36 protein-coding genes and 3 pseudogenes are annotated in these 41,789 nt (G+C 69.5%); 16 read left to right on the top strand and 23 right to left on the bottom strand.

The features are described from left to right. The first annotated feature begins 336 nt into the window (after window positions 1-336). The 3 genes from GEV28_RS20010 to GEV28_RS20020 all read left to right on the top strand — a co-directional run bounded on the left by GEV28_RS20010 (window position 337) and on the right by GEV28_RS20020 (window position 4,125). Entirely contained in the window at window positions 337-1,689 is a 1,353-nt protein-coding gene (locus tag GEV28_RS20010; RefSeq protein ID WP_291413623.1) for a hypothetical protein, read from the top strand. 37 nt (window positions 1,690-1,726) lie between these two features. Next, window positions 1,727-2,812 carry a tripartite tricarboxylate transporter substrate-binding protein gene (locus GEV28_RS20015; RefSeq protein WP_291413624.1) on the top strand — a complete coding sequence of 362 codons (1,086 nt, stop codon included), beginning with the start codon at window positions 1,727-1,729 and terminating at the stop codon, window positions 2,810-2,812. A gap of 146 nt (window positions 2,813-2,958) precedes the next feature. Further along, the gene (locus GEV28_RS20020) at window positions 2,959-4,125 is read left to right on the top strand and encodes an MFS transporter (RefSeq protein WP_291413625.1); all 1,167 of its coding nucleotides are present in this window, start codon (window positions 2,959-2,961) and stop codon (window positions 4,123-4,125) included. A 78-nt stretch (window positions 4,126-4,203) separates the two neighbouring features. On the opposite strand, the gene GEV28_RS20025 is transcribed toward GEV28_RS20020, so the two are convergent. Beyond that, window positions 4,204-6,312, bottom strand: coding sequence for a tripartite tricarboxylate transporter permease (locus GEV28_RS20025; RefSeq protein ID WP_291413626.1), 2,109 nt, complete (start codon window positions 6,310-6,312; stop codon window positions 4,204-4,206). Window positions 6,313-6,509: 197 nt separating this feature from the next. Here GEV28_RS20025 and GEV28_RS20030 point away from each other — a divergent pair, with 197 nt between their 5' ends. Genes GEV28_RS20030 through GEV28_RS20045 form a run of 4 tightly spaced genes read left to right on the top strand, consistent with a single transcriptional unit; the run spans window position 6,510 to window position 10,720 of the window. After that, window positions 6,510-7,334, top strand: a complete 825-nt coding sequence (locus GEV28_RS20030) for an alpha/beta hydrolase (protein ID WP_291413627.1) — start codon at window positions 6,510-6,512, stop codon at window positions 7,332-7,334. After that, window positions 7,327-7,773 carry an Ohr family peroxiredoxin gene (locus tag GEV28_RS20035; protein WP_291413628.1) on the top strand — a complete coding sequence of 149 codons (447 nt, stop codon included), beginning with the start codon at window positions 7,327-7,329 and terminating at the stop codon, window positions 7,771-7,773. Before GEV28_RS20030 ends, GEV28_RS20035 begins: the two co-directional genes overlap by 8 nt. Continuing rightward, window positions 7,770-8,693, top strand: coding sequence for an alpha/beta fold hydrolase (locus GEV28_RS20040; protein ID WP_291413629.1), 924 nt, complete (start codon window positions 7,770-7,772; stop codon window positions 8,691-8,693). Before GEV28_RS20035 ends, GEV28_RS20040 begins: the two co-directional genes overlap by 4 nt. Next, window positions 8,690-10,720 (top strand): FAD-dependent oxidoreductase, encoded by a 2,031-nt coding sequence (locus tag GEV28_RS20045; protein WP_291413630.1) that lies wholly within the window; start codon window positions 8,690-8,692, stop codon window positions 10,718-10,720. Before GEV28_RS20040 ends, GEV28_RS20045 begins: the two co-directional genes overlap by 4 nt. Before the next feature lie 27 nt (window positions 10,721-10,747). Here GEV28_RS20045 and GEV28_RS20050 read toward each other — a convergent pair whose 3' ends face one another. The 7 genes and pseudogenes from GEV28_RS20050 to GEV28_RS20080 form a co-directional block, all read right to left on the bottom strand. Beyond that, window positions 10,748-12,166 carry an ethanolamine ammonia-lyase reactivating factor EutA gene (locus GEV28_RS20050; protein WP_291413631.1) on the bottom strand — a complete coding sequence of 473 codons (1,419 nt, stop codon included), beginning with the start codon at window positions 12,164-12,166 and terminating at the stop codon, window positions 10,748-10,750. Next, window positions 12,166-13,377 (bottom strand): hypothetical protein, encoded by a 1,212-nt coding sequence (locus GEV28_RS20055; RefSeq protein ID WP_291413632.1) that lies wholly within the window; start codon window positions 13,375-13,377, stop codon window positions 12,166-12,168. The genes GEV28_RS20050 and GEV28_RS20055 overlap by 1 nt, the downstream gene beginning before the upstream one ends. Before the next feature lie 68 nt (window positions 13,378-13,445). Beyond that, on the bottom strand, window positions 13,446-15,386 hold the full coding sequence (locus tag GEV28_RS20060; protein WP_291413633.1) for a tripartite tricarboxylate transporter permease: 1,941 nt from the start codon (window positions 15,384-15,386) through the stop codon (window positions 13,446-13,448). A gap of 258 nt (window positions 15,387-15,644) precedes the next feature. Continuing rightward, a complete protein-coding gene (locus tag GEV28_RS20065) occupies window positions 15,645-16,730 on the bottom strand; it encodes a tripartite tricarboxylate transporter substrate-binding protein (RefSeq protein WP_291413634.1) in 1,086 nt (361 codons plus the stop codon). Window positions 16,731-16,741: 11 nt separating this feature from the next. Next, complete coding sequence (locus tag GEV28_RS20070) at window positions 16,742-17,032, bottom strand: hypothetical protein (protein ID WP_291413635.1); 291 nt, start codon at window positions 17,030-17,032, stop codon at window positions 16,742-16,744. Between the two features lie 56 nt (window positions 17,033-17,088). Next, entirely contained in the window at window positions 17,089-17,499 is a 411-nt protein-coding gene (locus tag GEV28_RS20075; RefSeq protein ID WP_291413658.1) for an NAD-binding protein, read from the bottom strand. Then, window positions 17,497-17,889 (bottom strand): annotated as a pseudogene (locus tag GEV28_RS20080) (NAD(P)-binding domain-containing protein); the annotation flags it as partial. The pseudogene GEV28_RS20080 and the gene GEV28_RS20075, both read right to left, overlap by 3 nt. 29 nt (window positions 17,890-17,918) lie before the next feature. Between GEV28_RS20080 and GEV28_RS20085 the strand changes: the two are divergent. Together GEV28_RS20085 and GEV28_RS20090 are read left to right on the top strand one after the other, a co-directional pair. Then, complete coding sequence (locus GEV28_RS20085; protein ID WP_291413636.1) at window positions 17,919-18,422, top strand: MFS transporter; 504 nt, start codon at window positions 17,919-17,921, stop codon at window positions 18,420-18,422. Beyond that, the gene (locus GEV28_RS20090) at window positions 18,362-19,171 is read left to right on the top strand and encodes an MFS transporter (RefSeq protein WP_291413637.1); all 810 of its coding nucleotides are present in this window, start codon (window positions 18,362-18,364) and stop codon (window positions 19,169-19,171) included. Before GEV28_RS20085 ends, GEV28_RS20090 begins: the two co-directional genes overlap by 61 nt. Window positions 19,172-19,192: 21 nt before the next feature. On the opposite strand, the gene GEV28_RS20095 is transcribed toward GEV28_RS20090, so the two are convergent. Further along, a complete protein-coding gene (locus GEV28_RS20095) occupies window positions 19,193-19,936 on the bottom strand; it encodes a FadR/GntR family transcriptional regulator (RefSeq protein WP_291413638.1) in 744 nt (247 codons plus the stop codon). 136 nt (window positions 19,937-20,072) lie between these two features. Between GEV28_RS20095 and GEV28_RS20100 the strand changes: the two genes are divergently transcribed. The 3 genes from GEV28_RS20100 to GEV28_RS20110 all read left to right on the top strand — a co-directional run bounded on the left by GEV28_RS20100 (window position 20,073) and on the right by GEV28_RS20110 (window position 22,735). Next, window positions 20,073-20,807: a class II aldolase/adducin family protein gene (locus GEV28_RS20100; protein WP_291413639.1), complete on the top strand. Its 735-nt coding sequence runs from the start codon at window positions 20,073-20,075 to the stop codon at window positions 20,805-20,807. A gap of 99 nt (window positions 20,808-20,906) precedes the next feature. Then, window positions 20,907-21,230: a 2Fe-2S iron-sulfur cluster-binding protein gene (locus GEV28_RS20105; RefSeq protein WP_291413640.1), complete on the top strand. Its 324-nt coding sequence runs from the start codon at window positions 20,907-20,909 to the stop codon at window positions 21,228-21,230. A 278-nt stretch (window positions 21,231-21,508) separates the two neighbouring features. Continuing rightward, window positions 21,509-22,735 (top strand): FAD-dependent oxidoreductase, encoded by a 1,227-nt coding sequence (locus GEV28_RS20110; RefSeq protein ID WP_291413641.1) that lies wholly within the window; start codon window positions 21,509-21,511, stop codon window positions 22,733-22,735. On the opposite strand, the gene GEV28_RS20115 is transcribed toward GEV28_RS20110, so the two are convergent. From GEV28_RS20115 to GEV28_RS20130, 4 genes are all read right to left on the bottom strand, one after another. Continuing rightward, window positions 22,682-23,674, bottom strand: a complete 993-nt coding sequence (locus GEV28_RS20115; protein WP_291413642.1) for an ABC transporter substrate-binding protein — start codon at window positions 23,672-23,674, stop codon at window positions 22,682-22,684. The genes GEV28_RS20110 and GEV28_RS20115 overlap by 54 nt on opposite strands. A gap of 2 nt (window positions 23,675-23,676) precedes the next feature. Then, window positions 23,677-24,669 carry an amidohydrolase family protein gene (locus GEV28_RS20120; protein ID WP_291413643.1) on the bottom strand — a complete coding sequence of 331 codons (993 nt, stop codon included), beginning with the start codon at window positions 24,667-24,669 and terminating at the stop codon, window positions 23,677-23,679. Beyond that, on the bottom strand, window positions 24,666-25,355 hold the full coding sequence (locus tag GEV28_RS20125) for a 4-carboxy-4-hydroxy-2-oxoadipate aldolase/oxaloacetate decarboxylase (protein ID WP_291413644.1): 690 nt from the start codon (window positions 25,353-25,355) through the stop codon (window positions 24,666-24,668). The genes GEV28_RS20120 and GEV28_RS20125 overlap by 4 nt, the downstream gene beginning before the upstream one ends. Window positions 25,356-25,443: 88 nt before the next feature. Further along, a complete protein-coding gene (locus GEV28_RS20130; RefSeq protein ID WP_291413645.1) occupies window positions 25,444-26,547 on the bottom strand; it encodes an alcohol dehydrogenase catalytic domain-containing protein in 1,104 nt (367 codons plus the stop codon). 24 nt (window positions 26,548-26,571) lie between these two features. Between GEV28_RS20130 and GEV28_RS20135 the strand changes: the two genes are divergently transcribed. After that, the gene (locus GEV28_RS20135; protein ID WP_291413646.1) at window positions 26,572-27,486 is read left to right on the top strand and encodes a hypothetical protein; all 915 of its coding nucleotides are present in this window, start codon (window positions 26,572-26,574) and stop codon (window positions 27,484-27,486) included. Window positions 27,487-27,537: 51 nt separating this feature from the next. Then, window positions 27,538-27,852, top strand: a pseudogene (locus GEV28_RS20140) (RpiB/LacA/LacB family sugar-phosphate isomerase); the annotation flags it as partial. A 255-nt stretch (window positions 27,853-28,107) separates the two neighbouring features. On the opposite strand, the gene GEV28_RS20145 reads toward GEV28_RS20140, so the two are convergent. The 10 genes from GEV28_RS20145 to GEV28_RS20190 all read right to left on the bottom strand — a co-directional run bounded on the left by GEV28_RS20145 (window position 28,108) and on the right by GEV28_RS20190 (window position 38,755). Then, the gene (locus tag GEV28_RS20145) at window positions 28,108-28,962 is read right to left on the bottom strand and encodes an alpha/beta hydrolase (protein WP_291413647.1); all 855 of its coding nucleotides are present in this window, start codon (window positions 28,960-28,962) and stop codon (window positions 28,108-28,110) included. A gap of 3 nt (window positions 28,963-28,965) precedes the next feature. Next, entirely contained in the window at window positions 28,966-29,772 is an 807-nt protein-coding gene (locus GEV28_RS20150; protein ID WP_291413648.1) for a 3-methyl-2-oxobutanoate hydroxymethyltransferase, read from the bottom strand. A gap of 9 nt (window positions 29,773-29,781) precedes the next feature. Next, window positions 29,782-30,321: a hypothetical protein gene (locus GEV28_RS20155; protein ID WP_291413649.1), complete on the bottom strand. Its 540-nt coding sequence runs from the start codon at window positions 30,319-30,321 to the stop codon at window positions 29,782-29,784. 2 nt (window positions 30,322-30,323) lie between these two features. Next, window positions 30,324-31,556 carry a Rieske 2Fe-2S domain-containing protein gene (locus GEV28_RS20160; RefSeq protein ID WP_291413650.1) on the bottom strand — a complete coding sequence of 411 codons (1,233 nt, stop codon included), beginning with the start codon at window positions 31,554-31,556 and terminating at the stop codon, window positions 30,324-30,326. 236 nt (window positions 31,557-31,792) lie between these two features. Continuing rightward, window positions 31,793-33,286, bottom strand: coding sequence for an amidase family protein (locus GEV28_RS20165; RefSeq protein WP_291413651.1), 1,494 nt, complete (start codon window positions 33,284-33,286; stop codon window positions 31,793-31,795). A gap of 40 nt (window positions 33,287-33,326) precedes the next feature. Continuing rightward, the gene (locus tag GEV28_RS20170; protein WP_291413652.1) at window positions 33,327-33,986 is read right to left on the bottom strand and encodes a cyclase family protein; all 660 of its coding nucleotides are present in this window, start codon (window positions 33,984-33,986) and stop codon (window positions 33,327-33,329) included. After that, a complete protein-coding gene (locus tag GEV28_RS20175) occupies window positions 33,983-35,467 on the bottom strand; it encodes a dynamin family protein (protein WP_291413653.1) in 1,485 nt (494 codons plus the stop codon). Before GEV28_RS20175 ends, GEV28_RS20170 begins: the two co-directional genes overlap by 4 nt. Next, entirely contained in the window at window positions 35,464-37,290 is a 1,827-nt protein-coding gene (locus GEV28_RS20180) for a dynamin family protein (protein WP_291413654.1), read from the bottom strand. The genes GEV28_RS20175 and GEV28_RS20180 overlap by 4 nt, the downstream gene beginning before the upstream one ends. 10 nt (window positions 37,291-37,300) lie before the next feature. After that, window positions 37,301-37,933: an IniB N-terminal domain-containing protein gene (locus GEV28_RS20185; protein WP_291413655.1), complete on the bottom strand. Its 633-nt coding sequence runs from the start codon at window positions 37,931-37,933 to the stop codon at window positions 37,301-37,303. Window positions 37,934-38,128: 195 nt separating this feature from the next. Further along, the gene (locus GEV28_RS20190; protein ID WP_291413656.1) at window positions 38,129-38,755 is read right to left on the bottom strand and encodes a hypothetical protein; all 627 of its coding nucleotides are present in this window, start codon (window positions 38,753-38,755) and stop codon (window positions 38,129-38,131) included. A gap of 352 nt (window positions 38,756-39,107) precedes the next feature. Here GEV28_RS20190 and GEV28_RS20195 point away from each other — a divergent pair, with 352 nt between their 5' ends. Next, complete coding sequence (locus GEV28_RS20195) at window positions 39,108-40,634, top strand: Hsp70 family protein (protein WP_291413657.1); 1,527 nt, start codon at window positions 39,108-39,110, stop codon at window positions 40,632-40,634. Then, a pseudogene (locus tag GEV28_RS20200) lies at window positions 40,634-41,789 on the top strand (hypothetical protein); the annotation flags it as partial. The gene GEV28_RS20195 and the pseudogene GEV28_RS20200, both read left to right, overlap by 1 nt.

Here is a 41,789-nt window from a genome sequence, read left to right on the forward strand (position 1 = left end):
AAACGGTGGCTACCACCCGCCCGTCCCCGGCATCCCTTTCCTGTCGTGCGCTTCGACGCCAGAACCCGAGGCAGGAGCCCAGTGCGGTAATCCCGCACGCTGGGATCTGTGCGGGGGGCCGCCCGCAAGGGCGGTCCCTATCGCGATCAACGTCAGTAGATCCCAAATGCGGTTGTCATTCTCATGCGATCCACGACCGAGCCGCAGCCGAGCCGCAGCCGATTGACTTTGGCAGAATGGTCTGATCTTATAACCAAAGAGGCGGAGGCGCGCGCTCGAGACCGATTCGGGGGCCGCTCCGTGGGTCAGCAGTTAACTTCGCAGCGAGGAGTTTGTATGTGCGGCGTGGACCATGAGGGGCATCCAGTTGGCGGTTCAGGATTTGGCTGTTCGAGTGGCGAACCGACCGAGCTGACGGCCGACTCGGTGGCGGATTTCCTCGCGGGTGAGGAGGAGATCCGTCGAACCGCGGCCGGATTCATCGGTTACGGGCAGACACGCCCTGGTGATCGTGTGCTCATCGGCATCGACAATCAGTACGAGTACGAGGCCGTGACTCCGATCGCGGATGCTCTGCGCCGTCGGGGCGCCAGCGTCGATGTCGTGGTGGTCGACATCGGCCCTGACCGAGAGTTCAACGAGCTGGACGAGCTCGGAGTGCTGATCCGACGCGAGGATCGACGGCTCAACCCACGCCGCTGGGATGCTGTCCCCAGGGTGCAAGAGCTGGCCGCGCACGGCAAGTACGACCTGCTCGTCCACAAGAAGGGCGGCGGGATTCCCAACACCCCCTTCCGCTACGAGGCGATCCCGTGGCTCTCGCTGGAACACCTGGTCAACGAGGCGACCACCTACCCCCGCGAGCTGCACACGCTGATCAACGAGGTGGCCTGGGAGCCCTTCCACTCCACGGGGCTTGGTGGCACCGTGCACCTGACCGATCCCGAAGGCACCGACCTCACCTACACGCTCAACGAGGACTACTTCGACGGCACTCGGCGCAGCTACGGGAGCGAGCCGTTCTGGGGCCACCTGCTGGCTCACGGTCCGACGCCGATCCTTCCCGACGAGGACGCCCGTGGTGTCGTCGCCGGAACTCTGAGCCACTTCTCAAAGGCCTACCCCAAGATCGAGCTGACGGTGGAGAAGGGCCGGATCGTCTCGGTTGGCGGCGGCGGCGAGTACGGCAGGGCATGGACCGACTTGCTCGAGGAATCCAACTCGATCAAGTACCCGTGCTTCCCAGAACCCGGGCTCTTCTACCTGTGGGAAGTTGCCATCGGTACGCACCCGCTCATCCAGCGCCCATCCAGCATCAAACACCTGTCCAGTGGCGGGTTCGAGTACGAACGCCGTCGCAGCGGCGTCGTGCACATGGGATTCGGCACGCGCTGGGGCGGCGAGGAGGAGGACTGGGCCGCAAAGCAGGGTCTGGTGTACGGGCACCTGCACGTCCACCTGAACTTCGCCACGCTCACCATCACCACACGCTCCGGCGAAGAGATCACGGTCATCAAGGACGGTCGTCTCACTGCTCTGGATGCGCCACAGGTCCGGGAGACCGCGGCTCGCTACGGCGACCCCGACTCGCTGTTGAAGGAACTCTGGATCCCTCAGGTTCCTGGCATCACAGCACCCGGCAACTACAACGACTACGCGGCGAACCCCGCGAAGTACGTCTACGCCTAGCCCCCACGTCAGATCAGGAACTCCGGGAGTACAGACAATGGCTTCATCGAGGTTCAAGTCGGCGGCCGCGACCATCGTGGCACTCACCACAGCGCTTGCGCTGAGCTCGTGTGGCTCGGACGACTCGTCCGGCGGAGGCGACGGACTCTTCACAGGCAAGACGATCACGTTCGTCTCGCCGTTCCCGCCAGGCGGACAGGCAGACATCCGAGCTCGTCTGGCGGCAGAGAACTTCGCCAAGTTCGCCCCGGGCAAACCACGGGTCGTGGTGCGCAACCAAGACGGTGGCGGCGGCGCAGTCGCCATGAAGGACGTCCTGCAGAACAAGGACCCTGACGGCACCACGATCGTTGTGCCGACGGTCGGCGTACTGCTGCGCTGGCTGCTGAAGGAAGCGGGCCACGACTACCCGTTGAATCAGGCGAAGCTGGTGGGAAGCATGCCCGGCTCGAACTTGTTCGTGGTGAGAAGCGACAAGGCGACGACGGTCGACGAACTGCTCGAGTCGTCAGGAAAGTGGGTGGTGGGTGACAACGCGCCGAACTCGGCCCCCGGTCTGGGCAACGAGCTCGCCGCCAAGCTCCTCGGCATCGATATCGACCACGTCTTCGGGTTCGAGGGCGAAGGTCCCCTAGCGCTGGCAGTGGAGCGCGGCGAGGTGGACATCGTCGCAGTCGGCGATGCCGCTTGGCGGCAGACCTACAAGCCGCTCAACAAGGTCACGCCGATCTTCCAATGGGGGATCCTCGATGCCGACGGGGTCACCACTCCCAGCGAATTGCTGGCCGACACCAACACCAAGACTCTCGAGGAGGTCCTGGTCGACCTGAAGGGTGAGGCCCCAACGGGGCCGACCTGGGAGGCGTTCCAGGCGATCATCGGCCTGCAAGCCTTGGACACTCCGCTACTCATACATCCAGACACCCCCGACGAGACGCTGGAAGCCCTGCAGTCGGCGTGGGCAGCCATGGTCGCCGACGACAGCTGGGCAGAGCTGAGCCAGGAGCGCCTCGGCGCGATCCAGCCGACGATCCCCGGCGATGAAGCAGCGGCCGTGATGGACCGTGCGCTGAAGCCGTCGGAACCAGCTCGCAACGAGCTCCTCGAGGTCAGCGGGGGCTAGTCCGCGACTGCTCGGGCGGACGAACTCCCGCACTCCGCTGCTCCGCGGCTCGATGAACGAGCCGGGGGTAGCGCCGCCTCAGGGGCCATGCGGCACGGCCAGCCCCGTCGGGCTCCAGACAATGGCCCCACCCGAGAAAGCCATCGATGTTCGATACAGCGTTCCGGACACCGTATCGACCGTTCTTCATCTCTACCTTCCTGACGGCCATCGGGTCGTGGATGCACAACGTTGCCGCCGCGATCACCGTCTACCAACTCACCGGATCGGCCTTTGTGACCGGCATGGTGAGCGCCGCACAGTTCGGGATGATCCTGTTGCTGGCACCTGTTGCCGGCCGCGTGGCGGACAGCGTCGACAAGCGCCTGATCATTGTCGTGTGGCAAGCTGTCACAGCTGTCGCCGCAGGACTGCTCGCCGTGCTCGTCGCCCTGGATCTGCAGTCGCCCCTGGCCATCATCTTGATCGCACTCGCGATGGGATGCACCGACGGAATCGCCAAGCCGGCAAGTCAGGCGATCCTCCCCGAGCTGGTCGGGCCACGGCGAGTCGACGAGGCCATCGCTCTAAATTCCGTCTGCTACAACGTGGGTCGAGCGCTCGGCCCGGGCCTGGGCGGTGCGCTGGTCGTGGCTGCCGCATCATGGTTGCCGTTCGCGCTCAATGCGGCATTGTCGGCTGTGGCCTTCTGGCTCGTCGTCCGTGCACACGGACCCGAGTGGGAGTCGCGTTCGGGGTCGGTGTCAGCAGGTGGCATGGCGTTGCTGAGAACCAGAGGTATCCGCGTCGTCCTGCTCTCCGGCGTCGCCGTCGCGCTCGCGGCAGACCCCGCTCTCACCTTGGCGCCGCAGATGGCCGCCGAGGCTGATCAGTCATCCGGCTTTGCGGGCATTATCGGATCGAGCTTCGGCATCGGCTCCTTGCTGGCATTCGCGGGAATGTCCAAGGTGCGCAAGTCCCTCGGTCTCACATCCATGGGCAGCATCGGGCTGGCGTTGATCGGGATCGGGGTGGCGACAGCCGGGCTGACGGCAGGAGACCATGTCCTGGTCCTGGCGTCGATAGGGCTGGGCGGCGCCGGATTCATGACCGCCGCGGTAGCCCTCGCCTCTCTCGCACAGCAACGAGCCAACCCCTCCGAGTTGGGCAGAGTGATGGCTGCCTGGGGCGCGGCCTTCTTGGGGATGCGACCGATCGCCTCACTGCTCAACGGAGCCATCGCCGACGCGGCTGGGCTCGTCGTCGCGTGTGTCGTGGCAGCTGTGCCCGCGTTGGTGATGTCGACCCGACTGGGCCGGCCCTCAGGTAGTTGAGTTGAGGTTCACGGCGTGCCGGCGGCAACAGTCGCGTCTTGAGCGCCAGGCAGGTCAGTCGGGTCATCGGCTGCCGGATTAGCCCGTTCTCCAGAGGCGACCCGGCGGAACGAACAGGATGCCGTCCATCACCACCGAAATCAGCAGGTAGACGAACCCCGCGGTCAGCACCGCCGCAACTGCGGCTCGTAGCAGCCCGGAACCGTGCACGCGAAGCAGGAAGTACAGGGTGTACGCGCCAAGCGCCAGAGGCAGGCCGACCGCCCAGAATGCCGCGAGCAGCACGAACAACGACAACAGCATCGTCAGAGCGTTGGCACCTTCCGCGGGCTCCTCGACTTCGACCTCCACCGTACCGAGGGACGGGTGCTCCCCGGCGATGCTGTCGTGGAGCGCATGAGAAACCTCGGCTTCGACCTCGTGCGACGTGGCGAGCCCGACGCTGCCGGGCACACCTTCTGACGCGGTGGCGGCCGGCAGTCCCGCCTGGTCAACTGATGAACGACGGAGGCGAGCCGCCTCCCGGCCGACCTGGATGAGGGCCATCGTCGCACCCACCGCGCTCACGAAGAGCGGGAAGCCTCCGGCGTTCCGCGGCCAGCTGAAGGCGACCAGGCCGGTGACGACGAAGAGCCCGAGGAGGCACCCTCCGAACGCGACGCTCGCCCAGCTCGCTTTCGTCGAGCCAAGGCTGCCGTCCTCCGACGTGGGTGTTTCCGAACGCGACAGGCTGCGATAGGTCAGCCACACGGTCAGCGCTGTGACCGCGAGCAAGATCAAGACGATCGGTCGGGTCAGCGCATCCCAGCCGAAGAGTCGGACGTTGAGCCAGAAGGAGTTCTCTTCCTGGCGGCCGAGGATGAAGCCGAGCACCATCGGAATGATCGGCCAACCCGCCCTTTGCATCAGGACGGCGAGAAGGCCGAACAGCACCGCCACTACCACGTCGGCGAACTGGCCCGTTTCCGCAGCCGCGCCGATGAAGATGAAGGCGACGATGAACGGGACCAGAAGGGTTCCGGGAATGTAGGCGACCTTGGTGATGTAGCGAATCATCAGCAACGAGACCACGCCGCCGAGTATGTTGCCGATCACCAGCACCCAGATCATGAAGAGCGTCACGTCGAGGTTTGTGCCGACCATGTCGGGCCCGGGGCGCAGACCGAGCATGACGAAGGCACCCAGCAGGACCGCCATCGCCGCGCCTCCTGGCACTCCGAAGGCGATCGTCGGAATCAGGCTTCCGCCCTCGCGAGAGTTGTTGCTAGCGGCCGGGCCGAGGATTCCCTCGACTGCACCGCGGCCGAACTTTTCCTTCTCCTTCGAAGTCTGCATGGCATGGCCGTAGGCAGCCCACGCCGCGACGTCACCTCCCAGCCCTGGCACGGTGCCGATGAAGGCGCCGAGGACACTGCACCGCAGCACGGTCCATTTGTGCTTGACCGTGTCGCGCAGCCCTGCCCACACTGAGTCACCGCTTTCGCCGGAGACGGTCGAAGAGACTCTGCTTATGCTCTTGCGGCTGCGCGCCAAGCTCAGCACTTCGGGGATGCCGAAGACTCCGATGGCGAGTGGAACGATGGCCAGCCCGTCGAGCAGGTAGTCCTGGCCCAGAGTGAATCGTGGCAGCCCCGCTTGCGCCTCGGTCCCAACGGTCGACAGCAGCAGTCCGAAGAAGCCCGCCGTGACGCCTTTGAGGATCGCGCGTCCGCTGAGGCCACCCACCATGGTGAGACCGAGCAGGATCAGGACGAAGATCTCTGGAGAGGAGAACTTCAGGACCAGAGGCCGCAAGATGGGGAGGGAGGCACCGAGCACGGCGGCACCGACGATGGCGCCGACGACGGAGGCGAAGATGGCACCGCCCAACGCTCGTTTGGGCTGCCCCGCCTTGGTCATCTCGAACCCGTCGAGGACCAAAGGCGCTGAAGTCGGCTGACCCGGAACACCTATCAGCACCGCGGTGAGATCCCCGGTGATGGCGGTGATGCCATAGACGCCGAGAAGTAGCGCGAACGCCTGATAGACGTCCAGGTCGGTGACGAAAGGCAGAAGGAGGGCCATGGTCGTGATGACGCCCAGCCCGGGAAGGAACCCGACGAGGGCACCCAAGGCCATGGCGATCAGCAAGATGATGATCGTCTTCGGGTCCGCGAGTGGGGCAAGACTGTCCCAGAAGACCGTCATGAATCAGACTTCGCGTTCGTCACCGTCACTACTACGCCCAAGACGCGGCGTCCTCGATGCCTGGTGACGACTTCGATGCGTCATCGGAACCTCCCTGCAGCCACTGCCCGACGTGAGTGATCCAACGTAGCATAGATTGGTCAGTCCATACGAGAGTTAGTCCAATCCTGGACCGTCAATCAACTCCTGGAGGAACCGTGCAGGTCGACATGACCATCGCGAAGATCAACGGCATCGACACCGCATACCACACTCAGGGCAACGGGCTCCCCCTGCTGCTCATCCACGGCACCGGTGTCCCAGCCTCGACCTGGCCGGCGCGGTGGATCGAACGACTGGCGCAACGGCGCACCGTGGTCACCTACGACTACCGGGGCACCGGTAGTACGCCGTCCACCCCCGAGCCCTTCACCACGCGGGATCTGGCAGCGGATGTCATCGGGATCCTCGACCACCTGGGTTTCACGACCGCGGACGTGCTCGGCCACTCGATGGGTGGCCGGGTCGCCCAGTGGGTTGCCCTGGACCGTCCTGAACTGGTCCGCAAGCTCGTGTTGGACTCCACTGGACCCGGAGAGTTCGGCGGCGAGTTCACCGTCACCCGCGGAGTGCCTCTCCAAGTCGCAGTGGAGATCGCCGAGATGGGCATCATCGAGCACTTCAAGCACGAGATGCGCGAGGTGGGGTTCTCCAGCGCCGACAAGCAGGGATATGAAGAGTTCACCCAGGCCTTCGAGGCCAACGCGACGTCCGCGGGCGACTACATCAGACTCACCTACGCCCGCCAGCTCCACCAGACCACCGAGCTGTTGGAGAACATAAAGCAGCCGACCCTGGTCTTGGTCGGCGAGCTGGAGACGACCAACGGTGGCACCGGCTCACATGTCGACCAGGCCCGCCACCTGGCGTCAGCCATCCCGAATGCGGAGTCCAAGCTGCTGCCGGGGTTGGCACACTTCCACTTCTGGGAGGCTCCCGACGAAACGGCCGACCTGATCTTGGACTGGCTTGGCGATGAGTGACGATGGCCGCGCGCTGACGAGCCGCCTCTACACCGCCAGCGTCTCAGCTCGGGGAGGCCGGAACGGCACGGTCACGTCCGAGGACGGGCAGCTCTCGTTGACGCTGGCGAAACCCGGTTCGCGGCAGGGCACCAACCCGGAGCAACTGTTGGCAGCCGGCTGGTCGGCATGTTTCCAAAGCACCCTGGTGGCCGTGGCTCGTCGAGAGGAGCTTCCCCTCGCCGATTCCATGGTCACCGTGGCGGTTGCGCTCGGCCGCACGGCCGACGACAAGTGGGGCCTCTCGGCCGAGATCTCGGTGCAGGCGACCGGAGTCGACGACACCCAGCTCGGCCACCTGATCGAGACCGCACATCAGGACTGCCCGTTCTCGCGGATGGCGACCAACGGGGTAGACGTGCGAATCACGGCTACCAACACCTCAGGAGCGACCACATGACGTCTGTGCGCCGTCGGTATGCCGACCTCCGTCACGGCCAGATGCACTACCGCGAGGTGCTGCCAAGCGGTGAGCAGAGCGGAACCGTGTTGATGTTGCACCAAGTGTCCAGTTCCTCGGCCATGTACGAGGCGGTGATGCCTCTGCTCGCCGCCAGGGGACTGCGCTGCATCGCCCCCGACACGCCCGGCTTCGGGGCGACGGATCCGTTGCCGGCCGACGCCGGCATCCATGACTTCGGCGACACGTTCGTCGAGTTCATCGAGGCCCTTGGGCTCGATGATTTCGCCTTGGTCGGTCACCACAACGGAGCCCGTCAGTCGGTGATGCTGGCAGCAAGACACGTCCCAGGGCTCTGGGCGGTCGCCCTGGTGAACCTGCCCTATCACCCGGACAAGACGTTGCGAGGTGAGCGCTTCGTGGAGAAGCGCATCGTCGACCCCGCACCCGATGCCGATGCCACCCATGTGCTGCACGAGTGGCATCGCCTCGGTGACCTGGCCCGCGAGGCACTGCCACCCGGGGTGGCCGGCATGGATCCTGCGCATCACACTCGAGAACTGATCGACACCCTCCGTGCGGAGAACTACGCCGCCATGTATCGAATCTCGTTTTCTCACGACATCGAGGAGAGTCTCGGCGCGATCGAGGTGCCGACGCTCTTCGTCGCTTGTGACGGGGACTGGCTCGGGAGGAACCAAGCTTCAGCTGCTGTCCTCGTCCCTCGAGGCGAGCACGTCGATCTCGCCGGTGGAGTCTTCGTCTTCGACCAGCGCCCGCAGGCAGTGGCCGACGTCATCGCCACGTATCTGGAGACGACCTCGGCGACCTCGGCCCAGCAGGCTGCTGACGCGTGGCCATGGGGAAGGGTCGATGGGGACTCGTCAACTGATCAGCTGCCGGCAGGAGGCTTCTGGTGAGGGTCCTGACAGCGACCACCGTGGGACCGATCCGGTTGCGCAACCGAATCGCCACGACGGCGCACACGACCCTGTTCGCCGACGCCGATGGTTACCCGTCCGCACGGTTGATCGAGTACCAAGCCGCTCGGGCACGGGGGGGCGTCGGGCTCATCATCAGCAGCGGAGTCAGAGTGCGCCCAGCCTCGGACATCCCCAACCGCCTGTCTGCCTCACGCGACGAATGCATCCCGAGGTTCGCCGAGCTGGCCGAACGCATCAGGAGCGAGGGCGCGCGCTTCTTCGTGCAGTTGTCGGAGACCGGACGCGTGCACGGGACCTTACGCAATCCGCCGGTGTCTCCGTCTCCGATACCCTGGCGGCCCTTCGCCCCCATGCCGCATCAGCTCAGCACCGGCGAGGCAGCAACGATCGTCGCGGAGTTCGGTGCCGCTGCGCGCCGGATCGCGGCCGCAGGCGCGGATGGGATCGAACTGCAGCTCGGCCATGGCACTCTCCTGCAACAGTTCCTCTCTCCCGCAAGCAACCACCGACGAGATCGTTACGGCGGATCCTCACAGGCCCGGCTGCAGTTCCCGCGCGAGGTCTTGCAGGCGGTCCGCAGCAGTGTTCCCACCGGTACGGCGCTGAGCCTGCGAATCTCGGCAGACGAGTTCGTGGACGACGGGTTGCACGTCGAGGACATGCTCGAGATCGTCGCTGACCTTGTGGAGGGGGCCCCGGTCGATCTGCTCAATGTCAGCCATTCGGCTTACACCGACTCGTCGGACTCGCTGACCACGCAGGTGGCCGACATGTCGTACCCGGCTGTTCCGTTCAGGCATTTCGGTGCCCGGTTCCGGACTGCCTTCCCCCACATTCCTGTGCTGATCGCCTGCCGTGTGGACACCCTGGAGCTGGCCGAGCAGCTCGTGGAGCAGGGCGCAGCAGACCTCGTCGGGATGACCCGGGCACACATCGCCGACCCCGACATCGTGCGCAAGCACCTCGACGGGAACTCGGGCACGATCCGGCACTGCATCGCGTGCAACCAGGGCTGCTTGGGAAACCTGGAGCGCGGCGTGCCCATCACCTGCACGGTCAATCCCGGGGTCGGCTTCGAAGCAGAGACAGATCGCTACCGTCAGCTGACGGCCCGGCTCCCCTCGGGAACCGATCAAGTCGATAGCGGCGAGTCAGGCCCGACGTCGGACCTGGTGCTCGTGGTCGGCGCCGGACCGGCCGGGCTCGAGGCAGCGATCGAGTGCCGGCTGGCCGGGCTTCGTGTGCTGGTGGTCGAGCGTGAACTGGAAGCGGGTGGCCAGCTCAGGCTCGCCTCCTCGGTCCGTGGTCGCGAGCTTTGGCGGCGCGCCGTCGACGACCAGCTCGACCTCGCGCGTTCGTTAGGAGTCGATATCGACTTCGGCACGTCGTGCTCAGCTACGACGGTCATCCGAACGTCCCCCGCGTCGGTCGTCCTGGCCACGGGCAGCCGAGAGGCAGAGCTCGCGCCGCTGGCTGGCGTCCGCCATCTCGACATCGAGGAAGCAGTCCGGTCCTTGCCCGCACTCCGGGAGCAGCCGGCCGTGCTCGTCGAAGACGAACTGGGCGGATGGCCGGCTGTGGCTTTGGCGTCCGACCTTTGCGCGGCTGGTGTGGACGTCCGGCTGGTGACCAGCAATGACCAGCTGGCGCCGCTGGTCACGCTCTACTCCAAGTTCGGGCTCCTCGATCGCCTGAGGAAGGGCCGCGCGCGGGTGCACCTGATGCGCAAGGTCGAGGCCGGCCCGAACGGTTTGTCCTTGGTAGATGTGGTGTCAGGTGATCGCGAGCCGATTCCCGAGGTTGGCACGGTGATCACCGCGCAAGCTCGGACTGCCGACGACACCCTGGCCCAGGACCTGCGAGACGCGGGGTACGCCGGTGACATCCACCTCGTCGGCGATGCCTTGGCGCCTCGTACGGCGCTGGAGGCGATTGCCGACGGCCGCGCGGTGGCAGGTCTGGTCGTCGCGCGATCCATCTCCGCCCACGGCTCCCCTACCTGAGCAGCGCACGACGTCGCGCCGATGTGGTCAGAAGACCAGCGACTTCACGACGACGGGAACGGAGTTGGAATCGGGCAGGAACGAGCCGATGTCGAGGAAGCCGAACTCGGACACGTTGACTCCGTCCACCGACGCCACGGGCAGGTCGGGGTCGATCTCGCTCAGACGCCTACCCAGTAGCCGCGCCACATCGTCATCGCAGGCCAGGATCACCGATCCCGAGCGGGAGCCACCGACCCCCTCGTAGAGGCCGGCAGCGACCGCATGCAAGCGATCCCAGGTCGCCGAACCCCTCCAGCGCACGGCAAGAGCGACCGGTTCCTCGGGAGCCACCCCTCGGGAGCGGATCAACGCATTGATCTCGGTGGCCAGCAGCTCCGGCTTGATCTGCTCGTCGGAGAGGTCGAAGAGCGGGACCAGCGTCGGCGCGTTGCGAATAGGGAGTACGTCGGCCGAGGAGACGTAGATCGTGCTTCCACTCACCTGGACGGTGTACTGCGAAGCACCGAGCACGGTCGCTCTGATGCCCCCACTCAGCGGAAGGATCGGGAGATCGACCGGACCCAGCTCCTCGCGAAGTGTCGCCGCCATCCCCACTCCGAGATCGCCCAAGTCACGGTGAGCAGCGTCTCGGAACAGTTCGCTGACCCCACCGGAGAGCGTGAGCGCATCGACGTCACGGAGGGATGGGTTGCTTCCTGCCCGCCTGATCGGCAGCTCAGTGGTGGCTTCCCCGTCGACCAGCTGAGTCATCAGCTGGGTTATGAGGAAGGCCGCGATGCGGGCGCGGTCCGACTCCTCGAGGAGCTCTCCGACCCGTAGATCGATGCCGAGCGCCTCGGCCGCCAGGAGCCCGAACCGCTCGGTCCGGGTCACCCGACCCTCGTCGTCGACGGCGACCAGGCGTGCGCCCACGTCAAAGATCGCACTGCCGGTGACGTCGCCCGAGTCGCAGACGACGACCTTGGTCGTGCCTCCGCCGATGTCGATGTTCACGATCTTGATCCCGCGTTCCCTCGACGCGGCGAGGGCGCCTGACCCCTGAGCCGAGAGCATCGCTTCCAGCTCGTCGCCGGCACTGACCGAGACGAACCTGCCTGCCTCTTCGGCGAAAATCGCCGCGATCTGCTGAGCGTTCTCCCGCTCCAGCGCGACGCCGGTCAGGATGAGCGCGCCAGTATCGATGTTCGCCGGCCGGACCCCTGCCCGCTCGAACTCCGCGTGGAAGAAGTCGGCAAGGGCCTCACCGTCGATCTCGTTGTCCGACCGGTACGGGGTCAGCAGCACTGTAGACTCGAACGTTGCCGCACGGTCGATCACTACATACCTGGGACCGACCTTCTTGACCGTCAGCTTCGAAATCGTGAAATGAGTCGTCGCGGAGCCGATGTCCAAGCCCACCGAACTGAGATCGAACTCGTCTTCGGTCTCGATGAGGACTGGCATCAGACTTTGTACACCTCCTGAGGCATGTCGAACGGTATGTCCGTCTTTGCGAGCTCGCGCTGGTACTCCTCACGGATGAAGGGATCCTCCGTGTCGTAGCTGATCGAGCTGCCACCGTCCTGGAGGTCGGCATTCACCCAGACGCGCCGGCGGTTCCTGCCGGAGTACTCCTGGTACTGAAGGTTCGGCACCCCACCCATGAAGACGAGCATCCTGATCCCGTCCTTGTCTGTGGGGAAGTGCTGGTGGAACCAGTTCCCGCCGCCGGGAGCCGCAGCCACCAGACCACCTGCGATGTAGTCCACCCGCTTGACCTGGTCGGCGTGCCCGTCTTTCCACGGTGTCGGCCCACACCCACTGGGCCAGTTGTACGTGTACCCCTGGCCCTTGATGCAGATCAGCACGGCGAACGACGGATGGGTGTGCGCCTTGGAGTAGCGACCAGGCAGGTGATGGCCGATGAACGTCGTGAAGTTGCCGTTTGCCATGTTGGGCTCGATCCGCCGGAAGCCCGGGGAACGCTGATTGTCCAGGGGAAGCTCGCAGTTGGCGATCTCTGGGATCAGGTTGGTCCGCCACATAGCGCGCTGGAGCTCCGCGGTCTTCAGGAGCTTGAAGTCGGGATCGTAGGCGTCGGCCGAACCCGAGTACCTCTCCGTGAACGCGAAGTCGTTCTTGAACACGAAGTCGCGGTTCTCGAAAATGTTCATGATGAAGGGCGACGTGTTTCCGACGATCAGGAGGCAGCGCTTCCGTCCGCCGTTGATCAGCCTGAAGGACGTGTTGATCGGGATCGCGAACAGCGATCCGTCGTGCCACTCGAACCGTTGACAGACATCGCTGCCCGTGGCCCACACCTCGGTGGATCCCTCGCCCTCCACGACGTAGTACTTCTCTTCGTAGATGTGGCGATCGATCGCGAGTGCCTCCCCGGGTGGGATCTCGATGACGTGCATTCCGAGGAGATCGACGGTGCCGTCGGGCACCAGGAAGGCGGCATTGCCACCCAGGCGGTCCCATGGCTTCAGTTCCAACTCCCTGACGTCATGGTATCCGGGCGCCTCGTAGATCGGGATGCCCTGTTCCGCCATGTACTTCTGGTACTCGGTAGGTGGCCGCTCGACGACCATCTTTCCGTTCTCGAGACGACCGGCGACAGCCGAGCCGCTAACTTCCTCGAAGTCGTCATCATGGTGGTGGTGGTGTTTCATCACATTCCCTTCTGTTTCCGCGCGTCGCGCGTCTGCGAACGATCAAGTCCTCGGGCTCCGGCAAGCTGCTAGGCGTACAAGCCCAGCAACCCGCTCGGTAGGTGGAGCTCGAAGACAGTGCTGAATAGATAGCTGAAGCCGAACCCACAGATGGCGGTGACCACCAGGGCAGGGACAATCTTGAGGACCCGCTCCACCATGAAGTAGGCGAAGACGAACACCGTGATCGCAACGGCGAAGCCCAGCACGTAGACGCCGATGAACACTGCGATCAACCACAGGATCATCCTCGAGGTGTACTTCACCTTCAACGGGTCGAGCAGCAGCAGATCTTCGCGCACCGCGCCACGCCGTCTCGGCCGCTGCCGAGTCAACTGCACGATCCGGAGCAGGCACAAGCCGGTCAGTCCGGTGGCCACGATGTCAGGGAACAGGCTTGCCTCTTTGGGCCATTCCCGCGCCATCACCAGCATCGCGATCCCCCAGCATGCCAGCACGGAGCACACGGTGGTCTCAGCCAGCCAGTAGGTCGGACGCGGCTTTGCCGAAGGGTCCTCGGTGTATTCGGCTGCGATGGAGTGGCGACGCTTGAGCCGGGCGTTCCGCACGCGGATCGTGACCACCAAGATGGTCGCGAGCCCGAAGAGAATCAGCACGCCAGGTCGCAGCAGCCAGGAGAATCCCATCAGCGTGTAGCTGATCCAGAGACTGTTCTCGGTCCGGTCGGCCAGCACGAAGCCGAGCAGGAGCGCCGGGCGGGACCAGCCGACCCGGTCCATGAACCATCCGAAAATCCCGAACGCCATCATCACCATGGCATCGGCCATCAGGCCGCGTTCGCCGAGCGCCGCGATGACGAGCATGACGGTGATGAACGGGATGATGACGATCGGCTTCACATGGGCCAGGGACGCCAGGCGCTTGAGCAGCGGATAGGACGCGATGACTCCGAGGATGTTGGCGAGCACCATCGCGAAGATCAGGAACAGGGTGATGTCGGCATTGGCCTCGAGCATGTCGGGTCCGGGGTTGAGTCCGAGGACCAGCAGGATTCCCAGCAGGACCGCTGAGATCGATCCACCAGGAATTCCGAAGGCAAGGAGCGGGATCATCTGACCGCCGTCCTTGGCGTTGTTGGCCGCACCCGGCCCGATGACGCCGTCGATCGCGCCCTTGCCGAACATCTCAGGGTGCTTGGAGGACTGCTGGGCGTGGGCATACGCCATCCACTGGGATACGCCACCGCCCAGGCCGGGGATGAGCCCGACGAAGATCGCGATCAGGGAGCAACGAACGATCAGGCCCCATCGCTTGAGCGCCTCTATCGATCCGTCCAGCACTCCGCCGAAGCGGCCCGTCGCCGCTGGGCGACCAATGATGCGTTGCACCGCCAGGTCGATCAGTTCGGGGATCGCGAAGAGACCGACCGTAGCCGGCACCAGAGGAATCCCGTCGAAGATGCTCAGCTCACCGAAGGTGAAGCGCAGGATCCCGGTCTTGCCGTCCATGCCGATCATGGCGATCGCAAAGCCAAGCGCAGCAACGAGCGCTCCCTTGGCTACGGAGTTCCCGCTGATCACACCGATGAGGCACGCACCGACCACCGTCAGCGCGAAGATCTCCGGGGATCCGAACGTCAGGATGAATGTACCGAGCACCGGGAGGAATGCGGCGATCGACAGTGCGCCGATGATGGCACCCAGGAACGATGCCACGGTGTCAGCGCCCAGCGCCCGACCGGCTTGCCCCGACTTCGTCAGCGGCAGTCCGTCCACGATGAGAGCCGCGCTCGTCCCGTCTCCGGGTATTCCGAACAGGATCGACGTGTAGTCCGAGGCCAGCGAGCCAACCGCGATCGTCGACATCAGGAACGCCAGCGCCTGGTAGGTGTCGAGCTGGACGACGAAGGGGAGCGCAAGCGCGATGCCGACTGTCGATCCCAGCGCCGGCAGAAGCCCGATGATCGCCCCGTACACACCCCCGATGAGGAGCCACATCAGGACGCTCACTGAGAAGAGCTCAGCGAGGGCGAGGCCCGACGAACCTAGATCCACCAACTTCTCCTCATCCGACCTGCCGATACTGTCGGCCGGTGGCTCGTGCTGTCAGGCTGTGCTGACCGCGACGTTGTGCTCGTCGTACTCGCCTTCTCGGTCGACGGGGTCTTCCGGGCGGCACTCGGCGAGCTAAGGACTCGGGCTTGCGCAAGACCTCGGTGGTCGAGGTCTTGCGCAAGCCCAACCGTGGTGCCTCTGGGTGCAGAGCCGTCACTCCTCAGCGGAGTCGATGATGTACTGCTTGACCTGATCCGGCATCGAGGTGACCTCTTTGAGCTGGTCCTGGGCCACGGCGCCGTCGAGCACGTCGATGGAGCCTCCGTAGGCGTCGGTCGCCTTGGCCAGGAACTCCGGGTTGTTCAGGGCCTTGGAGAACGCCTCTCGCAGGGCTGTCACGTAGGTATCCGGGGTCTTGGGTGCGACTATGTACAACTGCTGCAGGGTGTTGAGCAGGATCAGGCCTCGGTGGAGTTCGAGCTCTTCGCCCTCGAGCGGCTTCCCGTTCACCTCTTCGTACGCCTCGGCGATGGTCGGCACGTCCTTGAAGAACTCACTCCGGTCGATGTTGCCGTCTTCACCCACGACGCCCTGCTGGAACAGGTTGGTGTATCCGCCGATCTTCTTCTTGATCGGTCCAAAGGAGCTGGTGAACGCCCCGGCCGACATGGACGAGCCTTCGATCTCGCCTCGCAGCATCGCAAGGGCAACCTCGCCGTAGCCGCCGTAGCCGAACGTCTGCTTGAGCTTCAGCCCCAGCAGCTCGGCCGCATTCTTCTCGATCAGCGAAGGACCGGAGTCGCGGTTGGAGTTGCCGGTGACCCAGGGCTCGGTCTGGCTCCGGGCGATCAGATCCTCCAGCGAGTCGGCTGTGGACTTGGTCGTGAAGGTGATTCCGCTTCCCAGCACCCCGGCGAGCGCGTGGAAGTCGGGCAGCGGGTAGTCGTGCCCTTCCTCACCAGTGAGCCAGCGAGCCTGGGTGCCCGGGGTGATCACGACCATGGTGAGCGCGTCTGCCGGAGCTTGTACGACGTCGTTCATGGCGAGTGCGCCGCCGCCGCCCTCTTTGTTCTCGATGATGACGGTGGGCTTTCCCGGAAGCTCCTCGGAGAGGAACGGTGCCAACAAGCGCGCCGCTACGTCGGCGCCACCGCCGGCGCCGAAAGGCACGATGATCGTGACCTTCTCCCCCTTGAAGTGTTCAGCGGGCTCTTCAGTCCCGCTGGTGTCGCTCGACGAACCACAGGCGACCAGTGCGGGCGCCACGATCGCGACGGCAAGGTTCCGCAGTTTCCTCATTGCAGGGCTCCTCACAAAGCTGTTTTGTCGTGCCGCTCAGACGCAGCCAAGCTGACGACCGACCCCCACAGCTCCGCTAGATGGTGGGCGTTGAGCACCTCGTAGTCCGCGAGGTCGAACCAGTGGCCGCGGTTGTTGCGCCACTTCCGTTCCGGGAGGTCCATCTTGCGCAGGTCATGCGGGACGACGAGACCCTTGATGGGCGGGTGCTGCCGGTTGAACTCGTCCCGGGCCGCGATCTCCGACGAGTCGCGGTTCTTCTTCTCACTGGCTAGTACGCCCTTGCCATAGTCGTCGCGCACTCTTCACTCCTTCGGGTCGAGTAGGGATGAGTACACCCCAGTAGTGGACTAAAGGTCTAACCTTTCTCGGGGAGAGTTACGGGAAAGTTACCCTCGTCGCCGTTGCTCCTGGCGGGGTCGTGCAATGGTCCGCCGGCGAGCAGCCGGGCGACGTCGGCGACGGTGATTCCCTGCATGATCCGGCGGGCCGTCGCCGCGGCCGGGATGTCGAGCCCGACCTCGGTCGCGAGGGCCGCCGTGTTCGCGAGATCCTTCGCGTGCCAGGTCAGGCGCATGTGCTGGAGCTCGCGCAGGGTCCGCGAGTCGGTGGGGCCGTCCATGAGCGCCCGGCGTAGGACCGCCACCTCGACGCCGGCCCGGCGACCGAGCTCCAGCGCCTCGGTGATCGCGCAGATCTGGGCCCAGTGCACGAGGTTGTTCGCCGTCTTGCCGACCTGGCCGCTGCCGAGCGGCCCGAGGTGGTGCACGGCCGCCGTCCAGGGCTCGAGCAGCGGGCGGATGCGGTCGATGACCGCCGGGTCGCCGCCGACCATGAGGTTCACCTCACCCGCCGCCGCCCCGCGCACCCCACCGGTGAGCGCGGCGTCGAGCACGTCGACGCCGGGTGGCGCGGCGGCGGCGACCTCGGCGCAGGTCTGCGGCCGCAGCGACGAGCACAACAGCACCACCGCCCCCGCCCCGGCGCCGGCGAGCGCGCCGGACCGTCCCATACAGACATCGAGGACGTCGCGGTCGGTCGGGACGAACACGGCGATCACGTCGGCCTCGTCGGCGGCCCCGGCGGCCGTGGTCGCGACGTGCGCGCCGAGGTCGCGGGCCGCGCCGGTCAGCGCGTCGTCGAGGTCGCGCACGGTGACGCCGACCCCCGCGGGGTGGCGCGGCGCGCGTGTTCCGTTCCCTCGCGGTGCCGAACTACCGCTTCTACGTGATGGGCCAGATGGTCAGCGTCATCGGCACGTGGATACAGCGGGTCGCCCAGGACTGGTTGGTGCTCGACCTGTCCGACTCCGCGGTGGCGCTCGGCATCGCGACCGCACTGCAGTTCGTGCCGATGCTGCTGTTCGGGCTGTGGGGCGGGGTGCTCGTGGACCGGCTCGACCGGCGCCGCACGATCATGACCACCCAGGCGGTGAGCGGGGTGCTCGCCGTGGCGGTGCTCACCGGTGTGGTGCAGCTGTGGATGGTCTACGTCCTGGCGCTGTGCCTGGGCTTCGTCACCGTTCTCGACGTGCCGGCTCGGCAGGCGTTCGTCACCGAGCCAGCCGGCGTTGTTGACCGTCGAGTTCAGCGACTGGGCGTTGACGTCTCATCGCGGCGGTCGACGTCGGCGTGGCGTTCGCGGTCAACGCGGTCTCGTTCGCGGCCGTCCTCTTCGGGCTCGCCAGCATGAACACCGCGGCGTTGCGCCGGGCGCCGCGGGCGTCGCGGGTGTCCGGCGGGGCCAGGGAGGGGCTGCGTTACGTCTGGGGTCATCCGGAGCTGCGGGCGTGCATGCTGCTGGTGGCCGTGATCGCGCTCTTCGGCCAGAACTTCCGGGTGGTGCTGCCGCTGCTCGCCCGCGACACGCTCGGCGGTGGCGCCGAGTTCTACGGGTGGCTCACCTCCGCGCTCGGGATCGGCGCGGTGCTCGGCGGGCTCGCGAGCGCCGGCCGCCGCGTGGTGACGTCGTGGTCGCTGCTGCGCTGGACGTGGATCTTCGGCGGGGTGAACGTGGTCGCCGCGTTCGTGCCGGGCCTCGGGTTGGCCCTCGGCATGATGGTGGCGCTGGGGATCGCGAACATCTCGTTCAACACGCTGGCCCGCACGATGCTGCAGGTCAACACGGAGCCGGAGATGCAGGGCCGGGTGATCGCCCTGCACAGCTTCGTGTTCCTCGGCAGCACCCCGATCGGCGGCCCGGTCGCCGGATGGCTGTGCGAGCGCTGGGGCGCCGGCGCCGGGCTGCTGCTCGCCGGGGTGTCGGCGGGCCTCGCCGCCCTCGCCGCGCGGCCGTTGCTGCGCCGCGAACGCGCCGCGCCGGGGCCTGTTCAGGACCCCGCGCCGGACTCGGCTCAGGACCATGTTCATGACGCCGCCCCGGACGCCGCGCCGGACCCGGCTGATGACACGGCGCCGGCCTCTGCTCGCGACCCTGGCTGATGACCCCGCTCGCGAGGCTGCTCAGGACGTCTGAGCCACCCGGTCCGCGGTGCGCTGCAGGTGCTCGCGCATGATCGCGGTGGCGGCGTCGACGTCGCCGTCGGCGACCGCGTCGACGAACCTGGCGTGCTCGGCGGAGCCCTTGCGGCCCATCAGCGGCGCCCGCGTCTTGGCTTTCTTCAACGACATCAGCATCGGACCGTGGAAGCTCTCGACGAGCATCTCGATGGCCGTGTTGTGCGTGCACGCCGCGACCTTGGTGTGGAACTCGGCGGACAGCGACATCGAGTACGTGTCGTCCTTGAGCGCGGCCTTCTGCCGCTCGCAGATCTCCCGCAGCGCGGCGATGTCGGCCTCGGTGGCGCGTGCGACGACCATCGGGACGATGCCGAGCTCGAACACCATCCGCGCCTCGGTGACCTCGGCGGCGGTCAGCGGGCTGAGCCGGAGCAGGTCGGCGAGTCCCTCGCCGAGCCGTGCGTTCGTTGGGGTGGTGACGAAAGCGCCGCCGTGCGCACCCACCCGGATGTCGACGAGACCACCCGCCTCGAGCACCCGCAACGCCTCGCGGACGGTGACCCGGCTGACCCCGAACCGGCTGCAGAGCTCGCGCTCGCTGGGCAGCCGGTCGCCCGGCTTGAGCTTGCCCTGATGGATGAGCATGCGGATCTGGTCGACGATGACCTGCGAGACCCGCCCCAGGCTGACCGGGCTGAACAGCTCCGGCTCGGTCGCCTGTTTGCCGGCCTTGTCCTCGACGGTCATGGGCCCATCCTCCCTCATCGAGCCACCCCACGCGATGCTGGCCCGGTTGACTATCTACGGTCTAACCGAGAAAATAATCATACCAATAGCCCAAATAGCGTCAGGGGAGCCGTACGGTGTCCCGCCGAGACCTGAGATGACGGCACCGCAGCTACGCCGGACGATCGCGACGGCGTGTCGGATCCTGGCGAACGCCGGCCTCGCCGAGGACATCCTCGGCCATGTCAGCGCGCGCGTCGGGACCGACACGATACTCGTCCGCTGCCGAGGCCCACGGGAGCAGGGTCTGCTCCTCACCCTCGACGAGGACGTGCGGCAGGTCGACCTCGACGGGCGCGGGGACGAGCTCGAGAGCTGGTCGGTCCCGACCGAGCTGCCCATCCACGCGGAGATCCTGCGCGCCCGCCCCGCGGTCGACGCCGTGGTCCACTGCCATCCGCCCGCCGTGTTGGCGGCCGCGTTGGCCGGGGTCGAGCTGCGCCCCGTCTTCGGCGCCTACAACATCCCCGCCGCCCGCATGGCCCTCGACGGGATCCCGGTGTACCCGCGCAAGATCCTCGTCCGCCGCCCGGAGCTCGGCCGCGAGCTCGTGGCGGCCATGGGGGTCGCGCCGGTGTGCGTGCTGAGCGGGCACGGCATCGTGACCGTCGGGTCCGGCCCGCACGCGGTCGAGCAGGCCGTGGTGCGCGCGCTGAACCTTGGCCTGCTCGCCCGGGTCGGCGTCGAGCAGGCCCGGTTGGGCGGCCGTCCGGCGGACCTGACCCCCGAGGACATCGCGGAGCTGCCGGACCTCGGCGCCGCGTTCAACGACCTGAACCTGTGGCGCCACCACGTCGCGAGGCTGCGGCTGACCGGCCTCGAGCTGGACTGAACCGATATCACACCGCACGTAGTTCCGGTATGTTCCTTCTCAAGGTAGTATGATTATACCATTGCCACGCTGGCGCCCGGCCCGGCGAGAGGACCGACAGTGCCCAAGGTCACCTACGTCGCGGTCGACGGATCGCGGTGCTCGATCGACGCGACGGTCGGCGACTCGGTCATGTCGACGGCGGTGCGCAACGGCGTCCCCGGCATCGTCGGGGAGTGCGGCGGCAACATGTCTTGCGCGACCTGCCACGTCTACGTCGACGCGGAGTTCGCCGCCCGCGTCGGTCCGCCCGGCGACCTCGAGGACGCGATGCTCGACCTCGGCGTGTCCGACCGCCGCGACACGAGCCGGCTGTCCTGCCAGATCGCCCTCACCGACGCCCTGGACGGCCTGATCGTCACGACCCCGGAAGAGCAGTCATGACCGCCGTGAGCAAAAGCGAAGAACACAACGACAGACAACAAGGACAAACAAGGACGACAGGCAACGACGACGACCAGAGGCGCAGTAGCTCCCGGTCACCGGTGAGCGGGAGTGACGGAGCGTTCGCCGTCTGGACGGAGGAGAAGCGCAGGCGCGTCAGCGCCGAGCATCGGACGGAGGAAGACGGCGAGTAGCGGAGGAGCGGAGCGAACCATCCAACACAGCACGGAGGAAGACGGCGAGTTAGCGGAGGAGTGGAGCGAGCCATCAAATACAGCATGAACACCGGGGGTGTGCTCGTCGTCGGGGCCAGTCAGGCCGGGGTGCAGGTCGCGGTTTCCTTGCGGGACAACGGCTTCGATGGTCCGGTCACGCTCATTGGCGCGGAGGTGCGGACGCCGTACCAGCGGCCGCCGTTGTCGAAGGCGTTCCTCGCCGGGACTGCCGACGACACCGCGATCGAGCTGCGGACGGCGGCGTTCTACGCGGATCGGCGGATCGACATCTGGCCGGGCGAGCGGGTCACCCGCTTGTACCTGTCCTCGGCCGGCCCGCGTGGTTCCGGGGTCGCGTTGACCGACCGTGGCTGCACGTACTCCTTCGACCGGCTCGCGCTCACCGTCGGCGCTCGGCCCCGGCGGCTCGACGTTCCGGGTGCCGATCTCGCCGGGATCGCCTACCTGCGCACCGCCGAGGACGCCGGCCAGCTGCGCTCCCATCTCGCGGCGGCGGGGGACGTCGTGGTCGTCGGCGGTGGGTTCATCGGCCTGGAGGTCGCCTCGGCGGCCCGCGCGCGGGGCCGGTCGGTGACGGTGGTGGAGGTGGCCGACCGGTTGTTGGCTCGCGCGGTCGCGCCGGTGGTGTCGGAGTTCTACCGGGGCGCGCATGTCCGGCGCGGGACCGCGGTCCGTCTCGGCGTTGGGGTCGCGGCGATCGAGGGCGTGGCCGGCCGGGCGACCGGGGTGCGTCTCACCGACGGCACCCTGCTGCCGGCCGACCTGGTGGTGGTGGGCGTGGGGGTCGTGCCCCGCACGGAGCTCGCCGAGCAGCTCGGCCTGGCGTGCGCTGGCGGGATCGTGGTCGACGAGTATGCGCGCACCAGCGAGGCCTCGGTCGTGGCGGCCGGCGACTGCACGGTGATGCCCAACCCGATGACCGGCGTCGGCCGGGTGCGGCTGGAGTCGATGCCCAACGCGATCAGCCAGGCGCGGGTGGCCGCCGCGACGCTCATCGGCGCCGAGCCGCCGTCGGTCGAGGTGCCGTGGTTCTGGTCGGACCAGTACGACCTGAAGCTTCAGATCGCCGGGGTCGCCGACGGCTACGACCGGGTCGAGCTGGCCGGCGATCCCGCGGCGGAGCGGTTCTCGGTGCGCTACTACCGCGACGGGCGGCTGTTGGCGGTCAACGCGGTGAACAGCGCGCGGGACTACCTCTTGGGGCGCAAGGAGATCTCAGACCACCGCCGACTCGGTGGACTCGGGGGCGAAGAGCTCCTCGGGGCGTAGGCGGCGCCCGGACAGGCCCTGCTCGTGGTGGTAGCGCAGGAAGGTCGCGAGCGTGTCCTGGTTGGGCCCGAGCCCGTAGGACCAGTAGTCGGCGCCGAGCGTGCGCTCGGCCTCCTCGAGGTGCTGGTTGAGCCAGGGGAGCATGAACCGGAGCGCGGAGGAGTCGTAGAGCCGCGCCCGCGCGTCGTCCTTGGACAGCGTGAACGCCTTGTACAGCGACGCGGCAACCCACGGCCACCGCTCGTGCACGTCGCGCCGGATAACGACGACGTGCATGATCGGGAAGATCCCGGTGGCGGCGAAGTAGGCCTGCTCGGCCGCGACCACGTCCGGGAACAGCCGCCGCACCCGGGGGTCCCGCTCGGCGAACGGGCGGGGGATGCGCGGGGTGACGAGCGCGTCGAGCTCCCCGCTCGCGAGCATCCCGGACAGCGTCCGGTCCGCCGCGGCGCGCTCCACCCGGATGCGCCCCGGCAGGTCGAGCGCCTGCTTCTCGATCCGGCCGGGCCGCTCCTGGCCGCCGGTCAGGTGGGTCATGGACTCGACCGGGACGCCGTGGTGCTCGGCCAGGATGCCGCGGACCCACACCGACGCGGTGAGCTGGAACTCCGGCGTGCCGACGGTTCGACCGCGCAGGTCCTCGGGCGTGGTGATGCCGGCGGCCGCGTTGACGTAGACCGAACTGTGCCGAAAGCTCCGCGAGGTGAACACCGGGATCGCGACGAACGGCGCCGGGTCGCTGCGCAGGGAGACCACGTAGGAGGACAGCGACAGCTCGGCGACCTCGAACTCCTGGTGGCGCAGCATCCGGAAGAACGTCTCCTCGACGGGCAGCCGCAGGTAGGTCAGCTCGATGCCGTCCGGCCGCACGGTCCCCTCCTCGAGCGCCCGGGTCCGGTCGTAGTCCCCGCAGGCCAGGGTCAGCCGCAGCCGGGACACGCTCAGCCCAGCCGCTCGTCGAGCCGCGGGTACACGCGGCGGGCGTTGCCGGCCATGACCTTCGCACGGTCCTCTTCGGACAGTGGAAGGTGGTCGACGTAGCGTTTCGTGTCGTCCCAGTGGTGTCCGGTCTCCGGGTCGACGCCGCGGACGGCGCCGAACATCTCCGACGCGAACAGGATGTTGTCGACGTCGACGACGCGGTGCAGCAGGTCGATCCCGGCCTGGTGGTAGACGCAGGTGTCGAAGAAGACGTTGCGCATCAGGTGCTCGGCCAGGCTCGGGCGCCCGAGCCGGTCGGCGAGCCCGCGGTAGCGGCCCCAGTGGTAGGGCACCGCGCCGCCGCCGTGGGGGATCACGAACCGCAGGGTCGGGAACGTGGCGAACAGGTCGCCCACCAGCAGCTGCATGAACGCGGTCGTGTCGGCGTTGAGGTAGTGCGCGCCGAGGGTGTGCGCGGCGGGGTTGCACGACGCCGAGACGTGGATCATCGCGGGCACGTCCAGCTCCACCATCGCCTCGTACAGCGGGAACCAGTACTCGTCGGTGAGTGGCGGGGCGCTCCAGTGCCCGCCCGACGGGTCGGGGTTCAGGTTGACGCCGACGAAGCCCAGGTCCTCGACGCACCGCCGCAGCTCGGCGACCGAGTCGGCGAGCGGGCCGCCGGGTGTCTGGGGCAGCTGGCAGGCGCCGGCGAAGTGCCGCGGGAACAGCTCGACCACCCGGTGGACGACGTCGTTGGACGCCCGCGCCCAGTCCCGCGCCGTGGCCGGGTCCGGCACGTGGTGTGCCATGCCGGACGCCTTGGGGGAGAAGATCATCAGGTCGCCGCCCCGCTCGCGCAGTATCCGCAGCTGGGTGGTCTCGATGCTCTCCCGGACCTCGTCGTCGCCGATGCGGGCGGGCGTGGGTGCCGACCCGGCGAGCTGGGCGTCGCGGAACGCCTGGTGCGCGGCGGGTGCGGTGGTGTAGTGGCCGTGGCAGTCGATGATCATTCGCCGGGTTCCTGGTCGACGTAGGTGAGCCCCTTGCGGGCGAGCCGGCCCCGCATATCGTTCGCGTCGAGGCTGAGCTCGCCGGCCTCGTAGCGGGCGCGGGCGCCGGCCTCCTTCTCCGCACGGGCCCGCGAGGCGGCGAGGACGTCCTCGGCCGCCGGGCGCGCGACGACGACGACACCGTCGTCGTCGGCCACGACCACGTCGCCCGGCCGCACCAGCGCGCCCGCGCACACCAGCGGCAGGTTCACGTCGCCGAGGGTCTCCTTGACCGTGCCGGTGGCCGACACCGCCCGCGACCACACCGGGAAACCCATCCGGGTGAGCTCGGCGATGTCGCGGCAGCCGGCGTCGATCACCAGCCCCCGCACGCCCCGCGCCCGGAGCGCGGTGGCGAGCAGCTCGCCGAAGTAGCCAGCGTCCGACGGCGACGTCGGCGCGACGACGAGGATGTCGCCGTCCCGGCACTGCTCGACCGCGACGTGGAGCATCCAGTTGTCCCCCGGCGGGACGCTGACGGTGACCGCGGTCCCGCTGACGTGCGCGCCGGGGAAGATGGGTCGCAGCCGCGCGGCGAGGAGCCCGGTCCGGCCCTGCGCCTCGTGGATCGTCGCCACCCCGAGGCCGCCCAGCGCGTCTACAGTGGACCTGTCGGCACGCGCGATGTGCCGTACCACGACGCTCATGATGCCCCCTCGCAGGCTCGGTCGAGCCGCTCGCGGTCGCCCTGTGACACTTGTTCGCTCTGTATCCATGATTCGCTCGCAAGCTCGCTCATGGCAGCACCGAGACGTGGATGGCACCCTCGTCGCCGGAGCCTGCGACCGTCCTGATGGCACGGTCCACGTCGGACAGGCCGAAGGTGTGCGTGGTCAGCCGTTCCAGCGGGAACCGGCCGGCGGCCAGCTGGGCGAGGGCGAGCTCGACGGCGCGGTGGCTGTGCCCGCGGGCGCTGCGGATCGTGATGGCCTTCTCGGTCACCTTCTTCATCGGGAAGTCCGGGAACGCGGCCAGCTCACCCTGGATGACGATCGTGCCGGCCCGGCGCTTGAGCGCGTCGATGCCGAGCAGGACCGGTGCCGTGCCGGCGCCCGCGGTGCAGTCGAGGACGACGTCGACGCCCTTGCCGCCGGTGATCTCCCGGACCCGGGTCAGCGGGTCCTCCACCGCGATGTCGACGACGTGGTCGGCGCCGAGGGCCTTGGCCAGCTCCAGGCGCGCCGCGTCCCTGGTCGTGCCGGTCACGATGATCTGCGACGCGCCGGCCTGCTTGCACGCCACCGTCTGCGCGAGGCCCTGCTGGCCCGGCCCCTGGATCAGCACGGTCGAGTCGTAGCCGACACCCGCGTCGAACAGGGCCCACTCGATGCCGTTGGACATCGGCGTGACGATCCCCGCGAGCTCGGCCGACACCCCGGCCGGCACCTTGTGCACCACCGCGTTCCACGGCAGGTACAGATGACTCGCGAACCCACCCCACAGGTGGTATGGGTTCTCCGCGGAGGTGTAGCCGTAGCGGCGGGCGTCCGGGTTGGTGCGCCAGTCGGTCCACTCGCAGTGCTGGTACTGGCCGAGGTGACACCACTCGCAGCGCCGGCACGGGACGTAGTGCTGGACGAACACCCGGTCGCCCTCGGCGAAGCCCTGGCGCTCGCGGAACGTGCGGCCCGCCTTCGCGATCACGCCGACGTTCTCGTGCCCCATGATCACCGGATCCTGGATGACCGGCTTGGCGTACATCTTGACGTCGGTGCCGCAGATGCCGGCCACCTCGACCCGCAGCAGCGCGCCGTCCTCGGGGATGTCCGGCATCGGGTACTCGCGGAACTCGGTCGTGCTGGCGGCGGTGCGCACGGCCGCAAGAACCGTCTCAGTCATGGTCTGATGGTATAACATTTAGCTATGCGGGCTCTTCGAACTGTGACGCGGACCCAGGGCAACAACCTGGCCCTCAAGGACGGCGCCGTCACGCCGCGGGGGTTCGCGTTCGACTTCGAGGAGGTGCCGGTCCTCGTCGACGCGTTCCGCCGGATGGTGCGCACGCTCGAGTTCGACGTCACCGAGATGGCGTTCACCACGTACCTGTGCGCGAAGGCGCACGGCAAGGCGATCACCGCGCTGCCGGTCTTCCTGGTGCGCGGCTTCCACCACGGCGCGATCGTCCACAACGGAGCGTCGGCGGTGTCCGGCCTGGAGGGCCGCCAGGTGGGGGTCAACCGCGGCTACACGGTCACGACGGGCGTGTGGGTGCGGGGAATCCTGCAGGACTACTACGGCGTGGACCTCGACAAGGTGACCTGGGTGCTGTCCGGCGACGAGCACGTGGCCGAGTACCGGCCGCCGGCGAACGTGGTGCGGATGGTGCGCGGCGGCGACCTGGCGACGATGGTGGCGGCGGGTGAGCTGGCCGCGGCCATCGGGGTGAGCGGCCCGGTCCCGCTGATCCCCGACGCGCGCGAGGCCGGTTTCGCGGCGCTGCGCCAGGACGGGCTGTACCCGATCAACCATCTGGTGGTCGTGCGCGACGAGCTGCTGGCGCGACACCCCGGCCTGGCCGGGGCAGTGTTCGAGGCGTTCGCCGAGGCGAAGCGGCGCTACGTCGCGCGCCTCGGTTCGATCGAGGACCCGACGCCGGCCGACCTGATGTACCGGCGGGTCGGCGAGATCACCGGCGCCGACCCGCTGCCCTACGGCGTCGCGCCGAACCGGGCGATGATCGACCTGCTGATCGACCACGCGGTGCGGCAGCGGATCCTCGACCGCAGGCCGGCCGTCGAGGACCTGTTCGCCCCGGACACGCTCGACCTGACCGCCTGAGGACGGACCACCATGCGCATCGCGATCGCGGCCGACCACAACGGCGTGCCGATGAAGAAGCTGCTCGTCGACCGGCTCGCCGCCGCCGGCCACGAGGTCGCCGACCACGGCACCGACGGCGACGGGGTGGTCGACTACCCGCCGCTGTGCGCCTAGGTCTGCGGCCAGGTCGTCGACGGCGCCGCGGACCGGGCCATCGTGATCGGCGGCACCGGCGGCGGCGAGGCCATCGCGTGCAACAAGATCCGCGGCATCCGCGCGGGCCTGGGCCACTCGGTGTTCCTGGCGGAGATCTCCGCCGCGCACAACAAGACCAACGTCCTCGTCCTCGGCGCGAAGGTGATCACCGACGACGACGCCGTGGCGATCACCGAGACCTGGCTGAGGACCCCCTTCAAGGGCGAGCGGCACCAGCGGCGCCTGGACAGATCGCGGCCATGGAACGCGGCGAGCGGATCTAGTGCCACGTCCAGGAGGAGTCGGCACGTTTCTCCGCGGCCCAGTCGCCCGCTGGCCGCGTTGTCGCAACGGCCGAGTACGCCCAGTACGAGGCCATTGCTCCGCCTTGCCAGCGAACGACTGGATCCACGGATAAACGCCCCACTCCCCCTGGACGCGGCACTAGCTCCAGGTCCCGTCGAGGAACTCGAGGATCCGCTTCGGCGCGGTGCCGGCGGTCTGCTCGGCGACGGGCACGTCCCAGTAGTCGGCGCGGGGCAGGCACTCCCGCAGGTACCGGGCCGCGGACGGCGCGTGCGAGGCGTCCGCGCCGGGGACGACCAGGGCGGGGACGTCGAGGAGCATCAGGTCCTCCGGCGCGGGCCCCGGCACGGTGTCCCGGTCGAACAGCAGCCGGGTCATGCCGGTCACGACCACGGCGTACCGGTCGGCGTCGCGGCGCGCGTAGTCCTCGGCGAACGCGGCGTCGTGCCGGATGACCGTCACCCACGGTCCGACCCTGGGGTCCTCGGTGAAGCTCGCGGTACCGCCCCTGGCCAGCTCGACGACCGCGGCGAGACCGTGCTCGGCGACGTAGGCCAGGTGCCGGCCGAGCCGGGCGTGCTGGGTCATGCGGTAGCGGGGCCCGCCCGCGGGGGAGTACAGCACCATGCTCGCCACCCGCTCGGGGTGCGCCACCGCCAGCGTCGTGACGATCGAGCAGCCGACGCAACCACCCATGAGGTGCGCCCGCTCGATGCCCAGGTGATCGAGCAGACCCGTGCCCTGCGTCGCGTACGACGCCCAGCCGACCCGCTCGACGCGACCGCCCGACTGCCCCGTCTCGCGCTTGTCGAACGTGACGCACGTGTACCGGGCGGTGAGGTGGTCGAGCAGGCCGAGGCGGCGGTAGATGCCCTGCGTCCGCCAGGTCTCCAGGGACGCGGTGAAGCCGCCCGGCGAGAACATCAGCAGCGGTGGCCCGTCGCCGGTCACCTCGTAGCGGGTCGCGATCCCGTCGACCGTGGTGGTGGGCACCGGTCAGCGGCCCTTGACCTGGCGGCCGGCGCGCACGTCCGACGCGTAGGCGGTGATCGCGTCGTAGCTGATCCGGGCCACGTTGGCGTAGGTGTCGGGCGGGTCGTCCAGCCCCGACGCGGCGTAGCCGATGGCCGCGTTGGCCATCCGCATCCTGCCGTCGAGCCACGGGCCGCCGCCGAAGCCGCCGACGACCGGGATCGACACGGCCCGCGCCACCTCGGCGCCCACGACCGGCCCGGAGTTGGTGAAGTTGAGCAGCGACGCGCCGGCCGCCTCCAGCCGCTTCGCCTCGGCGACGAGCTCGTCGGTCAGCTCCACCGGCACCGTGGCGTTCGCGGCGCCCGGGTACGCCACGCCGTAGCGCAGCGCGGTCTGCGGCGTGATCCCGAACTGGGCGAACACCGGAATGCCCGCGCGGTGGACCGCGGTGACCGCGTCGAGGTGGTCGGCCGCGCCGTCGAGCTTCACGAGGTCGACGCCGGCCTCCTTGACGAGCCGGATGGCCGCGCGCACCGCGCTGTCCGGACCTTCCTGCAACGGGCCGAACGGGAAGTCGCAGCTGACCAGCGCCCGGGTGACCCCGCGGCGAACCGCCTGGGCGACGAGGACCATCGCGTCCATCGTGATCTCGAGCGGGTTCGCCTGGCCCCACAGGTTGACCCCGACCGTGTCGCCGACCGAGATGATGTCGACGCCGGCCCGGTCGACGATCCGCGCCATCTGGTAGTCCCAGACCACCACGCCGACGATCTTGGTGCCGGCCGGCTTCATCGCCTGCACCGCCGGCAGCGTGACCTTCCCGTCCATCGGTGCCCCCTAGGCCCGCAGCGCCGTGAGCACCTCGGACACGTCGTGCTCGTCGTAGGTCACCATGATCACCCGGGCGTGCGGCCGCAGCGCGGACACCGCAGCGCCGGCATGCCCGTCGACGCTGTACCCGGGCCCGCCGGCACCGCCGTGCCCGGCCGCGAGCACCAGGCCCGCCGTCATGATCCCGCGCAGCGTGCAGGCGTCCCCGATCGCCGAGGCGGCCTCGGCGCCGTCGTCGTCGGTGGCCACCATCACCGCGACGTCCGCGCCGGTGAGCACGTCGGACAGCCGGGACTCGGTGCCGTCGGTGCCCACCAGCACGAGGTCGGCCAGGTGTCCGGCGCCGTTGCCGCGCGGCGGGCGGGCGGTGAAGAACCGCGCGTCGGCCCACTCCTGCTCGGCGACGCGCCGCACCACCGGCGCGGCCGCGGCGTCGAGTGCCACCACCCGGGTGGCGCGGGCGGGCGCGATCGGTGCGTTGATCCGGAACCGGGCCTCTTTCGCGGTCGCCGCCTTGGCGCAGCTGTTGAGCAGGATGGGTTTCATCGTCACACCGAGTGCTGGGGGACGCCCGGCTTGACCGTGACCGCGTCCCGGCTCGCCTCGAGGAAGGACTCCTCCTTGGCCAGCAGGACCGCGGCCGACCGGACCCGGTGGTGCGCCGGGTCGACCCCGGGGGGCGTGGTTCCGTCGTCGCGCAGGGCGATCGCGGCCTTCCGCAGCTTCTGGCGCGCCTTGATGATGCCGCTGTCCGCGGCGACGAGCCGTTCCTTGCTGCGGTCGACGATGGGGCCCAGGCTCTCCTGCAGCGAGGCGTCCTGGATCGCGATGCCCTTGATGCCCGAGTAGTGCTCGCCGCGCTTCTGCGCCGCCCGGTCCATCAGGTAGTCGTTGTCCTTGTTCTGCACCGGCCGGTAGGTGCCGGGGATGTTCTCGCTGTGCACCCCGAAGCCGTCCACCATGGCCTGCCGCTCCGTGGGCGTCAGCGCGCGGACCGGGTGGTAGTCGAAGGTGTAGACCCAGCAGTTCTCGTCGTCGATCGGCACCCAGAAGTGGCCGTGCACCGGGTGGTCGCCGCGCGGGGGGACCAGGGTGAACGCCGGCATGACCCACGGGGTGATCCGCCAGTAGTAGTTGCCGTTCTCGGCGGTGCGCCGGGCGCCGACGAACAGGCCGCCGTCGGCCTCCGCGACTTCGAAGAACGGCTTGAGGTCGGCCATGTTGTACTTGTTGCCCTGGGCGCCCTTGAACAGCGGGTCGTTGTTGAGCGCACCCGAGTGCAGCCAGGACACGTGGCTCGAGTCGATGCCGCCTTCCAGCGCCTGCAGCCAGTTGCTCTCCTGCCAGCGCTTGGAGGAGTAGGTCTGCTCGGGCGGCACGTGGACGAACTCGAACTGGGGCGGCGGCGGCTGCTTCGCCGGGTCGCCGAGGTAGGTCCATAAGAGGTCGCCGACCTTGATCAGCGGGTAGGACGTGAGCTTGACGTTGGTGCAGAAGCTGCTGTTCGCGGGCTCGGACGGGACTTCGACGCACTGGCCGGTGACGTCGTACTTCCAGCCGTGGTAGGCGCACCGCAGGCCGCCCTCCTCGTTGCGCCCGAACCACAGCGACGCGCCGCGGTGCGCGCAGAACTCGTCGATGAGCCCGTACCGTCCGGCGCTGTCGCGGAAGCCGATGAGCCGTTCGGAGAGGATCTTGACGCGGACCGGTGGACAGTCGTCCTCGGGCAGTTCCTCGGCGAGGAACGCGGGCACCCAGTACTGCCGGAAGAGTTCCCCCATCGGCGTACCGGGCCCGGTTTGCGTCAAAAACTCGTTGAGCTCTGGTCTGAGCATTCTGGTCCCTCCCGGCCACCCGAAGTGCTAACTATCATACCATTAGACACTACGTGCGCAACGGTCCCGAACGCGACAAGACGGCCGCCACGCGGACAGCGTCGCCCCGGCGACCCGCGCGTTCCTGGTCGCCGCGCACGAGGCGGGCCGGCCCATACGCTGAGCGCCGTCCGGTCCGGGCGTCACGGCGCGGCGCGGAACAACGTCGGGTTGAGCGCCGAGGGCGCCCGCCGCAGCGTGCTGGCCCGCTCGTAGGCGTACGCGTAGCCGATCAGCGTCGGCTCCGTCCAGGCGCGGCCCAGCAGGACGATGGTGAACGGACGCCGGTTCGCGGCCTGGTAGCCGGCCGGCACGGCGATCGACGGGTAGCCCGCCTGCGCGCCGATCGAGGCGCCGCCCGCGCCCGCGAACAGCAGCGCCGTCAGGTCGTACTCGGCCATGACCGCGTCGATGCGGCCCCTGCTGTCGGCCAGGTCCCTGGCCCGGTCCACCTCGTAGCGGGCCGTGTCGGCGCTGCCGGGGGAGAGGTTCATAGCCTGCGACGTGAGTGCCCGTGCCTGGCCGAACTTGAGCGCTACCGGGGCGTGGGCGCCGTTGTAGGCGACCAACTCCGCGAGCGAGCGCACCGGGGCGGTGCCGGGCAGTTGGGCGAGGTAGGCGTTCAGGCCGCGCTTGAACTCGTAGTGCAGCACCGTCGACCTTTCGGGGAAGCCGCCGCTCGTGTCGAGGGTGACTGGCACGAGCGTCGCGCCCAGGCCGGTCAGCTCGGCCACCGCCGCGTCCCAGAGCGTCCGGTTGTCGCCGCCCTCGTCCGGGACCTCGCTCCGCACCACCCCGATCCGGGCGCCGCGCAACGCACCGGCCCGCAGGTTCGTCGTGAAGTCGTGGCCCGCCAACGGGTTGTCCGCGGTGGCCGGGTCGAGCGGGTCGACCCCGGTGAGCGCGGTCAGCTCGGCGGCCGCGTCGGCGACCGTCCTGGTCATGGGTCCCGCGGTGTCCTGGCTCGCGGCGATCGGGACGACCCCGGTGCGGCTGATGAGCCCGACCGTCGGCTTGATGCCCACGACCGAGTTGGCCGCCGCCGGGCTCAGGATCGACCCGGACGTCTCGGTGCCCACGGTCAGCGGCGCGAGTCCCGCGGCCGCCGCGGCGCCGGAGCCCGCGCTCGACCCGCTCGGCGACTGCGACGCGTCGTACGGGTTGAGCACCTGGCCGCCCAGCGAGCTGTAGCCGCCGGGCATGTCCTCGGCGAGGAAGTTGGCGAGTTCGGTGAGGTTGGCCTTGCCGAGGATCACCGCACCCGCGTCGCGCAGGTTGGTGACGAGCCGGGCGTCCGCGTGGGGGTAGGAGTTCGCGAGCGCGACCGAGCCCGCGGTGGTCGGCATCCCCCGCACGTCGATGTTGTCCTTGACCAGCACGGGAATGCCGAGCAACGGCCCGCCGCCGCCCTCCATCCGCCGCTCGTCCGCCGCCTCGGCCTCGGCGACCGCGTGCGGGTTGAGCGCCCGGACGGCGTTGAGGGTCGGGTTGAGCGCCTCGATCCGCGCGAGGTGGGCCCTGGTGAGGCCGACGCCGGTGATCGCGTGGGCGTCGAGGAGGTGGGCGAGCCGCGCGACGGTGGCGGTCTCGAGGTCGGCCGGGAAGCGCGGCGCGGGGCGCCCGGTGGTGAGGGTCACGGCCAGCAGTCTGCGGCCCCTGGTCGTCCTGGGGAAGGTCTCACCCGCACGCCAGCACGGCGACCGCGCGGACCGGGAAGCTGCCGATGCCGCGCACGGGTGCGGGCAGCGCGGTCAGCCGGAACCCCTCCGCCGGCAGCGCGGCGAGGTTGGTCAGGTGCTCGATGATCGGGATCCCGTTGCCCAGCAACGTGTCGTGCACCGGTCGCGCCGGGTCGGTGGGGTCGTCGACGTTCACCGCGTCGACGCCGAGCACCGCCACGTTCGCGTCCACGAGGAAGCGGGCGGTGGCGGCGGTGAGGTACGGGGCACCCTCGCCGTAGCGCGGCGTGCCCCAGTGCCGCGACCAGCCGGTGTGCACCAGGACCGCCTTGCCCCACAACCGGTCCGGCTCGCCGAACAGGTCCGGCCCGAGCACCGGGCGACCGTATGCGGACACCCGGACCGCGGGCACGTCGACCAGCCGCTCCAGCGCCAGCCCGGCGATGTCGGCGCCGCCCGCGTGGAAGTGGAACGGCGCGTCGACGTAGGTGCCCGTGTTGGCCACCAGGTCGATCCGTCCGATGTGGAACGACACGCCGGACCCGGGTGCCGTCGCCACCCGCTCCCGGTGGGTGCTGACCGCCGGGCCGGGCAGGCCCGGGTAGGTGACCATGCCGTGCTCGATGGGATGACTCAGGTCCACGTACCGGCTGTTCATCGCCCCATCGTCGCACCGGCCGCGGGGAACTCGGCCCGGGCGAGCACGCCCTCGCACGTCCGCACGAGGGTCCGGCACGCGTCGGCGGCGCGGCGGCCGAACATCGGGTTCTCCGCCTGGGCCTGCCAGTGCCGCAGCGCGGCGTACGCGGCCCGGCGAAGCTCCTCGTGCGGTGCGTCCTCGGGCAGGCCGAGCCGGACCGCCGGCGCGCTGCCCGTGCCGCCGAGCAGCTGCTCGGCCTCCTGCACGAGCGGCGCGGGCAGCGTCACCCCGCCCGACCGCAGCGCGCTGAGCAGCCGCAGCTCGGCGAACTCGTGTGCGCCGGCCAGGATCCGCTCGACCTGCCGGCCCAGCCCGCGCGCGTCGCCGTCGGCGCGGACCACCGAGTCCAGCGCCAGCAGCGCTGAGCGGGCCTTGAGCAGGTCCCGGCGCTCGCCGAACTGCACCTGCAGCACCCGCTGCAGCTCGCCCAACCCGCTGCGGGTGACGAGCTCGTCGGCGAGCGCGGCGGGGGTCCGGGTGCCCTGGCGGATCAGCGAGGTGGCGACCCGGATGCCGAACAGCCCGAACCGGCGGACCAGCGCGCGCCGGGTCTCGACCGACGGGTCGGCCGACGAGCCGCGCAGGAACCGGTCGGTCGACAGCAACGCGGCGTCCAGGGACTCGCGTGGTTCACCGGCCAGCGCCGTGAGCGCCACGAACTCGGCCTGGCGCAGCGTCCGGCCGGTGTGCGCCAGCAGCCCGGCCACCGCCACCACGTTCTGGCACAGCCCGCGCAGCGCGGGCTCGGTCCGGTAGCGGGTGGCGATCGCCCGCGCCGAGAACATCGCGTCCAACCGGCCGGCGCCGATCTCGTCGGCCCGGGAGATCACCGCGACCGTGTTGACGGCGGTCGCCCGCGCCACGCCCTGGTCCCGGAACGACTCGAGGAACTCCGCGTCGGCCACGTGCAGGTGGCGCATCAGGTAGAGGACCGCGTCGGCCTCGGTGGGGGTGTCGTCGTCCGGCTCGAGGAACCGCGCGGTGCGGTCGGAGACCCCGGAGTTGATCGACGCGACACCCGGGGTGTCGATCAGCGTCGTGGCCCGCAGGCTCTGCGCGGGCCAGTCGACGACGAGCCGGTCCAGCCGCTCGGCGGGCGTGGCACCCAGGTCGATCTCCAACGCCCCGTCCCGGCGGACCACCGGCAGCGGCGCGGGGCCGCCGTCCTTGGGGTACATGACGATCCGCGGGTTGGGCCCGTTGCGGTACCAGGTCACCACCCGGGTGCACTCGCCCGCGTCGGTCGGCGCGACCGCCTCCCCGACGAGCGCGTTGAGCAGCGTCGACTTGCCGGCCTTGACCTTGCCGGCGATCGCCACCCGCAGCGGCTCGTCCAGCCGGACCAGCTGGCGGCGCAGGAGGTCGACGGTGCGCGGCTGGTCGCCGTAGGTCGCCAGCGCGCCGGCCAGCACGTGCCGCACGGCGTGGGAGAGCGTCATGCCGCCACCCGCTCCACCGGCAGCAGGGTCCGGACCTGCTGCGCCACCTGGTCCAGCCGCGCGAGCTCGGCGCGGATCTCGGCGAGCCGGGCGTCCCGCTCGGCCTGCGTCGTCTTGACCGACTTCTCCGCCGCCCGCAACGAGTCCTGCAGCGAGCGCTTCATCTGCTCGGCCAGCGCGGTGAAGTGGTCGCGCAGCACCCGCTGCACCCCGCGCAGCATGTCGCGCGAGTCCTTGCTGACATGGAAGGTGACGTCGTCGATGTAGCGGCGGAGTCCCGCCTTGGCGTCGTTCTGCCGCTTGGTGATGATCCGGCGGCGCTCGTCGCCGATGGACTTGCGGCCCATCAGCAGGCCCGCGCCGATGGAGATCGGGTTCAGCAGGGTGAACCCCACCAGCGTGCCGAGCATGCCGAACATCAGCACGCCCATGTAGCCGCCCTTGACCCCGGTCAGCAACCTCTTCCCGACCCCCAAGGTCTCGCTCTCCCGCACGGTCATCGTGCGCACGGACCGCAACGCGTCCGACGGCTCGATGCGCAGTGCCGGCAGCAGGTGCGCGCGCTCCTCGTCGAAGTGCTCGGCGACGCGCTGGGCCAGCCACCGGGCCCGCTGGGTGGCCCACACGTAGTTGGCCGACGCCGCGGAGGTCGCGGACTGCTCCACCCAGCTCTGGAACTGGTCCCAGGTCCTGGTCGGGTCGCCGCCGTTGACGATCGCCTCCTCGGCGTCGCGGACGATCTCCCGCAGCCGGTCGCGCAGGTCGTAGTCGATGTCCGCGTTGAGGTCGGCGACCCCGTCGTTGAGGGTCTGCTGCCAGCGCGCGGACCGCTCCTTCAGCCCGGCGGCCCGCTGCTCCGCGGCGGTCAGCCTGCTGATGACCTCCTGCACGCGCTCCGGGTTCTCCTGCGTGGACTCCTCGGTGCGCAGCGCGCCGGCGACCTGCTCGGTCACCCCGAGCACGTCGTGCACGGTCGACCGGCGGGCCAGCTCGTCGGCCTTCGCGACGACGTCCTGGCGCAGGTAGCGGACCAGCGGCGGGTAGCCGGACTCGGCGGACAGCTCGGCCCGCAGCTCCTCGTTCTCGGTGAGCAGCGCCTGCCAGCGCATGGTCGAGGACACGGTGAACAGCCGCGCCTCGATGCCGGCCCGGGCGAGGTGCCCGCGGTCGAGGTCGGCGATCGTGCGCCAGTCCGGGTACAGGTCGGTCTTGGTCAGCACGCACGCCACGTTCGGGCACACACTGATGGCCTGCCGCAGGAACTCGATCTCCGGCGCGGTGTACTCCTGCGAGGCGTCGGACACGAGCAGCACGGCGTCGGCGGCGGGCAGCGTGGCCATCGTCGCCGCGGCGTGCACGGAGCTGAGCCCGCCGACGCCGGGGGTGTCCACGAGCACGAGCCCGCCCGCGAGCACCGCCCGCGGCATGCCGATCTCGACCTGGCTCAGCCGCTCCCGGTTGCCGGGGTTGCCCGACTCCGACGCGTACCTCGCGATGTCCTCGATGGGCACGGGGATGCGCTGGATGTCACCGGTGTCGAGCACTCGGACCAGCGTCACCGACGGCGCGTCGGCGTGCTTGACCACGGTCGGCACCGCGGTCGACAGGTCGTCGAGCACCGGGCACACCGGGGCCCCGACCAGCCCGTTGACCAGCATGCTCTTGCCCTTCTTGAACTCGCCGACCACGAGCACGCGCACGTGGTCGGCGAGCAGCCGGTTCTTCGCCTGCCGCAGCCGTGCCTCGAGGTCGGGGCGCTCGTATCCCGCGAGCGCCCCGAGGGCGAGGTCCACCGCCTGCACCGGCTTCGCCATCGCCGCCATCGTCGTCACCTCACGCGATCGCGGCGTCGGCGTCGATCTCGGCGTCCGGCTCGTCGAGCTCCGAGGGGTCCTCGACGGGCTGGATGCTCATCTCGGGCTCCGTCCCGAACGGCACGTCCTCCGGCCCGGCCTCGACCGGGTCGTCGATGAACACCTCGGGGTCCTCGGCGGGCCCGTCGGCCGGGGTCTCGCCGGACTCGTCGGTCTCGTCGTTGAACGAGTCCTCGACGTTGATCACCTCGGTCGTGTCGTTGTCCTGGATGGCGATGACCTCGGTGTCGTTGTCGGAGTTGAACGAGTCGATGACGGTGGTGTCCCGGTCGTCGATGTCGAAGATGGTGAACTGCTGGTTCACGTCGCCGACCTCGGTGTGCTGGCTCTGGTCGATCTCGAAGGTCGTCGTCGTGTGCCGGATCTCCTGCACCGGGTCGTTGTGGCCACCCGAGCTGGAGCCGCCGTGCCGGGGATGGGCCGAACCGCTGTCGCTCATCATCAGCTGCGCGTCCCGGACGTCGGCGGCGGTGACCGACTCGAGGCCCTTGTCGGCGAGCAGGCCGTCCGGGTCCCGCTCGAAGTCCATCCGGGTCTTCTCGTCGCGCATCAGGCTCATCAGGAAGTCGATGAGCGCGGGCATGGACGTCATGGCGATCCCTCCACAGTGGATCAGAAATGGTGCGTGGCCGGGGCGCGCTCAGTGAGGGCTTCCGACGAGCGAGGGTGGGCCGGAGGTCTGCCCGAGGAGTCGGCGTCGCCAACCGCCGCGGTCAGATCGGAGTCGTGCCTCCGGCTTCGCCCTCACCGGGAATTGGCACAGCAGCCCCGGCCACCCACGCCTGGGTCACAAGGACAGGTCGAGGTCGTCCAGTCGGGACTCGATCTCGTTCTCGATGTCCGCCTCGAAGTCCTGGTCCTGGTCGTTGTCCGCGTCCTGCACGGTGGTCTGGTCGGTGTCGAGGTCCGCGTCCTGGTCGCTGTCCAGGTCCGCGTCCTGCTCGTTGCTCTGGTCGGCGTCGACGTCGACGTCGGACTCGGCGTTGCCACCGGCGCCGCCGCCGGCGTCGGCGTTGCCACCGTCGCCCGCGTTGCCGCCGTTGCCCCCGACACCCACGCCGTCACCGGCGGTGCTGTTGCCGAAGTTGACGTTGACCTGGCCGGACTGGCTGATCGGGCCGCTGTCGCCGCCGACCCCGAAGCCGCTGCCGCCGTCGGCGCTGCCGCCGTTGCCCCCGAGCGCGATCCCGCCGTTGCCGCCGTCGCCCGCCTCGGTGTCGGTCACCGTGGTGGTGTCCTGGTCCTGCTCGGACCCTTGCGCCGCGGTCTGGTCGTTGGCCTGGTCGGCGGTCTGCTGGGCGACCTCGGCCGCCTGCTGCTCCTGGGTCGAGTCCTGGTCGAGCACCGCGGTCAGGTCGACGTTCGCGACGCTGTCGAGGAAGTCGCTCAGGTTGATGGGGACTGGGTTCGTCATTGTGCACTCCTGGTTATCTGGTGAGGCGCAACGACTCCCGTGGCGCCTACCGGAGCGTTCGTCCGGCTGACACCAAAGTTAGGTTCGCCGGCGGGCCCTGCCATCCGGGCGACCACCTGTTCGTGTCGTGCCTGGTACCGGGGTCGGCGACGGGGGCGCCGGACGGACTACGGGGTTTTCCCTGTACCCCGAAGATTCTTTTGAACCAAACCGTCCGCGTTTCCGTATCGAATCCGATTGGGCTGGTAGAGCGAGAGGGGAAAGCGCGATGTCCTACCAGATAGGAGTCGATTTAGGGGCAACATTCACCGCCGCGGCGGTCTGCCGCGCCGGACGCGCGGAAGTGGTGCGGTTGGGCACTCGGGCCGCGTTTCTGCCGTCCGTGGCCGGGGTCGGCCCGGACGGATCCTTGGTGCTGGGGGAGCTCGCGGAGTCGGGCAACGTGGTTCGGCAGTTCACCCGCCGGGTCGGTGACGACACTCCGTTGCGGCTCGGTGCCGTGACCGTGACCGCGGAGGCACTCGCCGCGAACTTCGTCTCGCACGTGGTCGCCACGGTCGCCGCCCGCGCGGGTGGCGCGGCCACGCGGGTGGCGCTGACGCATCCGGCCGGCTGGGGGCAGCACCGGATCGCGTCGCTCCGTGCGGCGTTGTCGGCGCAAGGGCTGGGCGCGACGGTGTTCCTGTCCGCGGCGCAGGCGGCCGCGCAGGCCCACGCCGACCGGACGCCGGTGTCCACCGGCGAGCTCGTGGCGGTCTACGACCTGGGCGGCACCGGCCTCGACGCGGCCGTCGTGCGCAGGCTCGCCAACGGCGAGTTCGCGCCGGCCGGCCGGCCGGAGGAGCTCGACCCCGGCGGCCTGGACTTCGACGAGCTCGTGTTCGAGCACGTGCGCACCGCTCTGGGGGAGCAGTGGGCCGCGCTGGACGCTACCGACCCGGCCGTCCTGACCGGCGTCGCCCGGCTGCGCCGGGAGTGCGCGCTGGCCAAGGAGGCGCTCTCGGCCGACACCGACGTACAGGTCCCGGTGGTCCTGCCGGGCATCGACACCCGCGTGCGGCTCGCCCGCGCCGAGTTCGAGGAGCTGATCCGTCCCTCGGTCGAGGAGACCGCCGCGACGTTGGTCCGCGCGATCGGCTCCGCCGGGGTCGAGCCGGAGGAAGTGACCACCGTGCTGCTGACCGGCGGTTCGGCACGGATCCCGCTGGTCACCCAGGTGGTCTCGGAGATCCTCGGCCGGCCGGTCACGGTCGCCGCGGACCCCAAGGGCGACACCGCGGTCGGCGCGGCCCTCGCCGTGGGCGGCCTCGAGGCGGACGTGCCGGCGGCCCGACCGCAGTCGGAACCGACCCGCATCGCGCTGCGTGCCGCGCCGCACGAGGGCGAGAACCTGCCGAGCCCGCCCCGCCCGCCGGTGCCGGTCGGCCCGCCCGCCACGGAGAAGCCCGGCCCCTTCGGCCTGCGGCGCTCGGTCGCGGCCTCGGCGGCGACGTTCCTCGCGCTCGTGGTGGCCGGCGGCATCGCCCTGGGCAGCCACTACTTCGGGCCGAAGGACGCGGATGCCGACATCGACCCCGCCGGCACGATCGAGAGCACCGAGCGGTCGGACCCCACCACGCCGCCATCCCCGACGACGACCGCGCCGAACTCACCGCAGGAGCCCACCGAGACGCCCCGGCGTCGCCGGACCCAGGAGCCCCAGCAGACCGAGCAGACCGAGCAGACCACGAGCGAGCCGACCGAGACCACGACCACGACGCCCCCCGAGCCCACCCCGAGCGAGCCGCCGACCACCACGGCGCCGAGCGCGCCGGACGGCCCGGAGGACACACCCGCCGAGCGGTCGGCGGACCCGAACCAGCCTGGGGGAGACCGATAATGATCGCGACGGAGTTATCCAGACCGACCCACGACGACCCACGATCGGACGGCGTGCTGGCCGACCGCGCGTGGCGGGCCGGTGACATCGCGGCCGCGATCGAGGCGGCCGACCGGGCGCTCGCCCGCGGCGTGGACCCTGACGGCCTCGCCGCCGGGGTGGCCGCGGCGGCGACGGCCGCCGACGGCGCGCTGCTGGACGCGGCCGACCGCTGGCGCGGCGTCGCGTCCACATTGGACGGTGTGCCGGGCGCGCTGGCCGGTGGCCGGGCCGCGCTCGCCGCGGGCCTGGTGGGCGACATCGAGACCGCCGAGCGTGACCTCGACGGCGCGCGCGGAATGGTGCCCGGTGCCGCGCCTCGCGGGCTCAGCGTCCTGTTCGACGGCGTCAGCGCGACCCTGGCCGCCACCCGCGGCGAGTTCGAGATGGCCGCGCGCCGGCTCGCCGGGCTGGCCGTCGCCACCGTGCCCGCCGACCCGATGGCCTCCGAGCGGTGGGCCGACCTCGCCGTGACGGTCACCGCCGCCGGCGGCAACGACCCGGTCGCGTGGGACATGCTGACCGCGCACGCAGACCGCCCGTTCACGACCCGGCGGAGCCTGCTCAAGGCGTGGCTGGACCTGCGTGCCGGCCGGCTGGCCGACGCCCGCGCGGGGCTCTCGGCCGCCAGCGGCACGCCGATACTGCGCCGGGACGCCGTGCTCGCCGCGGCGGTCACCGTCGGCCTGGCCCGGCGGGCCGGCGACGACGAGGCGTTGCGTGCCACCTGGCACCGGGTGGCGCCGGTGGTGGCCGGCGCCGACGTCGAACTGCTGTTGCTCGACGCGTGGGGCGAGCTGTCGGTCGGTGCGGCGCTCGTCGCCCCGGTCGAGAAGGACACCATCGTGGCGATCATGGCTGCGGCGGTGAGCCGGGCCGGCGGGCCGCCGTGGGGTGCGGCCACGCTGGCCTGGTGGTCGCTGCAGCGGGCGGTCGTCACCGGTGAGGCGGGCGAGGCGGCGGCCGCCGCCGACCGGCTCACCGCACTCGCGGCCGACGACGAGAGGTTCGCGGTCCGCGCGGCGGTCGCGGGGGCGTGGGCGTCGGTCCTCGGCCGCACGGTGCCGCCGCCACCGAGCGGGCCGTGGTGCGGGCGGCCGCGGCTGCGACCGCCAC

The organism is Actinophytocola sp. (genome assembly GCF_009379765.1).
In the GTDB taxonomy this organism is placed as follows: Bacteria; Actinomycetota; Actinomycetes; order Mycobacteriales; family Pseudonocardiaceae; genus Actinophytocola.

Coding starts and splice junctions, on each gene's coding strand:
- GEV28_RS20190 (WP_291413656.1), bottom strand. CDS start 38,755: ATGACGAACCCAGTCCCCATCAACCTGAGCGACTTCCTCGACAGCGTC.
- GEV28_RS20120 (WP_291413643.1), bottom strand. CDS start 24,669: ATGATCATCGACTGCCACGGCCACTACACCACCGCACCCGCCGCGCAC.
- GEV28_RS20185 (WP_291413655.1), bottom strand. CDS start 37,933: ATGACGTCCATGCCCGCGCTCATCGACTTCCTGATGAGCCTGATGCGC.
- GEV28_RS20025 (WP_291413626.1), bottom strand. CDS start 6,312: ATGACGGTCTTCTGGGACAGTCTTGCCCCACTCGCGGACCCGAAGACG.
- GEV28_RS20035 (WP_291413628.1), top strand. CDS start 7,327: ATGAGTGACGATGGCCGCGCGCTGACGAGCCGCCTCTACACCGCCAGC.
- GEV28_RS20040 (WP_291413629.1), top strand. CDS start 7,770: ATGACGTCTGTGCGCCGTCGGTATGCCGACCTCCGTCACGGCCAGATG.
- GEV28_RS20010 (WP_291413623.1), top strand. CDS start 337: ATGTGCGGCGTGGACCATGAGGGGCATCCAGTTGGCGGTTCAGGATTT.
- GEV28_RS20170 (WP_291413652.1), bottom strand. CDS start 33,986: ATGAACAGCCGGTACGTGGACCTGAGTCATCCCATCGAGCACGGCATG.
- GEV28_RS20175 (WP_291413653.1), bottom strand. CDS start 35,467: ATGACGCTCTCCCACGCCGTGCGGCACGTGCTGGCCGGCGCGCTGGCG.
- GEV28_RS20160 (WP_291413650.1), bottom strand. CDS start 31,556: ATGGGGGAACTCTTCCGGCAGTACTGGGTGCCCGCGTTCCTCGCCGAG.
- GEV28_RS20065 (WP_291413634.1), bottom strand. CDS start 16,730: ATGAGGAAACTGCGGAACCTTGCCGTCGCGATCGTGGCGCCCGCACTG.
- GEV28_RS20180 (WP_291413654.1), bottom strand. CDS start 37,290: ATGGCGGCGATGGCGAAGCCGGTGCAGGCGGTGGACCTCGCCCTCGGG.
- GEV28_RS20130 (WP_291413645.1), bottom strand. CDS start 26,547: ATGACTGAGACGGTTCTTGCGGCCGTGCGCACCGCCGCCAGCACGACC.
- GEV28_RS20055 (WP_291413632.1), bottom strand. CDS start 13,377: ATGAAACACCACCACCACCATGATGACGACTTCGAGGAAGTTAGCGGC.
- GEV28_RS20110 (WP_291413641.1), top strand. CDS start 21,509: ATGAACACCGGGGGTGTGCTCGTCGTCGGGGCCAGTCAGGCCGGGGTG.
- GEV28_RS20135 (WP_291413646.1), top strand. CDS start 26,572: ATGCGGGCTCTTCGAACTGTGACGCGGACCCAGGGCAACAACCTGGCC.
- GEV28_RS20125 (WP_291413644.1), bottom strand. CDS start 25,355: ATGAGCGTCGTGGTACGGCACATCGCGCGTGCCGACAGGTCCACTGTA.
- GEV28_RS20155 (WP_291413649.1), bottom strand. CDS start 30,321: ATGAAACCCATCCTGCTCAACAGCTGCGCCAAGGCGGCGACCGCGAAA.
- GEV28_RS20020 (WP_291413625.1), top strand. CDS start 2,959: ATGTTCGATACAGCGTTCCGGACACCGTATCGACCGTTCTTCATCTCT.
- GEV28_RS20050 (WP_291413631.1), bottom strand. CDS start 12,166: ATGCCAGTCCTCATCGAGACCGAAGACGAGTTCGATCTCAGTTCGGTG.
- GEV28_RS20150 (WP_291413648.1), bottom strand. CDS start 29,772: ATGGACGGGAAGGTCACGCTGCCGGCGGTGCAGGCGATGAAGCCGGCC.
- GEV28_RS20015 (WP_291413624.1), top strand. CDS start 1,727: ATGGCTTCATCGAGGTTCAAGTCGGCGGCCGCGACCATCGTGGCACTC.
- GEV28_RS20095 (WP_291413638.1), bottom strand. CDS start 19,936: ATGACCGTCGAGGACAAGGCCGGCAAACAGGCGACCGAGCCGGAGCTG.
- GEV28_RS20100 (WP_291413639.1), top strand. CDS start 20,073: ATGACGGCACCGCAGCTACGCCGGACGATCGCGACGGCGTGTCGGATC.